The organism is Actinoplanes sp. NPDC026623 (assembly GCF_040638275.1).
Lineage (GTDB): Bacteria > Actinomycetota > Actinomycetes > Mycobacteriales > Micromonosporaceae > Actinoplanes.
Genome location: NZ_JBEZXZ010000039.1, coordinates 1 through 53,044, shown reverse-complemented (window position 1 = coordinate 53,044; position 53,044 = coordinate 1). Strand labels below are relative to the sequence as shown.

Genomic DNA, 53,044 nt, shown 5'->3' with positions numbered 1-53,044 from the left:
GGCTGGGCCCGGGGCCCCGCCGTGGCGTTTCCGATCGTTCTGTGGTCAGGCCTTGCTCTCCGGATCGCCCGGCTGCTCCGGCTTGGCCGTCTCGGCCTCCGGCTCCGGAGTGATCGGGCCACCCGGCACCTCGACGACCTCGGCCACCGGGCCGTCTGCCTCCTGCGGCGCGGCCACCTCGGTCGCCGGCTCGCTGATCTCCAGCGTGACCGACGGACCGGCGCTCTCGGCAGCCTTCGCCGTCGCGTCACCGGCCACGGCGGCCGGCTTGACCGCCGGGGCGGCCGGGGCGTCGGCCGTCTCGGCCGGGCTGCCGAACAGGTTGCGCAGCGTCGCCGTGAAGGCCCCGCGCAGCTCGTCGAGCCCGATCGAGAACTCGTTCTGCACCTCGAGGACGGGCTCCGCGACGGTGACGCCGATCTGCACGCAGGAGACGTTGTGCTCCGCCGCGAGCGCCACGAAGGCCTTGTCGTGGCCGCGGGCCACCGCGACCAGCGCACGACCCGCGGACTCGCTGAACAGCCGCACGAACGGCGTGATCGTCGCGTCCTGCTCGGGAAGCGCGACCCGGGCGCCGACGTTGTGCCGCAGGCAGGACTCGACCAGCACCTGGGCGAGGCCGCCGTCGGAGAGGTCGTGCGCCGCGACGACGTGCTCGAGCTCGGCCGCCTGGGCCATCAGCCGGCCCAGCGCCTGCTCCTGTGCCAGGTCGACCTTGGGCGGGCGGCCGCCCAGGTGGCCGTGGGTGACCCACGCCCACTCGGAGCCGGACAGCTCGCACCGGGTGTCGCCCAGCAGGAAGAGCAGGTCACCGTCGGCGGCCACCGGCGGGAAGCCCATCGGGACCCGCCGCGCCACGTCGGCGAAGATGCCGAGCACGCCGACCACCGGGGTCGGGTGGATCGCGGCGGCGCCGGTCTGGTTGTAGAAGCTGACGTTGCCGCCGGTGACCGGGATGCCGAGCTGCTGGCAGCCGTCGGCGAGGCCGCGTACCGCCTCGGCGAACTGCCACATGACCGTCGGGTCCTCGGGGGAGCCGAAGTTGAGGCAGTCGGTCACGGCGACCGGGTCGGCACCGGTGACGGCGACGTTGCGGTAGGCCTCCGCCAGCGCCAGCCGGGCACCCTCGTAAGGGTCGAGCCGGGCGTAACGGCCGTTGCCGTCGACGGAGAGCGCGACGCCGAGCCCGGTGCGCTCGTCGATGCGCAGCACGCCGGCGTCCTCGGGCTGGGCGAGCACGGTGTTGCCGAGCACGTACCTGTCGTACTGCTCGGTGACCCAGCTCTTGTCGCAGAGGTTGGGCGACGCGATCATCCGCAACACCGTGGCGCGCAGCTCGTCCGGGGTGGACGGACGCGGCAGGGTCTCGGCGCGGTCGGCCTGCAGCAGGATCAGGTCGGCGGGTTCGCGGATCGGCCGGGCGTAGACCGGGCCGTCGTCGGCGAGCGAGCCGGGCGGCACGTCGACGACGACGTGGTCGTTCCAGCTGATCACCAGGCGGCCGGGCTGGCCGTCGGTGTCGCTGGGGGTGACCTCGCCGATGTTCGTGGCCCAGACGCCCCACTTCTCGGCGACCGCGAGCACCTCGGCGAGCTTCTCCGGGGCGACGATCAGGAGCATGCGCTCCTGCGACTCGCTGGCCAGGATCTCGGTCGGCGACATCGAGGCCTCGCGCAGCGGCACCCGCTCCAGGTAGACCCGCATGCCCGTGCCCGCGGCGGCCGCGGTCTCGGTGAGCGCGCAGGTCAGGCCCGCGCCGCCGAGGTCCTGGATGCCGACGACCAGGCCCGCGTCGTAGAGCTCGAGGCAGCTCTCGATGAGCAGCTTCTCCATGAACGGGTCGCCGACCTGCACCGACGGGCGGCGCTGCTCGGCGCCCTCGTCGAAGGTGGCGGAGGCGAGGACGGAGACGCCGCCGATGCCGTCGCGGCCGGTCCTCGCGCCCATCAGGACGACGATGTTGCCGACGCCGGCCGCCTCTTTGCGCTGCAGGCGCTCGACCGGCAGCACGCCGATGCTCAGCGCGTTGATCAGCGGGTTGCCCTGGTAGCAGGGGTCGAAGACGATCTCGCCGCCGATGTTGGGCAGGCCCAGGCAGTTGCCGTAGCCGCCGATGCCGGCGATGACGCCGGGCAGCACGCGCGCGGTGTCCGGGTGGTCCGCGGCACCGAAGCGCAGCGGGTCCATCACAGCCACCGGGCGGGCACCCATCGCGAGGATGTCGCGGACGATGCCGCCGATGCCCGTGGCGGCGCCCTGGTAGGGCTCGACGAAGCTCGGGTGGTTGTGCGACTCGACCTTGAAGGTGACCGCGAGCTCGTCGGAGATCTGCACGACGCCGGCGTTCTCGCCGATGCCCGCGAGCATCCGGGTGTTCTTCGGGGCCTTCTCGCCGAACTGGCGCAGGTGCACCTTGCTCGACTTGTAGGAGCAGTGCTCGCTCCACATGATCGAGTACATCGCCAGCTCGGAGGCCGTCGGGCGGCGACCGAGGATCTGGCGGATCCGGTCGTACTCGTCGTCCTTGAGGCCGAGCTCGGTGTGCGGCTGCAGCTCGTCGCCGGTGTTCAGCGCCCGCTCGACGGTGTCGGGACCCCCGTCGAACTGGTTGACCAGCACGTCGGTGGCGGCGAAGCCGGTCGGCTTGGCCTGGCCGGACGCGGCCGGCGGCTGGTTCGGTACCCCCGGCAGCGCCGCAGCGCCGCTGGTCGCCGTGTCGTGCTGGGTGGTCATCGCTGGGTTCCCCCTGTGAGCTGCCCGCCCGCGGCCGTCCCGGCCAGGTGCCGCAGGGCAGAGGTGAAGAAGCCGAGGCCGTCGAGCGACGGGCCGGTCAGTGCCTCCACCGCGTGTTCCGGATGCGGCATGATGCCGACCACGTTGCCGGCCGCGTTGGTGATCGCGGCGATGTCACGCTGCGAGCCGTTCGGGTTGCCGCGCGTGTAGCGGGCGACGACCCGGCCCTCGCCCTCGAGCTCGTCGAGGGTGCGCTCGTCCGCCACGAAGCAGCCCTCGCCGTTCTTCACCGGGATCAGGATCTCCTGCCCCTCGGTGTAGGCGTTCGTCCACGCCGTCGAGGCCGTCTCGATGCGCAGGTGCTGGTCGCGGTTGCGGAAGTGCAGGTGCTGGTTGCGGGTGAGCGCGCCCGGTAGCAGGTGGGCCTCGCAGAGAATCTGGAAGCCGTTGCAGATGCCGAGCACGGGCAGGCCGCCGCGGGCGGCGTCGGCGATGGTCTCCATGACCGGCGCGAACCGGGCGATGGCGCCGCAGCGCAGCGCATCGCCGTAGGAGAAGCCGCCGGGCAGGATCACGGCATCGACGCCGTGCAGATCCGGGTCGCCGTGCCAGAGGCGCACGGACTCGGCGCCGGCGATCCGCGCGGCACGGGCCGCGTCGCCGTCGTCGAGCGAACCCGGGAAGGTGACGACTCCGATCCGCATGGTCACGCGCTCATCTGAGCGGCGTCACCGGCAGTCTCGTCGACCCGGATCGAGAAGTCCTCGATGACCGGGTTGGCGAGCAACTTGTCGGCGATCTCGCGAGCGGCGTCGAGGTCGGGTTCGCCTGCGAACTCGATCTCGATCCGGCGACCGATGCGTACGGAGGAGATGTCGCTGACGCCGAGCCGCGGCAGCGCGTTGGCGACTGCCTGGCCCTGCGGATCGAGGATCTCCGGCTTGAGCATGACGTCGACGACGACGCGAGCCACGGGCACTCCTGACTGTGTAGGTGCGCAGTTGGGTGGCCCTCTAAGGGGCGAGCGGCCAAAGCCTACCCTGTACGACTCGCGCGCGAGGCAGCGGCTCGTGTCGGTAGGCCGACGCCAAGGGCACTGAGCAGGGCGTCTCGCCCCCCACCTCGCCGCCGCGGGCGTCACGGTGCGGTTTCAACTGATCACATTCGGTCACCCGCGTCATCGCACGGTGATATGTGTGAACTGAAGTCTTGTCGCGGAGGGCGGCCAACCTTACCGTTCGGTCGACATAGTTCGATGAATCCCCCGCATCGACAGACCATCGGAAGGAGCCCGGCGTGCGCATCCGCATCGTCGTCGCCTCTCTGGCCACCGCCCTGACCGGCGTCCTGGCCGTTCCCGCCGCCGCGAACGCGGCCGCGGTTGGACCGGACCCCATCATCGGTGGCAGCACCGTCGCCTCGGCGCCCTGGGCCGCCGCCGTCTTCACCAACGGCAGCTTCACCTGCTCGGGCACGATCATCTCGGCGAACTACGTGCTCACCGCCAAGCACTGCATCAGCGGCACGATGTCGGTCCGGATCGGAAGCGTCAACCGCACCTCGGGCGGCGTGACCCGCACCGTGACCTCGACGGTGACCCGCAACGACCTCGCGCTGATGCGCCTGAGCAGCGCCGTCTCGACGACCTACATGCCGCTGTCCAGCTCGTACCCGCCGGTCGGCTCGACGAACTCGCTCTACGGCTGGGGCCAGACCTGCTACAGCGGGTGCGGCGCCTCGACGACGCTGAAGACCGCGACGGTCCAGGTCACCTCGACCAACGGCACCGACGCGGCCGGCGGCCGGGCGATCGCATCGTCGGCGATCAGCGGCAACGCGTGGCGCGGCGACTCCGGCGGCCCGGAGGTATACAACGGCGCCCAGGTGGGCGTGGCGTCGACCGCGGACGGCCAGAGCCGGCAGTACTACGGAAGCGTCGCCTACAACCGGGCGTGGATCACCTCGACCGCGGGCGTCTGATAATTCCGTCGGGGCGCGGCGCGATGGAAGCTCCGCCGTGCCCCGACGGCACCAACTGGCACAAAATCGGACTGTTACAAGATCGGGGCGGGTGCGTACTTCGCCGCCTCCGGGTGGGCCGCGACGATCGCCGCCACCCGCTCCGCCACCGCCTGCACCTGTGCCGGGGCCGCGCCCACGAACGCCGCCCGGTCCGCCACCAGCGCGTCGATCTCCGCACGGGACAGCAGCAGCCGGCCGTCCGCCACCAGGCGGTCGAAGAGGTCGTTCTCCGCGATGCCCTTCTCGCGCATCGCCAGCGCGACGGCCACCGCGTGCTCCTTGATCACCTCGTGCGCCAGCTCCCGGCCGACGCCCTTGCGGACCGCCGCGACCAGCAGCTTCGTGGTGGTGAGGAAGGGCAGGAAGCGGTCCAGCTCGCGGGCGGCCACCGCCGGGTACGCCCCGAACTCGTCGAGCACCGTGAGGAAGGTCTGGAACAGCCCGTCGGTCGCGAAGAACGCGTCCGGCAGCGCCACCCGGCGGACCACGGAGCAGGAGACGTCGCCCTCGTTCCACTGGTCGCCGGCCAGCTCGCCGACCATCGACAGGTAGCCGCGGACGATCACCGCGAGGCCGTTGACCCGCTCCGACGAGCGCGTGTTCATCTTGTGCGGCATCGCCGACGAGCCGACCTGGCCCGGCTTGAAGCCCTCGGTGGCCAGCTCCTGGCCGACCATCAGCCGGATCGTGATGGCCAGCGACGACGGCGCCGCGACGACCTGTGCCAGCGCCGACACCACGTCGAAGTCCAGTGACCGCGGGTAGACCTGGCCGACGCTGGTCAGCACCCGGTCGAAGCCGAGATGCGCGGCGACCTTTCGCTCCAGCTCGGCCAGCTTCGCCGCGTCACCGTCGAGCAGGTCGAGCTGGTCGGCGGCGGTGCCGACGGGGCCCTTGATGCCGCGCAGCGGGTAGCGCCCGATCAGGTCGTCCAGCCGCTCGTACGCGATGAGCAGCTCCTCGGCGGCGCTGGCGAACCGCTTGCCCAGCGTGGTGGCCTGGGCCGCGACGTTGTGCGAACGGCCGGTCAGCACCAGGTCGCCGTATTCGAGCGCCCGCTCGGTGAGCCGGGCCAGGGTGGTGACGATGCGGCCGCGTACCAGCTCGAGCGAGGCCCGGATCTGCAGCTGCTCGACGTTCTCGGTGAGGTCGCGCGAGGTCATGCCCTTGTGGATGTGCTCATGTCCGGCCAGCGCGCTGAACTCCTCGATGCGCGCCTTCACGTCGTGCCGGGTCACCCGCTCGCGGCGGGCGATGCTATCGAGATCGACATCGTCGACCACCGCCTCGTACGCCTCGACAACGCCGTCCGGGAGCGCGACGCCGAGGTCACGCTGCGCCCGCAGGACGGCGAGCCACAGCCGGCGCTCCATCCGGATTTTTTCCTCCGGCGACCAGAGGTCGACGAGGTCGGCGGACGCATAACGGCTGGCCAGGACATTCGGGATGCTCACGCCGCCGATTCTTCCATGGTCGCGGTGGCGGCCTCCGCGCTCGTCGGCAGACGGTGCCGCAGGTTACGCACGGCCCCACTGCTCAGCATCCCGGCCACGGCGAGCGCGATGAGGGCGGCCGCGCCGACGAGGGCCGACTCGACGCCGACGGCCTCGGCGATCGGCCCGGCGACGACCTGCCCGATGGGTATCGCGACGAAGGAGCCGACCATGTCGTAGGAGTAGACGCGGGCGAGCCGGTCGGTGGGTATGTGCTCCTGCATCGTCGTCTCCCACGCGACCGAGAACTGTTCGATGCCGGCGCCCGCCAGGAAGGCGGCGCCGAGCAGCAGCCCGAGGTGCGGCACGGCGCCGAGGGTGAGCATCGGCAGCACCTCGAACGCGGTGCAGAGCACGCCGAGGAAGAGCAGCCGGCTGACCCGGATCCGCAAGGCGAGCACCGCGCCGAGCACCATGCCGACGGTCTGCGCGGCGAGCACGAGGCCCCAGGCCCGGCGGCCGACGGTGTCGTCGGCCACCACGGGCCCGAGCACGCTGATCCCGCCGCTGAGCGCCGCGTTGATGACGGCGAATCCGGCGACGACGACCCACAGCCAGGTACGGCTCCGGAACTCGGTCCATCCGGTCCGCAGATCCGTGACGATGCTGCCTCGGGCGGCCCCGGCGGCCGGCGCGGTGCCGGCGGACGGGAGGCGGAGCAGGGCGAAGGCGACAGCCGAGAGGCCGAACGTGGCGGCGTCGATCGCGATGCCCCAGCCCGGGCCGGCGGTCGCGACGATCACGCCGCCGACCGGGGCGCCGATGATGACCGCGCCGTTGAGGAAGAGGCGGTTCAGGGCGTTCGCCTGCTGGCGGATGTCGGCCGGCACGAGCTGCGGCACGATCGCCGCGGAGGCCGGCAGGGCCAGCGCGCCGACCATGCCGTTGACCGCGGACAGGGCGATCAACAGGGCGACCGTCGCCGTACCGGAGAGGACCAGGGCGGCGACCGCCGCCTGGGTGAGGGCCGCCGCGACGCTCGCGCCGACCATCAGCAGGTGTTTCGGCACCCGGTCGGCCAGCGCCCCGCCGAAGAGCAGGAACACGACGTTGACCAGCATCCGGGCGCCGACGACGAGGCCGAGGTCGCTCGGCGAGCCGGTCAGGTCGAGGACCGCGAAGGCCAGGGCGATGGGCGCGATCGCGTTGCCGAGCGCGTTGATCGAGCGGCCGGCGAGCAGGAAGCGGAACGGGGCGAGGCGCAGCGGCGCCAGGGTGCCCGTGCCGGCCCGGGCCGGCGGGTCGCTCGCGGGGCCGCTCACGAGTCCTCCATCCGGAACATCGCGAGGGTGGTGCTGGTGCGGACCGTCCCGGGGGTGTGCGGCGGTCGCGCCGCGTCGTGCAGGTCGCGGCCGGCCCGGGTGATCCGGTCGCGGATCTCGTGCCAGACCTGCGGGTCGATCCACAGCTCGGCGTCGACCATCGAGGCGCCGACGGACCAGTCGGCCTCCGCCGTGCGGCGGATCAGCTCGTTGGCGACCGCCGCGAACAGGGCGCGCTGGGAATCCGCGCCGTACTCACCTACGAGGTTTTCGCGGTCGCGATCGGCGTCGTAGCGGTAGCGCTTGGCGACGCCCCCGCGGATGCGCTCCTCGCCGCCCTGCACGATCAGGCCCGCGGCGAGCAGGTTGCGCATGTGGTAGCTGGCGTTGGCGTGGGTGAGCCCGAGCTCGCGGGCGACGTCGGCGGCGGTGAGCGGCGCGCCGGTCAGCAGCGACAGCATCCGCAGGCGGACCGGGTGTGCCATCGCCCGCAGCGCGGCCTGGCGGCGCTCCGGATCTTCTCCCAAAGACATGTTTGGGAGTTTGGCAGAGACGGGGCTCACTGTCCACCGAGTGTTCGGGGGTTGAGACACTGCAATGTGACGCCGTTATCGCTAGGGTTACTCGCGAGTAGGTCTGGCGCTCATCCCGAAAGGTCCACCGATGACTGATTTCAGCCCCGAGTCGTTCGCCACGATCGGCCCCAAGGAGTTTGCACAGCTCGTCAAGTCCACTCCGGACTCGAAGCTCACCGAGGTGATGAGCAGCGAAAACCGGAACAAGATCCTGGACGAGGTGTTCAACCGGATGCCCACGCTGTTCCGCGCGGACCGCGCCGGTGCGACGCAGGCCGTCATCCACTGGAACATCTCGGGCGGCCCCGGCGACAGCACGGACAGCTACGAGACGGTGATCGAGAACGGCGCCTGCACGGTCACGAACCAGCCCGTCCGCGAGCCGAAGCTCAGCATGACGATGGAGCCGGTGACGTTCCTCAAGGTCGTGACGGGCGACGGCAACCCGATGATGATGTTCATGACGGGCAAGATCAAGGCGAAGGGCGACCTCGGCCTGGCGGCCTCGGTGGCCAAGCTCTTCGACATCCCGAAGAACTGACCGGGACCACCGCGCAGCGGCGTACCCGACTGGAAACGCCTCGCCAGGCCCGAGCGGCCCGGCGGGGCGTTCCCGTGTCTCAGAGCCTGATCCGGCCCTCAACGGCGCCGAGGGCGATGTCGCCGCGGTGGTGTGAGCCCTCCAGCGTGATGCTGTCGACCAGGGCGTAGGCCGCCGCGCGCGCCGCGGCGAGGTCCGGACCGGTCGCCGTCGCGCTGAGCACCCGGCCACCCGCCGACACCAGCGCGCCGTCCGCCCGGCGGGCCGTGCCCGCGTGGATCACGCCGGGCTGCTCGCCGCCGGAGATGACGTCGCCCGTGCGCGGCGTGCCCGGATAGTTGTGGCCGGCCACGACCACCGTGACCGCCGCGCCGTCGTGCCAGCGCAGCGGCGGGAGATCGGCAAGCGTGCCCGTCGCCGCGGCGTGCAGCAGCCCGCACAGCGGCGAGGCCAGCAGCGCCAGCACGACCTGGGTCTCCGGGTCGCCGAAGCGGGCGTTGAACTCGATGACCTTGGGGCCCTTGCCGGTCAGCGCCAGCCCAACGTAGAGCAGCCCGGCGAACGGCGTGCCCCGGTCGCGCATCTCGGCCAGCGTCGGCATCACGGTCTCGGCCATCACCCGCTCGACCAGGTCGGCCGGGGCCCAGGGCAGCGGCGCGTAGGCGCCCATGCCGCCCGTGTTCGGCCCCTCGTCGCCGTCGGCCACCCGCTTGAAGTCCTGCGCCGGCATCAGCGGCACCGCGGCCGTCCCGTCGGTCACCACGAAAAGCGACACCTCGGGCCCGTCCAGGAACTCCTCGATGACGACCCGGCCGCAGTCGCGGGCGTGCTCCTGCGCGACCGCGCGGTCCGCGGTGACCACGACGCCCTTGCCCGCGGCGAGGCCGTCGTTCTTCACCACGTAGGGCGGCCCGAACTCCTCGAGCGCGGCCGCGGCCTGCTCCGCCGTGGTGCAGGCGTAGGACCGGCCGGTGGGCACGCCCGCCGCCGCCATCACGTCCTTGGCGAACGCCTTCGAGCCCTCGAGGCGGGCCGCCGCGGCGCTCGGGCCGAAGCAGGCGATGCCCTTGGCGCGCACGGCGTCGGCGACGCCCGCCACCAGCGGCGCCTCCGGGCCGATCACCACCAGGTCGGCGGCGACCTCGACCGCGAGGGCCGCCACGGCGGCCGGGTCGTCGGCCCTGACCTCGCGCAGCTCGGCGATGGCGGCGATGCCCGGATTGCCCGGCGCCGCGATCAACTGCTCCACCGAGGGGTCCGCGGCAAGGCCGACGGCAAGGGCGTGCTCGCGGCCGCCGGATCCGATCAGAAGTACACGCACGCCGCAGATCCTACGGCCCGCCGACGATCACCGGACCGGTCGTCCACCGGTCCACTGTGTACGCGTCGCGACGGCCGGGCGCCTACCTGTGGATAACTCGCCGTAGCCTGTGGATAACCGGGTGCCGCCTGTCGGGAACCCCACGGCGGTGAAGTGCGGGGTCGCGTAAACTTCGGCAGTACCCGGGCCTCTCCGTGTACGACGTGTTTCAACGGAAGGCGTCATCAAGTGCCGGTGATCGTGTTGGTCGGCGCCCAGTGGGGCGACGAGGGCAAGGGCAAGGCCACGGACCTCCTGGGCGACCGGATCGACTACGTGGTCAAGTTCAACGGCGGTAACAACGCCGGCCACACCGTCGTCATCGAGGGTGAGAAGTACGCCCTGCACCTGCTACCGAGCGGCATCCTCACCCCCGGCGTGACGCCGGTGATCGGCAACGGCGTCGTGGTCGACCTCGCGGTGCTGTTCCAGGAGATCGACGGGCTCGAGGCGCGCGGCATCGACACCTCCCGGCTGCGGATCAGCGCGAACGCGCACGTCATCGCGTCATACAACCGCACCCTCGACAAGGTCAACGAGCGCTACCTGGGCGCCCGCCGGATCGGCACGACCGGCCGCGGCATCGGCCCGACGTACGCGGACAAGATGAACCGCCTCGGCGTGCGCGTGCAGGACCTCTTCGACTCCTCGATCCTGCGGCAGAAGGTCGAGGCGGCCCTGTCGTTCAAGAACCAGGTGCTCTCGAAGATCTACAACCGCAGCGCGATCAAGCCCGACGAGGTCATCGCCGATCTGCTCTCCTACACCGAGCGGCTGCGGCCGATGGTCGCCGACACCGCGCTCGAGCTGTCGCAGGCCCTGGACGCCGGCAAGGTCGTGCTCTGCGAGGCCGGCCAGGCCACGCTGCTCGACGTCGACCACGGCACCTACCCGTTCGTGACCAGCTCCAACGCGACCGCGGGCGGCGCCTGCACCGGCTCCGGCATCCCGCCGACCCGGGTCGACCGGGTGGTCGCGGTGCTGAAGGCCTTCACCAGCCGGGTCGGCGAGGGGCCGTTCCCGACCGAGCTGCACGACGAGATCGGCGACTACCTGCGCCGGGTCGGCCACGAGTTCGGCACCACCACCGGGCGCCCCCGCCGCATCGGCTGGCTCGACCTGGTCATGGGCCGCTACGCGCAGCGCATCAACGGCGTCACCGACTTCGTCCTGACCAAACTGGACAATTACGACGGCCTGGACGAGATCCCGGTCTGCGTCGCATACGACGTCAATGGCGTGCGGCACGACGAGATGCCCTACAGCCAGAGTGACTTCCACCACGCGACGCCGATCTACGAGACGCTGCCGGGCTGGAAGAAGGACATCAGCGGCGCCCGCACCTTCGCCGATCTCCCGGAGAACGCGCAGCGGTTCGTCGAGTTCGTCGAGGCGCGGATCGGCGCGCGGATCTCCGTGGTCGGCGTCGGCCCGGGTCGCGAGGAAGTCATCGAGCGGCACTCGGTGCTGAGCGGCGCCTGACGTGTACGACGTCATCCTGCTCAGCCTCGCCGAGGGTGGCGGCTCCTCCGCGGGCTCCTGCGGCTCGGCCTGCGGGGGCTGCGGCCCGGCGGAGGCGCAGGCCTGCGACACCCCGCGCGTACCGGTGCTGAAGTGCGCGGACGCGCTCACCCGGTCCGGCGCGCGGGTCGAGACCGTCACCGCGTCCTCCGACGCGGAGATCGACGCGGTCATCGCGCGGTTCGACGCCGCGGGCCGTCCCGACGGTCTGGCCTGGCCCGACACCGACAGCAAGGTGCGGCTGGTGGTCGCCACGGCGGCGGACGGCCAGCTACGCGCCGTGCTGCGGCGGCTGGTCCGGCGCTACGCCCCGCCGCCCAGCAGGCGACCGGCCGACCTGGCCGACGACCGCACGGTGCCCGACCTGCCGCCGATCGCGATCCTGCCGCTCGACCCGGCCGGCACCACCGACCTCGCCGCCCAGTTGGGCCTGCCGCGCGAGCCGGCCGCGGTCGCCGCGGCCGTGCTCGGCGACACCGTCCGCCGACTCGACCTGCTGCGCAACGACGGCGGCTCGGTCACCGTCGACGGCGCGCTGATCGGCGGCGCGGACGACAGCGGCGCGGCCGTGCCCTGGCGCGGCCGCATCGAGGTCGACGACGCCGTGCTCTCCGACGGCAGCGACCGGATCATCGCGTGCGCGATCGGCAACGCCGGCGCCTACGCCGAGTTCGACGGCCTGCCCCTGCTCACCGACGGAGACCCGACCGACGGCCGGGTCGAGGTCGCGGTGGCGGTCCCGGTGGTCGTCGAGCGACGATTCAAGAAGCCGAGGGTACGCATCGAGGTGCGCCGGGCCCGCGGAAGAGCGGTGTCGGTGCTTCCCCGCGACGGTGAGCTGCAGTTCCTCGACGACGGCGTGGCCGGCACGATGAGCCGCAAACGCTCGTGGTGGACCGAGCCGGGGGTCTGGGCGGTGTACGCGGGCTGATCGGCTGTGCGAGGCTGAAACAGCATTCAGGTACGAATCTTTGCCGACGGGGAGGTCGCATCCGTGGAGGACGAGAATGCCGACCGCGTCTACGTCCCGGGCACGAACGGTGCCCCGCCCGACCGTGACGTCGAGCCGTTCTGGCCGCCGGAGGAGCTGAGCGCTCCGGTGCACGGCGGCAAGCCGGTGCCTCGGGACGCACCCCAGGCATTCCCGCTCCCGCCGGTGTCCGCGCCCCAGCCGGGTGACCCCGCGGTCTACCGACCGATCGACCGGGCCGTGCCACCGCAGCCGGCGCCGCCGGTGTTCCATCAGCAGGCGCCCCCGCCGGCGCCCCGGCCGCAGCCGATGTCGAGCCCGGACTCGTCCTCCCAGCCGTGGCCGAACATCCCGTCGCGGTCCGCGGCTACGGCAGCGCAGCCCGGCCATTTCTCCGGGTCCGCCGCCGTCTCTCCCGCCGCGCCGGCCGCCACGACCGCCACGCCGGCCCCGGACGATCCCGCCACGGTCGGCATCACCGCCGTCGCGCCCGTTTCCGGGACCGCACCGGCCGGCGGCCCGGCGGCGGCCACGCCGATCGGCGCCGCGCCGGCCGGCGGCTCGACCGCCACACCGATCAGCGCCGCAGCGGCCGGCGGTACGGCCGCCGCGCCGTTCGGCGGCGCGCCGGAGGGCGGGGAGGCGACCGTCGCGTCGGACTCGCCGTGGGCCCAGCCGCCACAGCGTCCGGCACCCGTTCAGCCGCCCGCCGCCGGCCACCCGGGCACCGCGCAGCCCGCGCGGCGCACCGGCCCGGAGACCGCCGAGCCGGCGCCGCGGGCGGGCGCGAACGCGGTCGTGCCGGGCCTCGGCGCCGCCTACCACCCGGCGGTCGCGCCGCGGCAGAGCCCCGAGAATTCCGACGCGCAGCACTCGGGCGCGGTCTACCGCCCGGGACCGGTCGGCCCTGACCCCCGCGCGAACGGCCCGCACCAGGAGAGCCCGGCGGTACCCCAGCAGCGCGCCCCGCACGCCGGCCAGTCCCAGCCCGGACCGCCTCAGCACGCCCCGGTTCCACCGCAGCAGCAGTGGGCGGCGAACGGCCAGGCCGTGCCGACGCCACCCGGCCCGTACCCGCCCGCGGTCGACCCGCGGGCCGCGGGGCCGCACCCCCCGGTCCAGCCGCCGGTCCCCGGCCCGCAGCACGCGCCCGGCCGGCCCCCGCCGCCCGCCGACCCGTACCAGCAGCTGCCCTGGGTTTCGGACGGCACCCCGACCGCCGAGGAGTTCGCGCGGCGCCGGCTGGCGAAGCCGGCCGAGCCGACCGCGACCATGGGCGCCCGGGCCATGCTGCAGAAGGGCACGATGGGCCTGGTCCGGCTGGCGCCGGGCAAGCGCGAGCAGGAGTACAAACAGGACGTCGAGATGGTCCGGCGCAACTTCGGCGGGCTGCGGCAGGTCACCGTGGTCAACCCGAAGGGCGGTGCCGGCAAGACCGTCGCCGTGCTGCTGCTGGCGATGACCTTCGGGCAGAAGCGCGGCGGCTACGTGCTGGCCTGGGACAACAACGAGACCCAGGGCACCCTCGGCATGCGGGCGCAGCAGGACTTCCACGCCCGCACGGTCCGCGACATGATGCGTGACCTGCAGTTGTTCCGGGGCTCGCACGGCCGGGTCGGCGACCTGAGCCAGTATGTGCGGGCGCAGGGCGAGGGCATGTTCGACGTGCTCGCGTCCGACGAGTCCGCGACGGCCGGCGAGATGCTCACGGCCAGCGCGTTCGCGGAGATCCGGGAGATCGTCAGCCGGTTCTACAAGCTGATCTTCGTGGACACCGGCAACAACGTCCGGGCGCAGAACTGGCAGGCCGCGATGGACGCCACCGACCAGCTGGTGATCACGATGTCGGCCCGTAACGACTCGGCCGAGACCGCGGCGCGCATGCTCGACCACCTGGAGCAGAGCGGCCGGCAGCGGCTGGTCCGCCAGGCGGTGAGCGTGGTGACGATGCCGCCGACCCGCAAGGACATCGACCTGCCGGCCATCCAGCGCCACTTCGCGGCCCGCACCCGCGCGGTGCTGCTGGCGCCCTACGAGAAGCTGATCGACTCGGGCGAGCCCCTGCGATACGGCCAGTTGTCGGCCGGCACCCGCGACTCCTGGCTCAAGATCGCCGCCGCGGTCGCCGAGGGTCTCTAGCCGCCGAAACGGAAGGCCAGACCGCTGCGCGGCCTGGCCTTCCCGGGTGTCCTGGGATCAGTTGAGCGCGTCCGCCGCGGCCGGGTCGCTGTCGCGCAGGAACTGGGCGCAGCGCGCCGCCTCGTCCGACTCGCCGATCTCGGCGGCCGCCAGCGACAGGCTGTGGAGGCAGCGCAGGAAGCCCTGGTTCGGCGCGTGCGACCACGGCACCGGGCCGTGGCCCTTCCAGCCGTTGCGGCGCAGCGCGTCCAGGCCGCGGTGGTAGCCGGTGCGGGCGTACGCGTAGGCCGTCACCGGCTGCTTCTCCGCCAGCGCGCTCGCGGCAAGCGCGGCCCAGCCGCCGCTGTAGGCCGGGAAGCGGGCCGCGACGGACTTGTAGGCGTCGTCGGTTCCGGCGCTCGCCGCCGCGGCCAGGGCGGCGTCGGCCTCGGTCTCGGCGGGGAGGCGGGTGGCCGGCGGCTCGGGAAGGAGGTTCTGCATGGCCCTATTCAACCCCGTTGACCCAATGCGTCCGGGCGCGGGTCGCGCAGGTCACCCGCTAGTCCCACGCGGCGCCGAGCGCGTGCAGCCGGTCCGCGTACTCGATCCGCTCCCGCCAGGCCGGCGGCCAGGCCGCGAGGCCGAGCGACGCGCCCGCGAAACCGCCCGCGAGGCAGGCGATGGAGTCGGAGTCGCCGGAGGAGGCCGCGGCGCGGCCGAGGACGGCGACCGGCTCGTCCGGCGAGATGAGGTAGCAGTACAGGGCGGTGGCCAGCGCCTCCTCGGCGATCCAGCCGGCGCCGGTGGCCAGGCACGGGTCGCCGGCGAACGTACCGCGGCGCAGCGCGTCGTCGACCCGGGCCAGCGCCGCCGCGCACTCGTCCCAGCCGCGGGCGATGAAGTCCTCCGGCGTCCCCGCCGTCGGCCGCTGCCACAGGTCGCCGAGCCAGTCGTGGTGATAGACCGAACGCTGCGCGGCGCAGCGGTCACGGAGCCGGTCCAGCAGGTCGCGCGGCGCGACGCCGTCGGCGAGCCACCGTACGGCGAACGCCGTCAGCTCACTGGCCGCCAGCCCGGTCGCGTGCCCGTGGGTGAGCCCGGCCTGCAGTTGCGCGGCACCGGAGCGCTGCTCGTCGGTGAGCCCGGGCGCCAGGCCGACCGGGGTGACGCGCATGTTCGCGCCGCACCCCTTCGAGTCGAGCTGTGAGGCCCGCTGCCAGGGCCGGCCGTCCGCGAGGTCGCCGCACGCGCGCAGGCAGGTCATCCCTGGGGCGCGGTTGTTGTCCGGGCTGATCGCCCAGTCGAGGAACGCCTGCCGCAGCGCCGGCTCCAGGCGCCCCGGTGCCGGATCCCCGGCTGCGACCAGGGCCTCACCGACCGCGAGCATCATCTGCGTGTCGTCGGTGACCAGCGCGGGATCGCCGCTCAGCTCGAGCGGCCCGGCCGGGCCGTGTTCGGCGACGATGGTGGCGTAGTCCTGGAATTCCGTCGGCTTGCCCAACGAGTCCCCGTACGCCAATCCGAACAACGAACCGGAGGCCTTTTCCACGGTGACTACCCTACGGTGATGCCCGGTGATCCATTGAAGCCCCTGTTCGGCGGCGCCACATCCTTCGACGCCACGGCCGGCGAGGTCGAGTCCCGCGCCGAATTCGACCTCCACCTCGCCGAGCGGTCGCTCGCCGGGCTGATCGTGCTCGGGCTCCGCCTCGATCTCGACCCGCCGGACTTCACCGGCGTCGACGTCGCGGGCACCCTGTTCGTCGGCTGCCGGCTGGCCGGGGCCGAGGTCGAGATCGACCTGATCGGCCGCGGCGCGCACCTGGTGCCGCCGTTCGACGCCCGGCCGTACCCGACCCATCCGGCGCACCTGTACACGCCGGAGGACCTCGCATACGGCTTCGCGGCCGACGGCTTCGCGGGCATGTACGACACCTGCGTCTACCAGCATTTTCTCGAGCACGGCGGCGCGGCACCCGACCTGCGGGAGGCGATCGCGCAGCGGCTGCACGACGCCGGTGTCGACAACGCGCTGGGCAAGGCCCTGGCGGCGTGGGTGCACGCGCACGGCGCCCGCGGGGCGGTCGGGATCATGGGCGGGCACGCGGAGCCGCGCGGCTCCGACGCGTACCGGATGGCGGCGACCCTGGCCTGGCGCCTGGCCGGCGCCGGGCGGCTGATCGTGACCGGCGGCGGGCCGGGTGTCATGGAGGCCGCCAACCTGGGTTCCTACTTCGCCACCCGCACGGCCGGCGAGCTGGCCGACGCGATCGACCGGCTCGCGCCCACGCCGGACTTCCTGGACCACGATCCCTACACGGCGGCGGCGCTCGCGGTGCGGAAGGCCTATCCCGCGCCGTCCTCCGCCGTCGGCGATGTGGTCGGACGCCTCGGGCACGGCGGCCTGGCGCTGCCGACCTGGCTGTACGGGCACGAGCCGGCGAACCTCTTCGCGGGCCAGATCGGCAAGTACTTCTCGAACGCGGTCCGGGAGGACTCGATCCTGCGCCTGTCCCGCGGCGGCATCGTCTTCGCGCCGGGCTGGGCCGGCACGGTCCAGGAGGTCTTCCAGGCGGCGACCAAGACGTTCTACCGCACCGACGGCCCGTCCGGCGCCTTCGTCTTCCTCGGCGTCGACCACTGGTCGGCGCTGCCGGTGGAGGCCCTGCTCAGGCCGCTGCTGGCCCGCTCGCCGCACGGCGATCAGTCGGACCTGATCCTGGTCACCGACGACCTGGACGAGGCGGTCCGCGCCCTCAGCATCGACGACGCCTAAGGCGCGGTCAGGCGACGCGGACCCGGCTCCAGTTGTTCACCGGGAGATCCATCTCCGGTACGTCGGTGAGGCCGTTCTCGTCCATGGCGTTGAAGACCGCCAGGCGGGCGCCCTCGAAGAGGAACTCGACCGCATGCAGCACCCGGGGACGCCACTCGGCGACCGTGGTCCGTTCGACGATGTTGACCTCGCGCAGCACCTTGCCGCGGGCCCTGCGCAGGGCCGCGTGCGGGTCCGCGCGCCAGTCAAGCTGGATGCCCGTCGAGTACCAGTCGATGGGCGCGCTCATATCCACCTGATCCCAGGTTATTGCGCATTCGTCGAACTTACGGTGAGTTATTTCGACGTTGGTGTCACCAAAGCCGAGGATCACCGGCCCGTCCCCGAACCAGCCGCGCTCGGAGAGATCCCACATCAGCCAGCCGGCGACGAGCTCACGACCGATGAGCCGGGAAAACCGCGCTCGGTGCACGGCGGCAAGCGCCTCGGCGTCGTGGTGCCACTCGGGCTCGTACCCCCCGATGCCGAGCATGATCACCACCCTCGTCCGGGACAAGGCGACGATCGTACCCATGCCTCTGCGTAGTGCCGCAACACGAGAACGGCCGGCCCCCACGTTCGGGGACCGGCCGTTACCGGTGAGTTACTTCTTGAGGGTGGTGCCCGTCGAACGCAGGTGCTCGCACGCCTCGACGACGCGCTTGGCGAGGCCGTCCTCGGCCAGCTTGCCCCAGGCGCGCGGGTCGTACTGCTTCTTGTTGCCGACCTCGCCGTCGATCTTCAGCACGCCGTCGTAGTTGCGGAACATGTGGTCCGCGACCGGGCGGGTGAAGGCGTACTGCGTGTCGGTGTCGATGTTCATCTTGACCACGCCGTAGTCCAGGGCGCCGTGGATCTCCGAGAGCAGCGAGCCGGAGCCGCCGTGGAAGACCAGGTCGAACGGCTTGTCCTTGCCGTACTTCGCGCCGACCGCCTCCTGGATCTCCTTGAGGATCTCCGGGCGCAGCTTGACGTTGCCGGGCTTGTAGACGCCGTGCACGTTGCCGAAGGTCAGGGCCGTCATGTAGCGGCCCTTCTCGCCCAGGCCCAGCGCGGCGGCCGTGGCGAGGCCGTCCTCGACCGTGGAGTAGAGCTTGTCGTCGATCGCGGCGGTTACGCCGTCCTCCTCGCCACCGACCACGCCGACCTCGATCTCGAGGATGATGTGCGCGGCGGCCGAGAGGGCGAGTAGCTCCTCGGCGATCTGCAGGTTTTCGTCGACCGGCACGGCGGAGCCGTCCCACATGTGCGACTGGAACAGCGGCGCCCGGCCGTTCGCGACCCGCTCCTTGGAGAGCGCGAGCAGCGGGCGCACGTAGGAGTCGAGCTTGTTCTTGGGACAGTGGTCCGTGTGCAGCGCGATGTTGACCGGGTAGTTCTTGGCCACCTCGGTCGCGTACTCGGCGAGGGCCACCGCGCCGGTGATCATGTTCTTCACCGTTGGGCCGGACGCGTACTCGGCGCCGCCGGTGGAGACCTGGACGATGCCGTCGCTGCCCGCCTCGGCGAAGCCCTGCAGGGCCGCGTTGAGCGTCTGCGAGGACGTCACGTTGATCGCGGGGTACGCGAACGCGCCTGCCTTGGCGCGGTCGAGCATCTCGGCGTAGACCTCAGGGGAAGCGATGGGCATCGGTGCGCTCCTTGATCTCAAACGGAAGCAGAGGGCAGGACCGCGCTGTCCTCCAGCAGGCAGTATTCCGCAGTCACTATCCGCGACGGAAATCGGCCCGTGACCTGAGCGCCCGTTTGGGTCCGATCACGCTGGGGACCCGTCAGCATGAGGGAGTGCCCGTGAGCTGGAGGGAGTCACGATGAAGTACCCGGAGGACGAGCGCCGCCTGGACGCGCCGGAGGGCGACGCCGCCGAGCAGGCCACGGTTGCCGACCCCGCCGCGATCGACGACGCCGACGAGGAGGAGCCGGCGCTCCCGCGGTCGATCGAGGTCTCCGAGTGGGACGCGCTGGAACAGGCCAAGGTCGTGCACCTGGAGGACGAATACCGCTGACCGAAAGTCCGCCGCAACAGGTGATTTCACCCCGATGCTCGCGTTCGTGGCGGGCACCGCCGGTGGCCGTCGCCCCGGTGGCACCCGCCCCGCGGTGCTATCTCAGGACATAGGCGGGGTTGGCGGCACTCCACGCGGCCAGGTCGTCGCCCCGGATGGCCGCATACAGCTCCGGGCCGACCTCGGGATAGATCCGCTCCCGGCCGTTGCCCATCGACCGGAAGCCCGGCTCGCCGACGCCGACGACCTCGGCCGCACCCTGCGCCACGGCGACCACCAGCGCGCCGGCGTCGCCGTCGATCTCGATGTCGCCCTTGCCCGCCGACAGCAACTCGTTGATCCGGATCGGGGAGTGGATGGTGCCGTCGCCGGTCAGCTTGGCCGCCAGCGAGCGCAGGAAGACCTGGGCGTTGCGATCGCGGTCGTAGCTGCCGTTCGGGAGCCCGTAGCGGGCCCGCAGGACCGGCGCGACGTCGTCGGCGCCCAGATGCTGACAGCCCTGGGGGTATTTCCTGCCGTTGTGCACGGATCTGATGGGCTGGGGCAGGCACATGTCGACCCCGCCGACGGCCGCGGTGATCGCCCTCAGCGCCCGGAGGCCGATCGTCACGGTCGCGTCGAAGTCGACCCCGGTCAGGTCGGTGACGGCCCTTGCGGTGAGCGCCGGGCCGCCGCGCGACAGCGTCTCGCTGAGCCTGGCCCGGGTGCCGCCGGGCAGTTCCACCTCGCCGTCGCGTGGCAGGCTGACCAGGTAGACCCGGCTGCGGTCCGCCGGCACGTGAATGATCATCACCGTGTCGGCGAGCCGGCTCTTCGGGTCCTGCCGGCCCGGCCGGTTGTCGTCGCCGAGCAGCAGCACGTCCAGCGCGCCGTCCGGCACGGGCGCGGCGGGGAACGGGTCGGCCGCCACCGGCGTCGTCGGCGCCTGGTGCTGCCAGCGCTCCACGATCACCGGCACCGCGGCGCCGGCCATCAGCCCGGCGGCGGCCGCCGCCCCGGCGGTGCGGCGGAACACGCGGCGGCGCCGGGCCCGCAGCCAGGCGATATCGATCCTGGCACGCACCGGGCCGGCGGCCGGAACCATGACCTCGTGCCGCTCGAAGGCGGCCCGCAGTTCTTCCTCGATCGGGCTCATCGGGCCTCCACCAGCTCGGTGCGGAGCGCGGCGAGCGCCCGCGAGATCGACGAACGGACCGTGCCGACGGCGCAGCCGAGCGCCTCGGCGATGTCCGCATCCGGCAGGTCTTCGTAGTAGCGCAGGACGAGGGCCGCCCGCTGCCGGCGCGGCAGCCGGGCCAGCAGGCTCCAGACCCGGTCCCGCTCGGCGGTCTCGTCGGCGTGATCGGAGGACACCACGCGCACCGGGCCGGGCTCCGGGCGCAGCAGCACCCGTTTCAGCCAGGAGCCCCGGCGCAGGTCGATGAACTGGTTGGTCAGCATCTTGCGCACGTAGCCGTCGGGCGAGTCGCTGCGGGCCACGCGCCGCCAGTTGAGCTGGACGCGGACCATGGTGTCCTGGACGAGATCCTGCGCCGTGTGCTCGTCGCCGGTGAGCATGACGGCATAGCGCAGCAGCGCGCCAAGCCGGCTGTCGGCGAATTCCTCATAGGTCACGGTCACCTCCGCACCTACGACGGTTTCGGACCCCGGAATCATTGCGGTGCCCGTCAAATGGGTCGCCGCCGATGGCGGCCCGCTGCGATCATCGGCCGGTGCTGCTCACCGTGACGACCACCCGCCGGCCGGCGACCGACCTCGGTTACCTGCTGGTCAAGCACCCCGACAGGGTGCACTCCTTCGACGTGCCCACCGGAACGGCGCACGTGCTGTTCCCGGAGGCGGCCGAGGACCGGTGCACCGCCGCGCTGCTGCTGGACGTCGATCCGCTGCGGCTCGGCGCCGCGCGCGGCGGCCGCGGGCAGCAGCCGGCGCCGGAGTCGTTCACGCTGGGGCAGTTCGTCAACGACCGCCCGTACGCGGCGTCCAGCCTGCTCGCCGGCGCGCTCGCCAAGGTCTTCCGCAGCGCGCTGCGCGGCGAGTCGAAGGACCGCCCGGAGCTGGCCGGCGAGGCCATCCCGCTGGAGATCCACGTGCCGGTGCTGCGCTGCCGGGGCAGCGCCGTCGCGCTGTTCGAGCCGCTGGGCTGGGCGGTCACCGCCACCGCGATCCCGCTCGACGACGTGCCCGACGGACACCCGCTCGCCGGCGACAGCCCGTACGTCGATCTCCAGCTGACCGGCACGCTGCGGCTCGCCGACGCCCTCAATCACCTGTACGTGCTCCTGCCCGTCCTCGACGACGCCAAGCACTACTGGGTGGCGCCCGACGAGATCGACAAGCTGCTGCGCGCCGGTGAGGGCTGGCTGGCCGGCCACCCGGAGAAGGAGCTGATCACCCGGCGCTACCTGGCCCACCAGCGCTCGCTGGCCACCAGCGCGCTCGAACGGCTGGACCGGGCCGACCCGGACTCGGTCGACGTGCCGGCCGACACGGTCGCGGACGAGGAGGCCGAGCTTCCGGTGGCCCGCCGGCGGCCGCTCGCCGGACAGCGGCGCGACGCGGTCCTGGCCGTGCTCGCCGAGTCCGGCGCGACCCGCGTGCTCGACCTCGGCTGCGGCGGCGGTGCGCTGCTCGCCGGGCTGATGGCCGACCGCCGCTACACGGAGATCGTCGGCACCGACGTGTCGTCGCGCGCCCTCGACCTGGCTCACCGCCGGCTGCGGCTGGACCGGCTGCCCGACCGGCAGCGCGGCCGGGTGACGCTGTGGCAGTCGGCGCTGACCTACCGCGACGACCGGCTGCGCGGCTACGACGCGGCGGTGCTGATGGAGGTCATCGAGCACCTGGACCCGGCCCGGCTGCCCGCGCTCGAGGCCTCGGTCTTCGGCCACGCCGGCCCGGCGACGGTCGTCGTGACCACGCCGAACGTCGAATACAACGTGCTGTACGAGGGACTGACCGGCCTGCGCCACTCGGACCACCGCTTCGAGTGGACCCGCGAGGAGTTCCAGGCCTGGGCCACCCGCACCGCGGCCGGGCACGGCTACGAGGTCGCCTTCCGCGGCGTCGGCGACGCCGACGCCGAGCGGGGCGCACCCACCCAGATGGCGATCTTCACCAGGCAGGAGCGGGCATGACCGAGATCGACATCCCTGAGCTCGCACTCGTCGCGCTGGTCGGCATCTCCGGATCCGGCAAGTCGACGTTCGCCCGCGAGCACTTCAAGGCGACCCAGGTGCTCTCCTCCGACTACTTCCGCGGCCTGGTCGCGGACGACGAGAACGACCAGTCCGCGTCCGGGGACGCCTTCGAGGCGCTGCACTACGTCGCCGGCAAGCGGCTGGCCGCCGGCCGGCTCACCGTCGTCGACGCCACCAACCTGCAGACCCACGCGCGGGCCGGCCTGGTCCGGCTCGCCCGCGAGCACGACGTGCTGCCGGTCGCGGTGGTGCTGGACGTGCCGGAGGCGCTGGCCTGGGAGCGTACGCAGGCCCGCGAGGACCGCGCGTTCGGCCGCCAGGTCCTCGGCCGGATGCACCGCGACCTGCGTCGCTCGCTGGGGCAGCTGGGCCGGGAGGGCTTCCGCAAGATCCACGTGCTGCGCGGCGCGGACGAGATCGCGGCCGCCACCATCCGCACCGAGAAGCTGTTCAACGACAAGCGCGAGGTCACCGGCCCGTTCGACATCATCGGCGACGTGCACGGCTGCCGCGCCGAGCTGGAGACCCTGCTGACCACGCTGGGCTACGGGCTGGTGCGCGACGACCTCGGCCGCCCGGTGGACGCGGTGCACCCGGACGGCCGTACGGCCGTCTTCGTCGGCGACCTGGTGGACCGCGGCCCGGACTCCCCCGGCGTGCTGCGCCTGGTCATGGGCATGGTCGCCGCCGGAACGGCGATCTGCGTGCCGGGCAACCACGAGCAGAAGCTGGCCCGCCGGCTCGCCGGGCGCAATGTGCAGCTCACCCACGGCCTGCCGGAGACGCTCGAGCAGCTGGCCCGGGAGGACGAGACCTTCGTCTCCCAGGTCCGTTCGTTCATCGACGGCCTGGTCAGCCACTACGTGCTCGACGGCGGCCGGCTGGTCGTCGCGCACGCCGGGCTCAAGGAGGCCTACCAGGGCCGCGCGTCCGGCCGGGTCCGCTCGTTCGCCCTGTACGGCGAGACCACCGGCGAGACCGACGAGTACGGCCTCCCGGTGCGCTACCCGTGGGCCCGCGACTACCGCGGATCGGCGGCGGTCGTCTACGGCCACACGCCGACCCCGGAGCCGGAGTGGATCAACAACACCATCTGCCTCGACACGGGGTGCGTGTTCGGCGGCCGGCTGACCGCCCTGCGCTGGCCGGACCGCGAGCTCGTTTCGGTGCCGGCCGAGCGGGAGTACTACGCGCCGGCCCGCCCGCTGGCGCCGGTCGACAGCCGGCCCGACGAGGGCCTCGACCTGGCGGACGTCACCGGGCGGCGGCACATCGACTACGGGTACGGCCGCACCACGGTCGCCGCGGAGAACGCCGCCGCGGCGCTCGAGGTGATGAGCCGCTTCGCGCTCGACCCGGCGACGCTGGTGTGGCTGCCGCCGACGATGGCGCCGTGCTCGACGTCGACGATCGAGGGCTACCTCGAGCATCCGTCGACGGCGTTCGCGGACCTGCGCTCGGCGGGCGTCACGACGGTGATGTGCGAGGAGAAGCACATGGGCTCCCGCGCGGTGATCCGTGTCTCCCGGTCCGGCGAGGGGGATGCGATCTGGACCCGTACCGGCCGGCCGTTCTTCGACGCCGAGCGCAACCGCGCGCTGCTGGCCGGGGTCCGCACCGCGGCCGCGAAGATCTTCGACGAGCTGGACACCGGGTGGCTGCTGCTCGACGCGGAGCTGCTGCCCTGGTCGGCGAAGGCCGGCGGCCTGATCCGCGAGCGGTACGCGAGCGTCGGCGCCGCCGGACGTGCCGCGCTGCCGGCCGCCCTCGCCGTGCTCGGCCGGGCCGCCGGGCGCGGGCTGGACGTGTCCGGGCTGCGGGACCGCCTCGAACTGCGCGCGGCGGAGATCGAGGGCTACTCGGCGGCGTACCGGGCGTACGTCCAGCCGACCGACGCCCTGACCGGCGTGACGCTGGCGCCCTTCGCGGTGCTGGCGGGCGCGGGGGTCAGCTACAGGGGGTTCGACCACGGCTGGCACCTGGGCATCGCCGACCGGCTGGTGGAGGCCGACCCGGTGCTGTTCACGCCGACCCGGCGCCTGGTGGTCGACCTGGCCGACCCCGAGGCGGAACGGGCCGCCACCGACTGGTGGCTGGACCTGACGGCCGCGGGAGGCGAGGGAATGGTCGTCAAGCCGTACGCCGGGCCTGGCGCGACCGACGCGAAGGGACGGCTGGTGCAGCCGGGGGTGAAGTGCCGCGGCCGGGAGTATCTGCGGATCATCTACGGCCCGGAGTACACCCGCCCTGAGCAGCTCGAACGGCTTCGGCAGCGCTCGCTGGGCCGCAAGCGCGGCCTGGCCCTGCGCGAGCACGGCCTCGGCCTGGCGGCGCTGGACCGGCTGGCCGAGGGTGCGCCGCTGTGGCGCATCCACGAGCTTGTCTTCGCCATCCTCGCGGCGGAGTCGGAGCCGGTGGACCCGCGCCTGTAATACACAGCATTCGAACAGGTGGCTGCGGTGCGGCGGCCGGTACCCTGGCTCCTCGTGGACATCCATGCGCTCTCCGAGCAGCTCGCCCTGAACCCGACGGACCCGACGGCCCTGCTGCGGACCTTCGGTTTGATCGGCGTCTGGGCGATTCTCTTCGCGGAGACGGGCCTGCTCATCGGCTTCTTCTTCCCGGGCGACTCCCTGCTGTTCCTGGCGGGCGTCGCGGCGTCCCCGGTGGCCGACTCGATGTTCGGTGACGGCACCAAGGTCTCGCTGGCCGGCCTGCTGATCGGCGCGCCGCTGTGCGCGATCGCGGGCGCGCAGCTCGGCCACCTGCTCGGCGCGAAGTATGGCCGGCGCATGTTCGACCGCCCGGACAGCAAGCTGTTCAAGCGGGAGTACGTCGAGAAGGCGGAGTACTACTTCGAGAAGTTCGGCCCGGCCAAGGCTGTGGTCCTGGCCCGCTTCATCCCGATCGTCCGCACCTTCCTGAACCCGGTCGCGGGCACCCTGGGCATGCCGGCCCGCCAGTTCTTCATCTGGAACGTGGTCGGCGCGGTCCTCTGGTGCGACGGCGTGATCCTGCTCGGCTACCTGCTGGCCGATCAGATCTACCAGGCCGTCGGCGACAAGATCGACCGCTACATCCTGCCGGTGGTCGCCCTGATCGTCCTGATCTCGGTGCTCCCGATCCTGATCGAGATCCTCCGCGAGCGTAAGGCGAAGAAGAAGGCGCAGGCGGCCGCGGGCGCGGCCACCGCGATCGGCGTGGTGGCGGCCGCGACCGTGGTCGGCATGGCGGAGGCCATCACGGATCACGAGCCCGGACACCACGGCCACCACGAGGCCGGGCACCACGAAGCCGGGCACCGCGAGGCTGGACACCACGGATCCGACCACCGCGAGGCGGGCCTCTACGGGACCCGCCAGCAGGACCCGGGCCACCACGAGCCGCGACACTCGGCATAGCGACAACGACGAGAACGCCCCGCGGTCCGGCTCTGGGGAGAGCCGGACCGCGGGGCGTTCTTCGTCACACTGCGATCGCTGTCGGTGCGAGCGAGGCCAGGCGGTCCAGGAACTCCTCCGGGACTTCGCGGAGGTGCTCCAGGCGGCCCAGGGTCAGCGCCTTGTAGGTCAGCGCCGCGGCCTCTTCCAGGTTGCGGGCCCGCTTGTGTGCCAACTCGACCGTGTCGGCCATCACGACGCAGCCGTGCTGGCTCAACACCAGGCAGTCTGTGCCGTCGGCCGCCATGGCCGCCGTCAGCGCCGCCACCTCCGTGCTGCCCGGGATGCGGAACGGCACGGTGGAGACGCGCTTCAGGTAGAAGGCATGATCGGTGGTGACGATGCGGACGTGCTCACCGAGTGCGTCCAGTAGCAGCGCCGTCTGCGGGTGCAGGTGTACCACCGCGTTCACGTCCGGGCGGGCACGGTACAGCGCCAGGTGGAGGGCGATTTCACTGGTCGGGGCTATGCGCGGGGCCGGAAGTGCTCCGATGGTCGCAGGCGCGCCGTCGGAGATCTGTACCGGTGCGAAGGCCGTCCGGCTGAGTCTGTCCAGCCAGGCGCCGCTCGCGGTCACCCAGCAGGCGTCCTCGTCCGGAATCCGGGCGGACAGATTGCCGCCGGAGCCACAGACCAGTCCGGCCTGAACCACGTCATAGCCCACGTGCGCGAGCTGGTCGCGCAGATCGCCGGGCACATAGTTCACCCGTTAACTCCTAGGGTCCGGGGGGTGGATCCTGATGGAGGTGGCCGGCCTGGCGTCACGCCCAATCAACGGTGACGCCAGGCTTTGTCGGGTCTATTTCAGCGGGCCTTCTTCGTGGCCCGCTTGCGTGGCGGGGTGAGAAGATCCGCGATGGTAGCGATCGCGGACGGGACCAGCCGGTAGTAAGCCCACACGCCGCGCTTCTCGCGCTCGAGCAGGCCCGCCTCCGTCAGAATCCGCAGGTGATGGCTCACGGTCGGCTGCGACAGCCCCAGCGGGGCAGTCAGGTCGCAGACGCACGCTTCGCCGTCCGTAGCGGACTGGATGAGGCTGAGCAGTCGAAGCCGAGCCGGGTCGGCGAGTGCCTTCAGCACCCCCGCCAGTCGCTCAGCATCCGCTTTTTCAATTGGCTCGCCGGCAAGCGGCGAGATCTGAGGCATTGTCATTTCCGCCAACGCAGTTCCCACGATCTCCATCCTTCCACCAACTGCATCGATTCTCCTGCATGTGCGCAGGAACGAACCGGCTAACTTTCAGGCCGTAAGGCCGAGATCGATCGAACGGTAGGCCGATCGGTACGTCTGTCCGGCACCCCGCACGGCAGCGTCCGCACTCCGATCGACCATTCCCGCGACACCGACTTCGGTCTCTGCCTCCTGCAACGCCTCAGCCGCCGTCTGGTCGCTGCTCATCGCCGTCGAGCTCTCGATCCCCGCCCCCGGAGTGAGACGCCCCACATTGTCGATTCACGATCAGGACGGTGACCGTCCGACGTCCGCCCGGTCGTCGGAAGGTGCCGTGTACTGCACCGTCACACGGTTTGGGTCGAGGTCACAGTCAACTTCACGACCCGATGAAAGCACGACACAACGCTACGCGACGGGCAATTCAGCGATGAATTTACGCAGGTCGTGGCGGGCTTCCATGACATCGAGCGTACGTCGTGACGGAAAACTGGAACGTTCTGCCCCGCCAGGGCGGAAAGGAACTATTGACCCAGGGCATTGCCTCGCCGGTACAGGAAATGTTGTTAACTGAAGCGGCCGTCACCCACCCTTTCGAACAGGCATAGACGCAGCTCAAAGCACCTTTTGACGGGGTCGGGCGGGGGTCGGCAGACAACGACGGTCATCGAACGATGACGCACCGACACCGTTGTCATCGTCACACGTCTGCCCGTCCAGCGAAAAACACTCACCGAGCGGTGAACCGAAAACGGCCAGACAGCGAAATCGGGCACATCCTCGGCGCACAACGTTACCCGTTCGGGTGACCCACGTCGGTCGATGGATGTAGCCCGTCAGTTGGACGGACGCGACCAGTACTCATCGTCCGGGCCCGGTTGCGGCCGCTCGACGGCCGGCGGGGGCGATGGGTACGGCGATCCGTAGCCCCCGGCCGGCGGGGCGTACGGCGATGCCTGGCCGTCGGCGGGCGGGGCGTACGGCGACGACCCGTCCCCGGCGGGCGGGGGGTACGGCGATCCGTAGCCCCCGGCTGGCGGCGCCGCGAAGCCGCCCACGGCCTGCGGGCCGTAGCCCGGCGGCACGCCCGGATAGCCGGCGGCGGACGGCGCGGCGAAGGGGTCCGGCGGCAGCGGCTTCGGCGCCCGCCCGAAGTACGTGCCGGGCGCGGCCAGCAGCAGCAGGCTGACGACCAGGTACCCGGCCATCTGCGCGACGCTCAGGGAGACGTTGAGCCCGACCCAGGACCCCGGGTAGGCCTCGGCCAGCGCGGCCCCCAGCGTGCCCTGGGTCGCGTCGTCGCCGAACTGGACGGCCATGACGAGCGTCGAGGTGCAGCCGGCGAGCAGGCCGAGGCCGGCGGTCACCCAGGTGGCGATCCGGGCGGTGTTGCTGCCCCGCAGCAGCCCGAGCGCCAGCACGACGCAGACCGCGAAGAGGATCACGGCGAGCACCGCACCCACCGCGGCCATGATCCAGACGACGCCGGCCAGGCCGTCGACGTCCACACCGTCCGAACCGCCGGCCGCGGCGCGGAACCGGTCGATCGTGCCGGGCGCGATCGCGATCGCGGCGATCGCGTACGCGAGCCCGGCCACCGCCATCACCATCAGCAGGATGGACGCGGCCACCACCGGCACGGGCCGGCGTGGCGTAACCGCGGGTGCCGCCTGCGCGACCGGCGGCTGCATTGCGTACGACATGGACGTCTCCCGGTGATCCGTTGCGGACGAACCTACCCGGACACGCAGCGCGCCGCCGGGGCGAGCCGGCGGCGCACGACGAGCGGGGTTCAGGCGGGATCGGTCGGCGAGCGGCCCGGCCGGTCCTCACCGGGCGGCGGGGGCGGCGGTGCGCTCCACGGATCGCTGGGCGAGGCCGGGTCCGGCGTGGCACCCGGAGACTCTCCCGCGGCCGGCCCGGGGGCCGGCGGGACGGATGCGGGCGGGGTGGTCTCCCCGCCCGGATAGGCCGGGTAGGACGGCTGGCCCGGATACTGCGGCTGACCCGGATACTGCGGCTGGCCCGGGTACGGCGGCTGGTGTGCCGGATATCCCGGGTGGTCGAGCGGGTTCCAGGTGGCGGCCGCCTTGCGGAAATACGCGTTCGACGCCGGCAGCGCCAGCAGGATCACGGCGCCCAGCAGCGCGAGCACGATGACAACGGTCAGCAGCGTCTCGGTCGGCTTGTACCAGCTCGGCAACGCCTCGGAGAGCCGCGTCTCGAGCTCCTTGGGGCTGGGCCCCGCGTTGCCGTTGGTCTCCATGCCCGCCAGGCCGCCGCTCACGGCGTTGCCGAGCAGGCCGACGCCGTTGCAACAGAGGTAGATGCCGCCGACCACCCAGGTGGTGATCCGCGCGCCCTGCTTGCCACGGCCGTCGAAGATCGCGAGAACCGCCAGGGCCGCGGCGAACGCGATGCTGATCACCGTGGTGACGACGGCGACCCCGGTGATCACGCTCTCCAGGCCGGCGTTCGCGGTGCCCTCGTACATCTCGGCGTAGACGTCTCTGGTGGTCCCGATCGTGGTCAGGGACAGCACCGCCCCGATCACCGACACGGCCGAACTGAGGTAGAGCAGATAGGACGAGATCGTCACCACCGACGGGCGCGATCTCGGCGCTGACACTCCCGGGTACATCGGATCAGACACGGCGTTCCCTCCTAGATCCACTAACGGTATCGGTCGCGCGCCATATCCGTCGACCAACCGGCGCCGAGCCGGGCCGTATGGCAACATCGCCCGATGTAGCACTAAATCGGACGATATATGTCGCTCATTCAGGGGGGCGACAGAGTCGATCGACCGCCCTACACTTCCATCTCGTGGCGCGCCGCAGGCAGCAGAGAGCTCCGGCGGCGCCCCCTGCCCGGCCGCGTCGCCGCCCCCGCTCAGAGACAGCCGGGGCCCAGGCAGACCGGATACGGGCTCCCTCCCGATTACGCCGGCCGCGTGACCAGTCCGCGGCCGCACAGACTCGACAAGGACCGGTGAGTCCCATGCCGCACGCAGACACCCTGACCGTCGTGCACCACGACGACACCAGAACCAGCTACACCGACGTTCGTTACCAGTTGCACCGCGACGGGATCAGGATCTGGTCCGAGGAGGGCGAGCACGCCTTCACGGACATCCTCATGACACACGCCTACCGGCAGCGAGACGCCCAGGCGAGCTAGGACGCGACGGAGGGGCCCCGGTCACCCGGGGCCCCTCCGCTTCTCAGGAATGGACCGAGAGCCCGTCCTTCGCGTCGTTCAGGTCCACCACGACGGTGTCGCCGTCGACGATCTCGCCCGCGAGCAGCGCCTTCGCCAGCGAGTCGCCGATCGACGACTGCACCAGCCGGCGCAGCGGCCGGGCGCCGTAGATCGGGTCGTAGCCCCGCTCGCCCAGCCACAACACCGCGGCGTCGGAGACCTCGAGGCTGAGCCGCCGGTCGGCGAGCCGGGTACGCAGCCGGCCGAGCTGGATGTCCACGATGGCCGCCAGGTCCTGAGCGGTCAGCGCCTGGAACACCACGATGTCGTCGAGCCGGTTGAGGAACTCCGGCTTGAAGTGCGCCCGCACCGCCGCCATGACCTCCTCGCGCCGCTCCTCGGCGCCGAGGGTGAAGTCGGAGATGACCGACGACCCCAGGTTCGAGGTGAGCACCAGGATCGCGTTGCGGAAGTCGACCGTGCGGCCCTGGCCGTCCGTGAGCCGCCCGTCGTCGAGCACCTGCAACAGCGTGTCGAAGACGTCCGGATGCGCCTTCTCGACCTCGTCGAGCAGCACCACCGAGTAGGGCCGCCGCCGCACCGCCTCGGTGAGCTGCCCGCCCTCCTCGTAGCCGACGTAGCCGGGCGGGGCGCCCAGCAGCCGGGCGACGGAGTGCTTCTCGCCGTACTCGCTCATGTCGATGCGGACCATGGCGCGTTCGTCGTCGAACAGGAAGCCCGCGAGGGCCTTGGCGAGCTCGGTCTTGCCGACGCCGGTGGGGCCCAGGAACAGGAAGCTGCCGGTCGGGCGGTCCGGGTCGGCCACACCCGCCCGGGCCCGGCGTACGGCGCCCGAGACCGCCGCGACGGCCTCGGCCTGGCCGACCACCTTGGCCTGCAGCGACTCCTCCATGCGCAGCAGCTTGGCGGTCTCGCCCTCCATCATCCGGCCGGCCGGGATGCCCGTCCACGAGGCGATGACCTCGGCGATGTCGTCCGCGGCCACCTCCTCCTTGACCATCGGCGGCTCGGTCTTCTCCTCCTCGGCGGCCGAGGCGTCCTCGATCTCGCCCATCAGCGCCGGTATCTCCTGGTACTGCAGGCGGGATGCCTTCTCCCACTCGGCGTCGCGCTGCGCCCGCTCCAGATCGGCCTGCGCCTCGTCGAGCCGCTTCTTCAGCTCGCCGACCCGGTTCAGGCCGCTGCGCTCGCGCTCCCAGCGGGCGTTCAGCGCGGTCAGTTCCTCCTCGCGGTCGGCGAGGTCGCGCTCCAGCCGCTGCAGCCGGGTGATCGACGCGGGGTCGGTCTCCTTCGCCAGGGCGAGCTTCTCGACGCGCATCCGGTCGACCTGGCGCTGCAACTGGTCCAGCTCGACCGGCCGGGAGTCGATCTCCATGCGCAGCCGCGAGGCCGCCTCGTCGATCAGGTCGATGGCCTTGTCGGGCAGGAACCGGTCGCTGATGTAGCGGTCGGAAAGGGCCGCCGCCGCGACCAGCGCGGCGTCGGTGATCTGCACCCGGTGGTGCGCCTCGTAACGGCCCTTGAGCCCGCGCAGGATGCCGATGGTGTCCTCGACGGTCGGCTCGCCGACGACCACGGGCTGGAAGCGCCGCTCGAGCGCGGGGTCCTTCTCGATGTGCTCGCGGTACTCGTCCAGGGTGGTCGCGCCGACCATCCGCAGCTCACCGCGGGCCAGCATCGGCTTGAGCATGTTGCCGGCGTCCATCGAGCCCTCGCCCTTGCCCGCGCCGACGACGGTGTGCAACTCGTCGAGGAAGGTCACGACCTGGCCGTTGGAGTTGCGGATCTCCTCGAGCACGCTCTTGAGCCGCTCCTCGAACTGGCCCCGGTACTGCGCGCCGGCGACCATCGCGCCGAGGTCGAGCGAGACCAGCTTCTTGTCGCGCAGCGTCTCGGGGACGTCGCCCGCCACGATGCGCTGGGCCAGGCCCTCGACGATCGCGGTCTTGCCGACCCCGGGCTCACCGATCAGCACCGGGTTGTTCTTGGTACGCCGCGACAGCACCTGCACCACGCGACGGATCTCGGCGTCGCGCCCGATCACCGGGTCGATCTTGCCGTCGCGGGCCAGCGCGGTCAGGTCGACGCTGTACTTCTCGAGCGCCTTGTAGGTCTGCTCGGGCTCGGCCGTGGTGACCCGGCGGTCGCCCCCACGGACCGAGGGGAACGCCGCGACCAGCGTCTCCTCGGTGGCGCCGACGTCGCGCAGCGCCTTGCCGACCGCGCCGCCGACGCGGGCCAGGCCGGCCAGCAGGTGCTCGGTGGAGACGTACTCGTCGCCCAGCGGCTTGGCGATCAGCTCGGCCTCGCCGATGGCGTTGACGAACTCCCGCGACAGGCTGGGCTCGGCGGTGCTCGCCCCGCGGGCGGAGGGCTGCTGCTCGACCGCGCGTACGGCCGCGCGGCGCACGTCCGCCGGATTGGCGCCGACCGCGCGCAAAAGGGCCGCCGCGGTGGAGCCGCCGGTGTCGAGCAGCGAAAGGAGCAGGTGCCACGGCTCGACGGTGGCGTGGCCGCGCTGGTTCGCGTCGGCGACGGCCCCGGTGATGACGTCGCGGCTCTTGGTGGTCAGGCGTTCGGTGTTCATGAGCTCCCCTGGAAACGGATCTTCTTCCCCAGTAGTCCAGCAATCCGAGACTTGAGCCTATTCCACTCAACTCTAGGTCGGCGACCCGGACGCCGCGCCCTCCCGCGGGCCACCTCGACCGTAACGGGAGTCACCATGTGCAACGCGTCCCGCGAGCCGTAGCGTGGCGGCGGTGACCCAGCAGTCCTCGGCTCGGACGGCGTCGCGTCTCGGTCGCGCCCTGCTCCCGCTCGGCCTTCTCTTCCTCGCCGTCGGCGTCTCCGTCGCCCTGTTCAACCCCTTCATGTCGCTGTTCCTCAGCACGGAGGTGGACGCCGGCCCGATCGAGATCACGGTCTTCCTGATCGTCGCGCCGCTCGCCGGGGTGCTCGCCTCCTCGCTGATCGGCCGGCTCTCCGACCGGCGGCCCATCCGGCGCGCGCTGCTGATCGGCGGCGCGGCGGCCGGCCTGATCGGCACCGGCGTGACCGCGGTGGTCCGCGACTACTGGGTGCTGCTCGCCCTCGCGGTCACCGCCTTCGCGGTCGCCGGCTCACTCTTCCCGCAATCCTTCGCGTACGCCCGGCAGGTGCTCGAGCGCGACGACCCGGCGCGCGCCCCGATCGGGATCAGCGCGCTGCGGACGGTGTTCTCCCTGGCCTGGGTCGCGGGTCCGCCGCTGGCCGCACTGCTGCTCGGCGCGGGCGGCTTCGTCTGGGTCTACGGCACCGCCGCGCTGATGTACGGGCTCGCCGCCCTGGTCGCGATCTACTGGCTCGACGAGGTGCCGGCCCCGGCGCCCCGCGCCGGCGACGATCCCGTCGACGACCGGGTCACCGCCGGACGCTGGACGCTGTGGCTGACCGCGGTCGCGTTCACCCTGTTGCAGACCCCGCTGACGCTGGCGGTGCAGTCGCTGCCGCTGTTCATCGAGGCCGAGTTGCACGGCGACGTCGGCGACGCCGGGCTGCTGCTCGGGCTCTGCGCCGCCCTCGAGATCCCGCTGATGCTCGGGCTCGGCCTGCTCGCCGTCCGGCTGCCGCTGCGGCGGCTGCTCTTCACGGGTGCGGCCTGCGGCGTCGCCTACTACGCCCTGGCCGCAGTGGCCACCGGCCTCTGGATGCTGATCGCCGGCCAGGTGCTCAACGCCCTGTTCATCGCCGCGATCACCGGGCTGGGCATCTCCTATGTGCAGAACATGCTGCCGGGGCACCCCGGACGGGCCACGACGCTGTTCAGCAACGCGTTTCCGCTGGGCGCGATGCTGGCCGGGCCGCTCTTCGGGGTGGCTCAGCGCTTCGACTACCGGCTGGCGTACTGGTTCTGCGCGGCGTTGTGCGCGGCGGGCCTGCTGCTCCTGATCGTCGTACGTAATGAGCGTCCGCCGCGACATGCATGACACATCCGCTACCGTTGGTCGCGTGCGCGTACGGGTAGAGCAAACACCGCTTCCGGGCATCGGTGTCCGTCATGACCTGATCACCTCGTCCGGCCGCACCGTCGGGGTGGTCTCACACCGCAACGGCCGGCGCGATCTGGTGCTCTACGACGTGGAGGATCCCGACGCCTGCCTGGCGTCGATCCCCCTCACCGACGACGAGGCGGAGGCGCTCGCCGACGTGCTCGGCGCCTCCCTCATGCTCGGCCAGCTTTCCGGCCTGCGGGAGCAGGCAGCCGGGCTGCTCACCGAGCAGGTCGCCCTGCCGGCCGGATCGCCGTTCGTCGGCCGCCGCCTGGGCGACACCCGCGCCCGCACCCGCACCAGCGCCTCCATCGTCGCGGTCCTGCGGGACCGCGAGGTGATCGCCTCACCCGGCCCGGCCTTCCAGTTCGAGGCGAACGACGTGGTCGTCGCCGTCGGAACCCGCGACGGCCTGGACGGCGTCACCGCCATCCTGGCCGGCGACACCGGCGACTGAGGCGCCGCCGGTGCACAGCACCACGGTCCTGCTCATCGAGGTCGGCGCGGTGCTGTTCGCGCTCGGCATGCTCGGCCGCATCGGCCGCCGCTTCGGCCTCTCGCCGATCCCGCTCTACCTGCTGGCCGGGCTCGCCTTCGGCCACGGCGGCCTGAACCCGCTCCTCGCCAGCAAGGAGTTCATCGAGGTCGGCGCGGAGATCGGCGTCATCCTGCTGCTGGTCATGCTGGGCCTGGAGTATTCGGCGAACGAGCTGGTCGGCAACCTGCGCTCGGCCGCGCCGGCCGGCCTGATCGACGCGCTGTTCAACGCCCTGCCCGGGGCCGGCTTCGCGTTGCTGCTCGGCTGGGGCTGGGAGGCGGCGCTGGTGCTGGCCGGCATCACCTGGGTCTCCTCGTCCGGCGTGATCGCCAAGGTGCTCGGCGACCTGGGCCGGCTCGGTAACCGCGAGACCCCGGTGATCCTCTCGATTCTGGTCATCGAGGACCTGGCGATGGCCTTCTACCTGCCGGTGGTCACCGCCGTGCTGGCCGGCGTCGGCCTGCTCGGCGGGGTGAAGGCGCTCTCCGTCGCGGTGCTCACGGTGATCGCGGTGCTGGTCGTCGCGATCCGGTACGGCCACGCCATCTCGAGCTTCATCTCGGTGAAGGACCCCGAGGCGCTGCTGCTCAGCGTGCTGGGCCTGACCCTCTTCGTGGCCGGCGTCGCGGCCCAGCTGCAGGTGTCCGCCGCCGTGGGCGCCTTCCTCGTCGGCATCGCGCTCTCCGGCCCGGTGGCACACAACGCGACCCAGATCCTGACGCCGCTGCGAGACCTGTTCGCCGCGGTGTTCTTCCTCTTCTTCGGCCTCTCCACGGACCCGGCCGCGATTCCGCCGGTGATCCTGCCGGCCCTCGGGCTCGCCGTGATCTCCATGCTGACGAAGGTCCTGACGGGCGTGTTCGCCGCCCGGCGCGGCGGCATCGCGCTGCCCGGCCAGATCCGCGCCGGGCTCGCCCTGATGCCCCGCGGCGAGTTCTCGATCGTCATCGCCGGGCTGGCCGTCGCCTCCGGGGTCGAGCCCGGCCTGGCGCCGCTCGCGACGGCGTACGTCCTGATCACCGTCGTCACCGGCCCGATGCTTGCGCGTTTGTCCGACTACGCCTGGTTCAAGGCCATAGTCCGCAAACGCATGGCCGTACGCCGGCCTGTCGGACCTGTTCCCGCCGCCGATTGACCTGCTCGGCGACCGGGCAGCGTACTGCTACTGATTAGTATCCGAAAGTGATCTCCTGAGACTTCCGTTACCCACACACGGCGCGCTAACGTGTCGCCGCAACAACAACGTGTTATCGGGTGACCAGCGACTCGCCGGCTGCAGGGATGCCTTCCCGGCGGGACAGCAAGGCCCTCTGCCGGGGAGGACGGCGGCATGAGTGAGCTAAACGAGGCGGCGTCGTGACCGTGAGTGAGTCGACTTTCTTCGGTTTCGCCAACCCGGTCGATCCGCGACCGGAGGAGCTGCAGGCCTGGGCATACCACCCCGAGGCCGTTCCGCTGGACGCGATGCCGTCCGACTGGGACCTGCTCATCGCCGGCGACATGCTCGCGCCGACCCTCTACGAGCTGGCGATGGACCGGCAGTGCCCGGCCCGCCGGTTCGCACTGCACTGCATGTACATCTACGCCGCGGACGGCATCCGGCCGAACGCGTCGAAGCAGCGCAAGCGCCGCATGAAGAAGTACGTGGAGCGCGCGGAAGAGGTCGGCGACGAGCCGATGCAGATGTGGGCGCACAACTGCCGGGCGCTGATGACCCGGCCCGAGCTGTTCGACTACGAGGACTGGATCGAGGGCGGCCTGGTACGCCACCCGCGCCGCCTCGCCGCCTTCGGCCGGCGCTGAGTCCCGGCGCTCCTACCTGTCCCCGGGGCGACGGGGGCGCCACACCACCAGGGCCGTCGACGGACGCTCCTGCCGGACCAGGTCACGGCCCGGATAGGCGCGCATCGCCTCAAGCTGTGCGATCTGCTGATACGCGTTGCCGAGCTGCTGTTCCAGCTCGGCAACGCGTTCCTGCAACTCGCCCACGAGCTGCTCGAGCCCGATGATCCGCTTGATGCCGGCCAGGTTGACACCGTCCGCCTGGCTCAGCCGCTGCACCTCGCGCAGCAGCGCGACGTCGCGTTCGCTGTAGCGCCGTCCGCCGCCCCCGGCCCGGCCCGCCTGCACCAGGCCGAGCCGGTCGTACTGGCGCAGGGTCTGCGGATGCATCCCGGCCAGCCGCGCGGCGACGGAAATGATCAAGACCTTCGCGTCGGAGGCCTGCTCCACCGAGATGCTGATCTCTTCATACATGTGCCACCTCCTGACAGGTCCTGAGTCAGCCGCGGCGCAGCCGGGCCTCGATGCGCTCCCGCTCGGCGTTGGGCGTGAGCTTGGCGAACTGTTCCAATGCGTCGCGGGCCTCGGTGCTCACCGAGGCGACCGCGGGTACCTGCACCTCGACGGTGACCAGCAGATCGCCGACCTGGCCGTCGCGGCGCTGGACACCCTTTCCGCGCGCCCGCAGCGTGCGGCCGCTCGGCGTGCCGGGCGGCACCCGCAGCGTGACCGGGCTGTCCATGGTGGGAACTCGCAGGTCGGTGCCGAGCACCGCCTCCGCGAACGTGATCGGCACGGTCAGCGTGATGTCGTCGCCGTTGCGACCGAACAGCTCGTCCGGCCTGACCTTGACCTGCACGTACAGGTCGCCGGCGGGGCCGCCCTTGTCGCCGGGCTCGCCCCGGCCGCTGAGCCGGATCCGCTGGCCGTCGGCGACGCCGGCGGGGAACCGGACGTTGATCGTGCGGTTCTTGGTGACCCCGCCCGTGCCCCGGCACTCGGGGCACTTGTGCTCGACGATGCTGCCCGCGCCCTGGCACTCGCGGCACGGCTCGGAGAAGCTGAACGAGCCCTGGTTGCGGGAGATCAGCCCGGAGCCGTGACACTGCGGACAGGTCCGCGGCACCGTGCCGGGCTTGGCGCCGTTGCCGTGGCAGGTGTCGCAGACGCCCGGCGAGCGAAGCGTCAGCGGCAGGGTCGTGCCCGTGACCGCGTGCCCGAAGTCGAGCGTGACCTCGGCCTCGACGTCCCGGCCGCGCTGGGGTCCCCGGCGTCCGCCCGGCCCCGGCCCGCCGGCGCCGCCGCCGGAGAAGATGGAGCTGAAGATGTCGGAGAAGCCCGCGCCGCCGAACCGGCGGTCACCGGCCCCGCCGGGTTGACCGGCCCCGCTGAAGCCCCCGCCGAACAGGTCTGACGGGTCGAACTGGGAGCCGCCGGCGCGGGCGCCGCGGCGGAACGCGCCCGAGCCGAACAGGGAGCGCATCTCGTCGTACTCTTTGCGCTTCTTGTCGTCGGAGAGCACGTCGTAGGCCTCGGACGCGGCCTTGAACCGGTCCTCGGCGTCGGTGTTGCCGGGGTTGTGGTCGGGGTGATTGGCCCGGGCCAGCTTCCGGTAAGCCTTTTTGATCTCGTCGGCGGAGGCGGACTTGCCCACCCCGAGAACGGCGTAGAAGTCCTTCTCCAGCCAGTCCTTCGAACTCATCTAGTCCACCTCCTCCAACGGATATGACGGGGTCCCGCCCACCTCACGGTGGGCGGGACTGGTGATCGTCACGCCGGATCGGCGACCGCGACCAGGGCGGGCCGCAGCAGCCGCTCGCCCAGGAGGTAACCGCGGCGCATGACCTCGACGCAGGTCGGCTCGGAGACGTCCGCGGACGTCAGGTGCGCGACCGCCTCGTGGCGGGTCGGGTCGAACGGGTCGCCCTTCTCCCCGAACGCCACGAGCCCGAGCTTGCCGACCGAGGCGCCGAGCGCCTCGGCCACGGTGGCGAACGGGCCGACCAGGTCGCCGTGCTCGCGGGCCCGGTCGACGTCGTCCAGCACCGGCAGCAGCGCGGTGAGCACCGCGCCCGTGGTGAGCTCGGCCGCCGCGCTCCGGTCGCGGTCGACCCGCTTGCGGTAGTTGGCGTACTCGGCCGTGACCCGCTGCAGGTCACGGGTCCGCTCGTCGAGTTCGGTACGCAACGCCGCCAGTTCGGCGCCGAGGGCGGTCACGGCGATCGCCACTTCCTCCTCCGGCTCCTCGGCGGCGCGGTGCGCGCCGCCGGCGGCTGCCTCGTCGGACTCCTTGGCCACCGTGGTGCCCTTACCCTTCACGTCGATCTTGCGCCGGTCCCGGATGACGACGCGCTCGGTGCCCTGACCGTCGTTCTCGTCGTCCGAGCGGCTCACTTCTTGTCGTCCTCGACGATCTCGGCGTCCACGACGTCGTCAGCGCCACCGCCAGACGGGCCCGCGCTCGCGCCGGCGCCACCGGGCGCGCCCTGCGTGCCGTCGGGACCCGGCGCGTCCTGCGTGCCGTCCTGGTTCTGCTGCGCGTAGAGCAGGGAACCGGCCTGCTGGGAGACCGACGCCAGCTTCTCGTGCGCCGTCTTGATCTTTTCGATGTCGCTGCCGCCCAGCGCGCCGCGCAGGTCGCCCAGCGCCTCGCTGATCTGGCCCTTGCTCTCCTCGGGCAGCTTGTCGCCGCTCTCGGCGAGGAACTTCTCGGTCTGCCACTGCAGCTGCTCGGCCAGGTTGCGGGTCTCCGCGTCGTCCTTGCGCTGCTTGTCCTCGTCGGCGTGGTCCTGGGCGTCGCGCATCATGCGCTCGATGTCGTCCTTCGGCAGCGCGGAGCCGCCGGTGATCGTCATCTTCTGCTCCTTGCCGGTGCCCATGTCCTTCGCGGCGACGTGCACGATGCCGTTGGCGTCGATGTCGAAGGTGACCTCGATCTGGGGCACGTTGCGCGGCGCCGGCGGCAGGCCGGTCAGCTCGAAGGTGCCGAGCTTCTTGTTGTAGGCCGCGATCTCGCGCTCGCCCTGGAAGACCTGGATCAGCACGGACGGCTGGTTGTCGTCGGCCGTGGTGAAGACCTCGGAGCGCTTGGTCGGGATCGTGGTGTTGCGCTCGATGAGCTTGGTGAAGATGCCGCCCTTGGTCTCGATGCCCAGCGACAGCGGGGTCACGTCGAGCAGCAGGACGTCCTTGACCTCACCCTTGAGCACGCCGGCCTGCAGGGCGGCGCCGACGGCGACGACCTCGTCCGGGTTGACGCCCTTGTTCGGGTCGCGGCCGGTCATCGACTTGACCAGCTCGGAGACGGCGGGCATCCGGGTCGAGCCGCCGACCAGGATGACGTGGTCGACGTCGGCGACCTTGATGTTGGCGTCCTTGATGGCCTGCTCGAACGGGCCCTTGCAGCGGTCCAGCAGGTCCTGCGTCATGCGCTGGAACTCGGAACGGCTCAGGTTCATGTCGAGGTGCAGCGGGCCGGCCGGGCCGGCCGTGATGTAGGGCAGGTTGATGCTGGTGGTCGACGCGGCCGACAGCTCGATCTTGGCCTTCTCGGCGGCCTCGCGCAGACGCTGCAGCGCCATCTTGTCGTTGCCCAGGTCGATGCCGTGCTCGCCGCGGAACGTCTTGACCAGGTGGTCGATGACCCGCTGGTCCCAGTCGTCGCCGCCGAGGTGGTTGTCGCCGGAGGTCGCCTTGACCTCGATGACGCCCTCGCCGAGCTCGAGCAGGGAGACGTCGAAGGTGCCGCCGCCGAGGTCGAAGACCAGTACGGTCTGCTCCTTGGAGCCCTTGTCCAGGCCGTACGCGAGGGCGGCGGCGGTGGGCTCGTTGACGATGCGCAGGACGTTGAAGCCCGCGATCTCGCCGGCCTCCTTGGTGGCCTGGCGCTGCGCGTCGTTGAAGTAGGCCGGGACGGTGATGACCGCGTCCGTGACCGACTCGCCGAGGTAGGCCTCGGAGTCGCGCTTGAGCTTCATGAGGACCCGCGCCGAGATCTCCTGCGGGGTGTACTTCTTACCGTCGATGTCGACGGACCAGTTCGTGCCGACCTCGCGCTTGACCGAACGGATCGTCCGGTCGGGGTTGGTAACCGCCTGACGCTTGGCGACCTCGCCGACGAGGACCTCGCCGTTTCGCGCGAACGCGACGATGGACGGCGTCGTCCGGGAACCCTCGGCGTTCGCGACGACGGAGGGCTCACCGCCCTCCAGAACGCTGACGCAGGAGTTCGTGGTGCCGAGGTCGATGCCGACCGCTCGTGCCATGTTCGCTTCCTCGCTTCTTGCCAAAATCTTCGAGTGTCTGGGGTCTTCAAGTTGAGTGGACCGGGCTCAATGATGCCACGGCATCGCACATCCGCAAGTCAAAGTTGAGTCGGGGCGGCGCAAGTCACGGTCGGGAGGTACCTGTCCGGTCACGGCCGTGGGGTACCTGTTGTCTGCGATGCATAGATCGGGCACGCTTTACCCGTGACGACGCACGGTGACGCGGTCGGTCCGTCGGCCACTCCCGCCGTAGCCGACCCGCCCCCCACAAAAGCCCAGGCGAACGGCGCTCCGACGAGTCCCGCCCGCACAAAATCAGACAAACCATCTCATGCACCGACAGCCTCCGAAGCCGCAGGCCCATCCACCGGGGCCGAGCAGCCGGAGACGAGCACGGCTCAGGAGCCGGCCGACGCCGCTCCACCGAAGCCGCAATGGCCGCCGGCCACGGCCTCCACCACGGGAAACGTCGTGACGACCCAGTCGAAACGGCCCGCCGGGGTGGACGCCCCGGAAGAGTCGGTCATCGAGGGCGAGGGCCGGCCGCAGGACGCCGCCGCGGCGCCGGAGGCGGGCGGGCCGGGCGACGGTCCCGCGGCCGATGAAACGAAGCCCGTCGATGATCCGATGCCCGCAGACACGATTGACGCGGATTCCGACCCGGCCCCCGCGCCGGACCTTCCGGTCGAGCCGCCGGCGGCCGTCGGCGAGCTCGCCAACGCGCTCTCCCGGCTGCGCGCGACGATCGGCGGCGCCACCTACCCGCTGGTCATGCCCTCGGCCGACGAGGCCGGGCGGATCGGCACCGCCCTGGTGTCGCAGTTGGACGACTACCTGCTGCCGCGCCTCGCCCGGCTCGACGCGCCGCTGCTGGTCGTCGTCGGCGGCTCCACCGGCGCGGGCAAGTCCACCCTGGTCAACAGCCTCGTCCGGGCGCCCGTCAGCACCGCCGGCGTGCTGCGCCCGACGACCCGTTCGCCGGTTCTGGTCAGCCACCCGTCCGACTCGCAGTGGTTCCGGCAGGGCCGGCTCCTGCCGGGCCTGACGCGCACGGCGGAGGGCTCCTCGGATCCGCGGACGCTGCAACTGGTCTCCGCGCCCGCGCTCGGCCCCGGCCTGGCCTTCCTCGACGCTCCGGACATCGACTCGGTCGTCGAGGGCAACCGGCAGCTTGCCGCGCAGTTGCTCGCCGCGGCCGACCTGTGGTTGTTCGTCACGACCGCCGCGCGTTACGCGGACGCCGTGCCGTGGGAGCTGCTGACCACCGCGCGGCTGCGCGGCACGGTGGTCGCGCTGGTGCTGGACCGGGTCCCGCCCGAGGCCGCCGGCGAGGTCTCCGCCCACCTCGGCGAGATGCTGGCCGACCGCGACATGGGCGCCGCGCCGCTGTTCGTGCTGCCGGAATCCACGCTGGACGGCAACGGCCTGCTCCCGGAGGTCGCGATGCGGCCGCTGGGCGACTGGTTCGCGCAGCTCGCGGCCGACGCCGACGCGCGCGCGGCAGTCGTCAAGCAGACGCTCGACGGCGCGCTGGCCGCGCTGGGCCCGGCCGTCACCGGGCTCGCTGAGGCCGCGGACGAGCAGACGGTCGCGGCGACGGCCCTGGACGAGCGGGTGACCGCCGCCTACCGCACCGGCCGCCGCACGATCGAGGCCGGCCTGCAGGACGGGCGCCTGCTCCGCGGCGAGGTGCTGGCCCGCTGGCAGGAGTTCATCGGCACCGGCGAGTTCCTCCGGATGCTGGAGTCGCGGGTCGGCCAGTTGCGCGACAAGGTCGTCGCGGCGGTCACCGGCCGCCCGGCGCCCGGGCGCAACCTGCAGTCGGCCCTGGAGACCCAGCTGATCACCCTGCTGCGCGGGGTCGCGGCCGACGCCGCGGAGCAGGCCTATTCGGCCTGGCAGGCGCACCCGGCCGGGGCGGCGCTGCTGGAGCCGGACCTGCAGAAGGCGTCCGCCGACCTGCCGCAGCGCGCCGAGCGCGCGGTCCGCGACTGGCAACGGTTCGTGCTCGACCTGGTGCGCAGCGAGGCCGGGGACAAGCGGGCCGTGGCCCGCGGCACCGCGTACGCGGTGAACGGGGTCGGGCTGACCGTCATGGTCGCCGTCTTCACCGCGACCGCCTTCATACCGACCGGTGCCGAGGTGGCGGTCGGCGCGGGCACCACGATCGCCGCGCAGAAGGTGCTCGAGGCGCTCTTCGGCGACCAGGCGATCCGCCTGCTGGCCGCCCGGGCCCGCGAGGAGCTTCTCGCCCGGGTCGACGAGCTGCTCGCGGCCGAGGCCGCCCGATACACCGACCGCACCGCGGCCGCGCGGCTGGAGCTGGAACCGGGCGCCGCCCTCCGGCGGGCCGCGGCCGATGTGGAGCGTGCCAGGGAGGAAGTCGCGTTGACCGGGACGCCGTCATGAGCCTCGTCGAGCGGGTGAAGCACGCGCTGGCGCGCGACGATCGGGTGGACCCCGAGCAACTCGTCGCGCGGCTCGAAGCCCTGCAGCGCTTCCTCCGGGTGACCGACCCGTACCTGCCGGACAATGACCTGGTCGCCGCACACACGCTGGTCGAGCGGGCCGGCAGCCGGCTCGCGCTGTCACAGGACCACACGGTCGTCGCGCTCGCCGGCAGCACCGGCAGCGGCAAGTCCAGCCTCTTCAACGCGCTCGCCCGGCTGAAACTCTCGCCGGTCGGCGTGCGGCGGCCCACGACCGGCGTCGCGCATGCCTGCGTCTGGGGCCCGCTCGAGCCGGCGAACAAACTCCTCGACTGGGTCGGCGTGCTGCCTCGGCAGCGCTACATCCGGGAGAGCGCCCTCGACGGCGACGACGAGGCCGCGCTGCGCGGGCTCGTGCTGCTCGACCTGCCCGACTTCGACTCGGTCGAGCGCGGGCACCGGCTCGAGGTCGACCGCCTGCTCGGCCTCGTCGACCAGGTGGTGTGGGTGGTCGACCCGCAGAAGTACGGCGACCGGATCCTGCACAACGCCTACCTGCGGCAGTTCAAGCAGCACAGCGACATCACGATCGTGGTGCTCAACCAGGCGGACCGGCTCTCGCCGGGCGACACGGAGATCGTCCTCACCGATCTGCGGCGGCTGCTCACCGAGGACGGCCTCACCGACGTGCCGGCGATGGCGACCTCCGCGAAGCAGCCCGGCATGCTCGCCGAGCTGCGCGCGGCCCTGGAGAAGACGGTCGCCGAGCGGCAGTCGGCGCTGCGCCGGCTCGCCGGCGACCTGGACCAGGTCGCCGAGCAGCTCGAGGTGACGATCGGGCCGCCGGCCGCGGAGGACGAGGTCGACCGCGCGACGGTGCGGCAGCTCAGCGAGGCGCTCGCCGCCTCGGCGGGCGTGCCGGCGGTGGCGTCGGCGACCGCGGGCGCGTACCGGCACCGGGCGGTCGCCAGCACCGGCTGGCCGCTGGTCCGCGGCCTTCGCAAGCTGCGCCCGGACCCGCTCAAGCGCCTGCACCTCTCGACCGAGAAGCCCAAGCCGTCGACCGACCTCGTGCCCGTCTCGCGTACCTCCCTTCCGGAGGCCGACGCGGCGCAGAAGTCCGCGGTCGGCCTGTCCGTGCGGGCCGTGGCCGCGCGGGCGGCCGCGCCGATCCCCGAGGTCTGGGCCCCCGCGCTGAACGCGGCCGCCCGGTCCCGGCTCGGCGACCTGCCCGACGCGCTGGACCGGGCGGTGGCCCGGACCGACCTGGGCATGAGCCGCAAGCCGATCTGGTGGACCGCGGTCGGGGTGCTGCAGTGGCTGTTCACGGCCGCGGCGGTGATCGGCCTGCTCTGGCTCATCGCCGGCTACGCCGTCCGCATCCTCGGCCTGCCGGAGTTCGACAACCCGATGGTCGGCGCGGTGCCGATGCCGACGTTGCTGCTGCTCGGCGGCCTGCTGCTGGGCGTGCTGCTGGCGTTGCTGCTGGTACCGATCGTCAACCTGGGCGCCAAGCGTGCGGGCCGGCGCGCCGAGCAGCGGCTGCGCGTGTCGGTCACCGAGGTGGCCCGCGAGTACGTGGTCGCGCCGGTACGCGAGGTGCTGAACGGTTATGCGCAGGCGCGCGAGGCGCTGACGGTCGTCCGTTCGGAATAGGGCCCGCGGCCTGCGTTACCGGTAGGCTCGGCCGCATGGCGGCACCCCAGAATCCATACGACGCGGTCCTGCACGCGGCCCGCGACGTGGCGAAGCTCGACTGCGCGCTGGATGCCGAGATGCTGGGCACCGCGCTCCTCGGCAGCGTCTACTCCGTGGCGGTCACCGACCGCGCCACGGCGGTCCGGGAGTTCGTCGGCCAGTTCCTCAGCGCCACCTCGCGGCGGCGCACGGCCTCGGCGACGACGATCCGTGAGGTCTTCGCGGCGCTCGTGCCGGACGCTCCGGGTGCGGCCGAGGTTCGCCGCGGCACGCAGGCGCCGGCCTGGACGGAGCAGCTCGGCCGGGTGCGCCCGACCGGCTGCTACGCGTACGGCGACGTCTACGGCGACCAGACGTCCTACCTGGTCACCTTCGCCTACGACGACCCGGAGGACGGCGGCCCGGCGCACGCCGTGGTGGCGCTCGTCGACCACAACATCGGCATCACCAAGGACATCTTCGTCGGCGGGCCGGCCGAGCGCGTGCTGGGCCAGGTCCGCGAGATGTGCGCGACCGACGAGCTGACCTGGTTCCGCGAGGAGGACCCGGGGCGCCTGCGCGGCGAGGTGAGCAAGCACCTGGAGATCACCGACGGCCTCAGTGAGCTGCCATCGGACGGCAATCTGGCGACGGACCGGGCCCTGGCCACGGCCCGGCTGGGGCTGCTGCCTGCCTCGACGGTGCCGGCCCTGGCGGAGCCGCCGGAGCTGAGCGGCCCGGATCGCGAGCGGCTGCTCCGCGACTTCCTGTCCTCGCCGGAGGCGGCCCGGTTCACCCTCAACGACGTGTCGGGCGACGACGAGCTGGCGTCGCTGCACTTCTGCCTGAGCCTGATCCTCGACCACGCGGCGAGCCTGCCGGAGCCGGACCCGCTGCGCTGGAGCCCGGCCGTCGCGGGCCTGTTCCTGCTGGACTGGGTGCACCGCCGCGCGGTGCTGGACATGGACGACGCCGCGATGCTGCCGCGGGTGACCCGCGCCTGGTCGGCCTACGCGACCCGCAAGCGCGGGCTGCCGGCCGCGGCCTGGGAGCAGACGGACACCGTGGTCGAGGAGATGATCCCGGAGTTCGCCCGCCTCTACGCCACCGGCGAGAAGCGCAGCCCGGCGACGGCGGCGGTGGCCCAGCTGATCTCGGAGGGCGTCGACCCCAACGACACGGACGCCATCGACGCCTGGATCGAGACCAACCGCCACCGACTCACCGACGACTCCTGACCCGGCCCCTCCTCACCCGGCGAGCCTCCACGTCGCCGGGTGAGGGGCCTTTTCACCAGCGATTCTGGTGGTCCTGCGGCAGCGAATCGACGTGGTGGCGGCCGACCCTGGAGCTGCGGTCGTCCGCGCGGTGCATGCGTTCCGCTCGGTGGCTGCCGCGGTAGGCGCGGACGGCCGTCGCGGTCTGGCCGCCCTCGGCCGACTGATACCGGTGGCTGTTGTGGGTCCGCTCCGCGCTACGGGCGGGTCGGACGTTCTGCGGGCGTTCGGTCACTGCTGACCTCCGGCGGAGTCGGACCGGGGGGCCTGCGCCACCCGGATGATGACGGTCTTGCTGACCTGTTTCGGCTGCTCGCGTGCGGTGTCGTCGAAGTGGACGGTGACCGTCGCGGCGCGGCGCTTGCGGTGCTTCGCCCGGTGGGCGTGGGGTGCGGAGTCGTCGCAGTGCCGCGCCGGGCGGGCCGAGCAGTCGGTTCGGTCCATGCACCACTGCGGACGGTCCGGCGACGCCTGCGGCAGGTCGGGTCGGTCACCGTCCGAGCCACCGTCGTGCGACGGGCCGTCTGAGTCGCCCCCGTCGGACGAACCATTCGAGCCACCGCCGTCAGAGGAATCGTCCGGGTCGTCGCTGTCGGCCGGGTCGTCCGGCACGTCCGGGAGATCCGGCACCTCGTGAAAGACCGGGATCTGCCGGGACTCGTCCGGCACGGCCGGCAGCGGCGGGAGGCGGAACTCCGCCGGCACCGGCCTGGGCAGCTTCGGCCCGGCGGGCCGGCCGGCAGACCCGGCGGACCCGGCGGACCCGGCGGACCCGGCGGCCGACGGTCCGGATCCTCCGGACGAGCCACCCGAATCGGGACTCGACGGGTGCGAGGCGACCGGCCCGTGCCCCGCCGCGGAAACCCGAGGGCGCGTGCTCTGCCCGTACTTCTTGGGCCTGGCCTTCTGTTCCTGAGCGTGGCCACGCACGACGCCGCGCCGTCCCGGCGAGGTGGACCCGCCGGATGTCGTCGTGTCCGGGCTCGGCGCGCCCGGGCCCGCCGAGGCGAATGGCGGGACCCGCACCGGCCCGGACGAGGCCGGCGGAATGAACGGCACGTCCATGGCCCGGCCGCGATTGTCGTCGAGTTCCTTGGACCCCGCGGTGATCGCCGCCAGCGTCGGCAATGACGCCAGCCCCACCAGCATCGCTACGATCAGCACATATCGGCGGGTGGTACCGGCGAACCCGTGCTCCGCGCTGTAGACGCCGTTCAAACGCCTGCGCATCACCTTGATCGGCGGGACGAGCCCGTCGTCGTCCGGTTCCTCCGGCACGGCCAGCACCCCCTGCACATAAAGATCGACTTGGATCGGACTCGGCTATCGAGGTGAACGACGCATGGCCGTCCGAGCAGCGGTGAAAAGTGCCCGTTCAGACGGAAGTGACCGCACGAAAACCGCTTAATAGGACAAATGTGGGCACGGATGCCGCCACTGAGAATTCGGATCTGTGATCGACCTGACCTGTGGCGCCACTCACGTTCTCTGCGAGGATGGGGGCGACGGCACCGCCGTCGCCGGCTGTACATCAGCGGGAGGCGGTGGTCGTCGTTACTCCCCAGGCGGGGGTCTTTCGACTCCCGCCTGCCAGCCGCGCGGCAGGCCCCACCCGGGCCAGGCGCGGCAAACCCCAGCGGTCAGCCGCGCGGACGGGCAACACCCGCCGTGGGCCACAGAGATGAAACAGGGAGACACGGATGGCGAACGGCGAAAGCGAAGTCGGGGCCGACGCCCCGGCGGGTGGTTTCGTTCAGCTGCTCACGCCCGACGGTGAGCGCATCGACAGCGCCACCACGGCGGACGGCGTGACGTACTCGGTCGACTTCACCGACGACGAGTACCGCGAGCTCTACCGGGACCTGGTGACGGTCCGCCGCCTGGACGCCGAGGCGACCGCGCTGCAGCGGCAGGGCGAGCTGGGCATCTGGGCCAGCCTGCTGGGCCAGGAGGCGGCACAGGTCGGCTCGGGCCGCGCGCTGCGACCTCAGGACATGGCGTTCCCCACCTACCGCGAGCACGGCGTGCTCTACACCCGCGGTATCGACCCGATCATGCCGTTCGGCCTGTTCCGCGGCGTCGACCAGGGCGGCTGGGACGCGAACAAATACAAGTTCAACGGCTACACGATCGTCATCGGTTCGCAGACGCTGCACGCCACCGGCTACGCCATGGGCGTCACCATGGACGGCAAGACCGGCAGCCCGGACGGCGAGGCGGTCATCGCCTACTTCGGCGACGGCGCCACCAGCCAGGGCGAGGTCAACGAGTCGTTCGTCTGGGCCGGGGTGTTCCACGCCCCGATGGTCTTCTTCTGCCAGAACAACCAGTACGCGATCTCCGAGCCGCTCGAGCGGCAGACCCGCATCCCGCTCTACCGGCGCGCGGCGGGCTTCGGCTTCCCCGGCGTACGGATCGACGGCAACGACGTGCTGGCCACCTACGCGGTGACCCGCGCGGCGCTCGACCACGCGCGCAACGGCCAGGGCCCGACCCTGATCGAGGCCTACACCTACCGGATGGGCGCGCACACCAGCTCCGACGACCCGACCCGCTACCGCATCGCCAGCGAGGTCGAGTCCTGGAAGGCCAAGGACCCGATCAGCCGGCTGAAGACGTTCCTGACCAAGCAGCAGCTGGCCGACGACACGTTCTTCGGCGAGGTCGACGACTCGGCCCGCACCCTCGCCCTCGATCTGCGCGAGCGGGTCCTGGCGATGCCGGACCCGCAGCCGGTCTCGATGTTCGACAACGTCTACCCGACGGGCTCGCCCGAGATCGACGCGCAGCGCGCGCAGTTCGCCGACTACGAGGCCTCGTTCGAAGGGAGCGCCCACTGATGTTCGAGACCCTCACCCTTGGCAAGGCCCTGAACCACGGCCTGCGCCGCGCTCTCGAGAACGACCCCAAGGTCGTCATCATGGGCGAGGACGTCGGCAAGCTCGGCGGCGTCTTCCGGATCACCGACGGCCTGCAGAAGGACTTCGGCGAGAACCGCGTCATCGACACCCCGCTGGCCGAGGCCGGCATCATCGGCACCGCGGTCGGCCTCGCCATCCGCGGCTACCGGCCGGTCTGCGAGATCCAGTTCGACGGGTTCGTCTTCCCGGCCTACAACCAGATCGTCGCCCAGGTGGCGAAGATGTACTACCGCTCGCTGGGCAACGTCCGGCTGCCGATCGTCATCCGGATCCCGTACGGCGGCGGCATCGGCGCGGTGGAGCACCACTCCGAGTCGCCCGAGGCGTACTTCGCGCACACCCCCGGCCTCAAGGTCGTGACCTGCTCGAACCCGGCCGATGCGTACGCGATGATCCAGCAGTCGATCGACTCCGACGACCCGATCGTGTTCTTCGAGCCGAAGCGCCGCTACTGGGACAAGGGCGAGGTCGACCTCGCCGCACCGGCCGCGTTCCCGCTGCACGCGTCCCGGGTCGCCCGCGAGGGCTCGGACGCGACGGTCATCGCCTACGGGCCGATGGTCAAGACCGCCCTGGACGCGGCGCGGGCCGCGGCCGAGGACGGGCGCACGCTCGAGGTCATCGACCTGCGCACCCTCTCCCCGCTCGACCTCGGCCCGGTCTTCGAGTCCGTCCGCAAGACGGGCCGGGCCGTGGTCGTGCACGAGGCGCCCGGCAACCTCGGCCTCGGCGCCGAGATCGCCGCGCGGATCACCCAGGAGTGCTTCTACTCCCTCGAGGCGCCGGTGCTGCGGGTGACGGGCTACGACGTGCCCTACCCGGCCGCCCGCGTCGAGGAGGAGTACCTGCCCGACCTGGACCGGGTCCTGGACGCCGTCGACCGCTCGTTCGGCTGGTGACTGCGATGTCACGGATCAAGGAGTTCACCCTGCCCGACCTGGGCGAGGGGCTGACCGAGGGCGAGATCCTCGCCTGGCTGGTCAAGGTGGGCGACACGATCGAGCTCAACCAGCCGATCGTCGAGGTCGAGACGGCGAAGGCCGCTGTCGAGATCCCCGCGAAGTGGGCGGGCGTCGTCACGCAGATCTTCCACGAGGCCGGCGCGACGGTCGAGGTCGGTTCGCCGATCATCTCGATCGACACCCAGCCCGGCGCGGGCCCGATCCCCTCGGCCGAGTCACTCGCGGCCGTCGAGGTCGCGCCCGAGGAGGGCGCGGTCGAGCCCGGCCTGATCGGTGGTCCGGCTCCGGGCGGCCGCACGGCCGTCCTGGTCGGTTACGGCCCGAAGACCGGCGCCGCCAAGCGCCGGCCCCGCATCGGTACGCCCACCGGCTCCACAACCGCAGCACCGGCAACCCCGCCTCCGGCGGCTGCCGCACCGCCCGCCCCGGCGGCACCCGCGGCCGTTGCGCCGGTTCCGGCTCCGGCGGCCGCACCGGCGCCGGTTTCGCCGGCCGGTCGCGTCCGGCCGGCCGGGCCCGTGCTGGCCAAGCCGCCCGTGCGCAAGCTCGCCCGGGATCTCGGCGTCGACCTGGCGGCCATCGCCGGCACCGGCCCGATGGGCTCGGTGACGCGCGACGACGTGCAGCAGGCCGTGGCGGCCCCGGCGCCCGCCGAGGCGGTCGCGTCCGTGTCGCCCGCGGTGTTCGACGCGTCGCGGGAGCAGCGCATCCCGATCAAGGGCGTGCGCAAGCTGACGGCCGAGAACATGGTCGCCTCGGCGTTCACCGCGCCGCACGTGACCGAGTTCCTGACCGTCGACGTGACCCGGTCCATGAAGTCGCTCGAGCGGATCAAGTCCCGGCCCGAGTTCCGCGACGTGCGGGTCTCCCCGCTGCTGCTGGTGGCCAAGGCGGTGCTGCTGGCCGCCAGGCGTCACCCGATGGTCAACTCGACCTGGTCGGCGGCGACGAACGAGATCGTCGTCAAGGACTACGTCAACCTGGGCATCGCGGCGGCGACCCCGCGCGGCCTGATCGTGCCGAACGTCAAGGACGCCGGTCGGCTCACTCTGCGTGAGCTGGCGGATGCTTTGAACGCCCTGGTGCAAACCGCTAAGTCGGGAAAGACCCCGCCGTCGGACATGTCGGGCGGCACCTTCTCGATCACCAACGTCGGCGTGTTCGGCGTGGACACCGGCACGCCGATCCTGCCGCCGGGCGAGGCGGCCATCCTGGTGTTCGGGGCGATCCGCCCCATGCCGTGGGTGCACAAGGGGAAGATCAAGATTCGCCAGGTCACCACCCTGGGCCTGTCGTTCGACCACCGCATCGTGGACGGCGAACTGGGCTCGAAGTTCCTGCGCGACATCGGCGCCTTCCTCGAGGACCCGGAGGGTGCACTGCTCTCCTGGACCTGACTTTCCTTTGGCGCATCCCGCTTCCCAGCCTTCGATTCTTAGGCAGGTAAGCGGGATCACCCCCCAATTCGTTGGTGGAACGTGTTCCGGCGCGGTTTAATAGATCTAGCGCCGGAACACGGCACCAAAGACGAGGCCGGGCAGGCCAGGGGAGTGACACCGCAATGAGCACCATCGAGCGCATCCGCAATCGCCGCATCGCCAAGCGTGACGCCCGCGCCATCGAGCGCGCGCTGTCGGCAGCGCCCACGCAGTCGATGCGCAACGAGATCGCCATCTTCAGCCAGCAGCGGATCTTCTGATCAATTTCTGATCCAGGCAGTAGCCGAAGGCCCGTCCGGGGAACCGGGCGGGCCTTCGGCGTACCAATCGGGGCAATTGCCAGCCAACCCTCGCCCGGCAACGTGATTTTCGCCTCACCATCGCGCTCCCGACGGCGTACACCGGGATTCCTCCAACCGGTTACGACCGGTACGGTTGGGCACGGTCACCCGCCCGGCTCGGCCGGCCGGGTGCAGTGACCGGGCGACGCCCAGCTCTGCCGGGTCGGCCGCGTCCGTGCAAAGCTCGCACGGCCGACAGTCATGGAGGAGGCGGTATGACGTCCGAGGGCCAGTACGCCGGTCAGCAGCCGGGGGCCACGTCGGGCGGCGGAGCCGACCCGTTCGGCACCGACGGTTTCCCACCCGATCTGGACGGTCAGCAGGCCGCCGATCGTGCCCCGTCATATCCGCACGCGCAGGAGTCCTTCCCCAGCGCGTACGGCCCGCCGCCACAAGCCACCCCCAACGGCGGCTCACCGTTCGTGGTGCCCGCGGTCCCGCCCGCCGGCCAGACACCGGCGCCCGGATCCCCCGCGCCCCAGCCGCCCGGTCCCGCCTTCGGGCCGGGCGCGGCCAAGTTCTCCTCGAGCGCCAGCGGCTCCGCCCGGGTGCCCGCACCCGAGCCCGGCCTGCCGCAGCGCTCGGCCCCGTCGCCCGCGCCGGGCGGCGCCTTCCCGGCACCCGAGTCCGCGTGGGCTCCCCCGCCGCCGGCCCAGCCGAGCGCCGCGGCGGAGGACAACCCGTTCGCCCCGCGCGCGGCCGAGTCGCACCCCTACCGTGGCGGCGCCGGCGACCTGCCGCAGCGCTCGCCCGGCATCGCCGGCGGCCCGCTCGACGGCCCGGTCGGCGACTTCAACGGCTTCACCCCCGCCCGCAAGGCACCCGAGTCCGCGCCGGCCCCCGCCCCGGACCTGTCGCGGCGCCCCGACACCTTCGGCGCGCCGCAATACCAGTCCGACAGCACCCCGGCGCCGTTCGGATCCGCCGAGCCGCCGGC

46 protein-coding genes and 1 pseudogene are annotated in these 53,044 nt (G+C 72.0%); 23 read left to right on the top strand and 24 right to left on the bottom strand.

The genetic code is table 11. The annotated features are described in order from the left end of the window. Positions 1-45: 45 nt before the first annotated feature. Genes purL through purS form a run of 3 tightly spaced genes read right to left on the bottom strand, consistent with a single transcriptional unit; the run spans position 46 to position 3,706 of the window. Positions 46-2,733 (bottom strand): phosphoribosylformylglycinamidine synthase subunit PurL, encoded by a 2,688-nt coding sequence (purL, locus tag AB0F10_RS14975; RefSeq protein WP_360623974.1) that lies wholly within the window; start codon positions 2,731-2,733, stop codon positions 46-48. After that, positions 2,730-3,443, bottom strand: coding sequence for a phosphoribosylformylglycinamidine synthase subunit PurQ (gene purQ / locus AB0F10_RS14970; protein ID WP_360623972.1), 714 nt, complete (start codon positions 3,441-3,443; stop codon positions 2,730-2,732). The genes purL and purQ overlap by 4 nt, the downstream gene beginning before the upstream one ends. Continuing rightward, a complete protein-coding gene (gene purS, locus AB0F10_RS14965) occupies positions 3,440-3,706 on the bottom strand; it encodes a phosphoribosylformylglycinamidine synthase subunit PurS (protein ID WP_360623970.1) in 267 nt (88 codons plus the stop codon). The genes purQ and purS overlap by 4 nt, the downstream gene beginning before the upstream one ends. A gap of 323 nt (positions 3,707-4,029) precedes the next feature. Here purS and AB0F10_RS14960 point away from each other — a divergent pair, with 323 nt between their 5' ends. Beyond that, the gene (locus AB0F10_RS14960) at positions 4,030-4,713 is read left to right on the top strand and encodes a trypsin-like serine protease (protein WP_360623968.1); all 684 of its coding nucleotides are present in this window, start codon (positions 4,030-4,032) and stop codon (positions 4,711-4,713) included. Between the two features lie 74 nt (positions 4,714-4,787). Here the strand turns inward: AB0F10_RS14960 and purB are convergent, their stop codons facing one another. Genes purB through AB0F10_RS14945 form a run of 3 tightly spaced genes read right to left on the bottom strand, consistent with a single transcriptional unit; the run spans position 4,788 to position 8,043 of the window. Then, the gene (gene purB / locus AB0F10_RS14955) at positions 4,788-6,209 is read right to left on the bottom strand and encodes an adenylosuccinate lyase (RefSeq protein ID WP_360623966.1); all 1,422 of its coding nucleotides are present in this window, start codon (positions 6,207-6,209) and stop codon (positions 4,788-4,790) included. Next, on the bottom strand, positions 6,206-7,510 hold the full coding sequence (locus tag AB0F10_RS14950; protein ID WP_360623964.1) for an MFS transporter: 1,305 nt from the start codon (positions 7,508-7,510) through the stop codon (positions 6,206-6,208). The genes purB and AB0F10_RS14950 overlap by 4 nt, the downstream gene beginning before the upstream one ends. Then, entirely contained in the window at positions 7,507-8,043 is a 537-nt protein-coding gene (locus tag AB0F10_RS14945; RefSeq protein ID WP_360623962.1) for a helix-turn-helix domain-containing protein, read from the bottom strand. The genes AB0F10_RS14950 and AB0F10_RS14945 overlap by 4 nt, the downstream gene beginning before the upstream one ends. 130 nt (positions 8,044-8,173) lie before the next feature. Here AB0F10_RS14945 and AB0F10_RS14940 point away from each other — a divergent pair, with 130 nt between their 5' ends. Continuing rightward, complete coding sequence (locus tag AB0F10_RS14940; protein WP_360623960.1) at positions 8,174-8,626, top strand: SCP2 sterol-binding domain-containing protein; 453 nt, start codon at positions 8,174-8,176, stop codon at positions 8,624-8,626. Between the two features lie 79 nt (positions 8,627-8,705). Here AB0F10_RS14940 and purD read toward each other — a convergent pair whose 3' ends face one another. Then, entirely contained in the window at positions 8,706-9,947 is a 1,242-nt protein-coding gene (gene purD, locus AB0F10_RS14935; RefSeq protein ID WP_360623958.1) for a phosphoribosylamine--glycine ligase, read from the bottom strand. Between the two features lie 228 nt (positions 9,948-10,175). On the opposite strand from purD, the gene AB0F10_RS14930 reads away from it, so the two are divergent. The 3 genes from AB0F10_RS14930 (at position 10,176) to AB0F10_RS14920 (ending at position 14,616) form a co-directional block, all read left to right on the top strand. Beyond that, positions 10,176-11,468, top strand: a complete 1,293-nt coding sequence (locus AB0F10_RS14930) for an adenylosuccinate synthase (protein ID WP_360623956.1) — start codon at positions 10,176-10,178, stop codon at positions 11,466-11,468. Between the two features lies 1 nt (position 11,469). After that, a complete protein-coding gene (locus AB0F10_RS14925) occupies positions 11,470-12,438 on the top strand; it encodes a hypothetical protein (RefSeq protein ID WP_360623954.1) in 969 nt (322 codons plus the stop codon). A gap of 63 nt (positions 12,439-12,501) precedes the next feature. After that, positions 12,502-14,616 carry a chromosome partitioning protein gene (locus AB0F10_RS14920; protein ID WP_360623952.1) on the top strand — a complete coding sequence of 705 codons (2,115 nt, stop codon included), beginning with the start codon at positions 12,502-12,504 and terminating at the stop codon, positions 14,614-14,616. 57 nt (positions 14,617-14,673) lie between these two features. Here the strand turns inward: AB0F10_RS14920 and AB0F10_RS14915 are convergent, their stop codons facing one another. After that, positions 14,674-15,096 (bottom strand): DUF3151 domain-containing protein, encoded by a 423-nt coding sequence (locus tag AB0F10_RS14915; RefSeq protein WP_360623950.1) that lies wholly within the window; start codon positions 15,094-15,096, stop codon positions 14,674-14,676. A gap of 58 nt (positions 15,097-15,154) precedes the next feature. Next, positions 15,155-16,144 (bottom strand): ADP-ribosylglycohydrolase family protein, encoded by a 990-nt coding sequence (locus tag AB0F10_RS14910; protein ID WP_360623948.1) that lies wholly within the window; start codon positions 16,142-16,144, stop codon positions 15,155-15,157. A gap of 18 nt (positions 16,145-16,162) precedes the next feature. Between AB0F10_RS14910 and AB0F10_RS14905 the strand changes: the two genes are divergently transcribed. Continuing rightward, positions 16,163-17,371 (top strand): hypothetical protein, encoded by a 1,209-nt coding sequence (locus AB0F10_RS14905; RefSeq protein ID WP_360623946.1) that lies wholly within the window; start codon positions 16,163-16,165, stop codon positions 17,369-17,371. Between the two features lie 7 nt (positions 17,372-17,378). Here AB0F10_RS14905 and AB0F10_RS14900 read toward each other — a convergent pair whose 3' ends face one another. Next, positions 17,379-17,927, bottom strand: coding sequence for a hypothetical protein (locus tag AB0F10_RS14900; RefSeq protein ID WP_360623944.1), 549 nt, complete (start codon positions 17,925-17,927; stop codon positions 17,379-17,381). 87 nt (positions 17,928-18,014) lie between these two features. After that, complete coding sequence (gene fbaA, locus AB0F10_RS14895; RefSeq protein WP_184998212.1) at positions 18,015-19,040, bottom strand: class II fructose-bisphosphate aldolase; 1,026 nt, start codon at positions 19,038-19,040, stop codon at positions 18,015-18,017. 181 nt (positions 19,041-19,221) lie between these two features. Between fbaA and AB0F10_RS14890 the strand changes: the two genes are divergently transcribed. Beyond that, positions 19,222-19,416, top strand: a complete 195-nt coding sequence (locus AB0F10_RS14890; protein ID WP_360623942.1) for a hypothetical protein — start codon at positions 19,222-19,224, stop codon at positions 19,414-19,416. Between the two features lie 97 nt (positions 19,417-19,513). On the opposite strand, the gene AB0F10_RS14885 is transcribed toward AB0F10_RS14890, so the two are convergent. Both AB0F10_RS14885 and AB0F10_RS14880 read right to left on the bottom strand, forming a co-directional pair. After that, positions 19,514-20,551 carry an LCP family protein gene (locus AB0F10_RS14885; RefSeq protein ID WP_360623940.1) on the bottom strand — a complete coding sequence of 346 codons (1,038 nt, stop codon included), beginning with the start codon at positions 20,549-20,551 and terminating at the stop codon, positions 19,514-19,516. Next, entirely contained in the window at positions 20,548-21,030 is a 483-nt protein-coding gene (locus AB0F10_RS14880) for a SigE family RNA polymerase sigma factor (protein ID WP_360623980.1), read from the bottom strand. The genes AB0F10_RS14885 and AB0F10_RS14880 overlap by 4 nt, the downstream gene beginning before the upstream one ends. Positions 21,031-21,128: 98 nt before the next feature. Here AB0F10_RS14880 and AB0F10_RS14875 point away from each other — a divergent pair, with 98 nt between their 5' ends. Genes AB0F10_RS14875 through AB0F10_RS14865 form a run of 3 tightly spaced genes read left to right on the top strand, consistent with a single transcriptional unit; the run spans position 21,129 to position 26,017 of the window. Next, positions 21,129-22,553, top strand: coding sequence for a 3' terminal RNA ribose 2'-O-methyltransferase Hen1 (locus AB0F10_RS14875; protein ID WP_360623938.1), 1,425 nt, complete (start codon positions 21,129-21,131; stop codon positions 22,551-22,553). Beyond that, positions 22,550-25,048, top strand: coding sequence for a polynucleotide kinase-phosphatase (locus AB0F10_RS14870; protein WP_360623936.1), 2,499 nt, complete (start codon positions 22,550-22,552; stop codon positions 25,046-25,048). The genes AB0F10_RS14875 and AB0F10_RS14870 overlap by 4 nt, the downstream gene beginning before the upstream one ends. Before the next feature lie 54 nt (positions 25,049-25,102). Then, entirely contained in the window at positions 25,103-26,017 is a 915-nt protein-coding gene (locus tag AB0F10_RS14865) for a DedA family protein (protein ID WP_360623934.1), read from the top strand. Positions 26,018-26,081: 64 nt separating this feature from the next. Here AB0F10_RS14865 and AB0F10_RS14860 read toward each other — a convergent pair whose 3' ends face one another. From AB0F10_RS14860 to AB0F10_RS14845, 4 genes are all read right to left on the bottom strand, one after another. Next, positions 26,082-26,753 carry a class II aldolase/adducin family protein gene (locus AB0F10_RS14860; RefSeq protein ID WP_360623932.1) on the bottom strand — a complete coding sequence of 224 codons (672 nt, stop codon included), beginning with the start codon at positions 26,751-26,753 and terminating at the stop codon, positions 26,082-26,084. Positions 26,754-26,860: 107 nt separating this feature from the next. After that, the gene (locus tag AB0F10_RS14855; protein WP_360623930.1) at positions 26,861-27,238 is read right to left on the bottom strand and encodes a metalloregulator ArsR/SmtB family transcription factor; all 378 of its coding nucleotides are present in this window, start codon (positions 27,236-27,238) and stop codon (positions 26,861-26,863) included. 824 nt (positions 27,239-28,062) lie between these two features. Further along, a complete protein-coding gene (locus AB0F10_RS14850; protein ID WP_360623928.1) occupies positions 28,063-28,929 on the bottom strand; it encodes a hypothetical protein in 867 nt (288 codons plus the stop codon). A gap of 89 nt (positions 28,930-29,018) precedes the next feature. Further along, positions 29,019-29,879, bottom strand: coding sequence for a hypothetical protein (locus AB0F10_RS14845; protein WP_360623926.1), 861 nt, complete (start codon positions 29,877-29,879; stop codon positions 29,019-29,021). A 347-nt stretch (positions 29,880-30,226) separates the two neighbouring features. Between AB0F10_RS14845 and AB0F10_RS14840 the strand changes: the two genes are divergently transcribed. Continuing rightward, positions 30,227-30,406, top strand: a complete 180-nt coding sequence (locus AB0F10_RS14840) for a hypothetical protein (RefSeq protein ID WP_360623924.1) — start codon at positions 30,227-30,229, stop codon at positions 30,404-30,406. Positions 30,407-30,449: 43 nt separating this feature from the next. On the opposite strand, the gene clpB is transcribed toward AB0F10_RS14840, so the two are convergent. Continuing rightward, the gene (gene clpB, locus AB0F10_RS14835) at positions 30,450-33,035 is read right to left on the bottom strand and encodes an ATP-dependent chaperone ClpB (RefSeq protein WP_360623922.1); all 2,586 of its coding nucleotides are present in this window, start codon (positions 33,033-33,035) and stop codon (positions 30,450-30,452) included. Positions 33,036-33,207: 172 nt separating this feature from the next. Between clpB and AB0F10_RS14830 the strand changes: the two genes are divergently transcribed. The 4 genes from AB0F10_RS14830 to AB0F10_RS14815 all read left to right on the top strand — a co-directional run bounded on the left by AB0F10_RS14830 (position 33,208) and on the right by AB0F10_RS14815 (position 36,817). Then, entirely contained in the window at positions 33,208-34,413 is a 1,206-nt protein-coding gene (locus AB0F10_RS14830; RefSeq protein ID WP_360623920.1) for a sugar efflux transporter, read from the top strand. 22 nt (positions 34,414-34,435) lie between these two features. Then, positions 34,436-34,933: a cation:proton antiporter regulatory subunit gene (locus AB0F10_RS14825; RefSeq protein WP_360623918.1), complete on the top strand. Its 498-nt coding sequence runs from the start codon at positions 34,436-34,438 to the stop codon at positions 34,931-34,933. A 10-nt stretch (positions 34,934-34,943) separates the two neighbouring features. Further along, the gene (locus AB0F10_RS14820) at positions 34,944-36,149 is read left to right on the top strand and encodes a cation:proton antiporter (protein WP_360623916.1); all 1,206 of its coding nucleotides are present in this window, start codon (positions 34,944-34,946) and stop codon (positions 36,147-36,149) included. 221 nt (positions 36,150-36,370) lie between these two features. After that, on the top strand, positions 36,371-36,817 hold the full coding sequence (locus AB0F10_RS14815; RefSeq protein ID WP_360623914.1) for a hypothetical protein: 447 nt from the start codon (positions 36,371-36,373) through the stop codon (positions 36,815-36,817). A gap of 12 nt (positions 36,818-36,829) precedes the next feature. On the opposite strand, the gene AB0F10_RS14810 is transcribed toward AB0F10_RS14815, so the two are convergent. From AB0F10_RS14810 to dnaK, 4 genes are all read right to left on the bottom strand, one after another. Next, on the bottom strand, positions 36,830-37,270 hold the full coding sequence (locus AB0F10_RS14810) for a heat shock protein transcriptional repressor HspR (protein ID WP_360623912.1): 441 nt from the start codon (positions 37,268-37,270) through the stop codon (positions 36,830-36,832). 25 nt (positions 37,271-37,295) lie between these two features. Beyond that, positions 37,296-38,498 (bottom strand): molecular chaperone DnaJ, encoded by a 1,203-nt coding sequence (dnaJ, locus tag AB0F10_RS14805; protein ID WP_360623910.1) that lies wholly within the window; start codon positions 38,496-38,498, stop codon positions 37,296-37,298. A 68-nt stretch (positions 38,499-38,566) separates the two neighbouring features. Further along, positions 38,567-39,190, bottom strand: coding sequence for a nucleotide exchange factor GrpE (gene grpE, locus AB0F10_RS14800; protein ID WP_360623908.1), 624 nt, complete (start codon positions 39,188-39,190; stop codon positions 38,567-38,569). Continuing rightward, positions 39,187-41,061 (bottom strand): molecular chaperone DnaK, encoded by a 1,875-nt coding sequence (dnaK, locus tag AB0F10_RS14795; RefSeq protein WP_360623906.1) that lies wholly within the window; start codon positions 41,059-41,061, stop codon positions 39,187-39,189. The genes grpE and dnaK overlap by 4 nt, the downstream gene beginning before the upstream one ends. Before the next feature lie 627 nt (positions 41,062-41,688). Between dnaK and AB0F10_RS14790 the strand changes: the two genes are divergently transcribed. From AB0F10_RS14790 to AB0F10_RS14780, 3 genes are read left to right on the top strand one after another with little or no spacing between them, the layout of a single operon-like run. Further along, a complete protein-coding gene (locus AB0F10_RS14790) occupies positions 41,689-43,470 on the top strand; it encodes an ABC transporter (RefSeq protein ID WP_360623978.1) in 1,782 nt (593 codons plus the stop codon). Then, positions 43,467-45,146 (top strand): GTPase, encoded by a 1,680-nt coding sequence (locus AB0F10_RS14785; protein WP_360623904.1) that lies wholly within the window; start codon positions 43,467-43,469, stop codon positions 45,144-45,146. Before AB0F10_RS14790 ends, AB0F10_RS14785 begins: the two co-directional genes overlap by 4 nt. Before the next feature lie 35 nt (positions 45,147-45,181). Then, a complete protein-coding gene (locus AB0F10_RS14780) occupies positions 45,182-46,405 on the top strand; it encodes a hypothetical protein (RefSeq protein ID WP_360623902.1) in 1,224 nt (407 codons plus the stop codon). Positions 46,406-46,457: 52 nt separating this feature from the next. Here the strand turns inward: AB0F10_RS14780 and AB0F10_RS14775 are convergent, their stop codons facing one another. Continuing rightward, positions 46,458-46,679: a hypothetical protein gene (locus AB0F10_RS14775; protein WP_360623900.1), complete on the bottom strand. Its 222-nt coding sequence runs from the start codon at positions 46,677-46,679 to the stop codon at positions 46,458-46,460. Further along, positions 46,676-47,722: a hypothetical protein gene (locus AB0F10_RS14770; protein WP_360623898.1), complete on the bottom strand. Its 1,047-nt coding sequence runs from the start codon at positions 47,720-47,722 to the stop codon at positions 46,676-46,678. Before AB0F10_RS14770 ends, AB0F10_RS14775 begins: the two co-directional genes overlap by 4 nt. Before the next feature lie 422 nt (positions 47,723-48,144). Here AB0F10_RS14770 and pdhA point away from each other — a divergent pair, with 422 nt between their 5' ends. The 5 genes and pseudogenes from pdhA to AB0F10_RS14745 all read left to right on the top strand — a co-directional run. Then, complete coding sequence (gene pdhA / locus AB0F10_RS14765) at positions 48,145-49,284, top strand: pyruvate dehydrogenase (acetyl-transferring) E1 component subunit alpha (protein WP_360623896.1); 1,140 nt, start codon at positions 48,145-48,147, stop codon at positions 49,282-49,284. Beyond that, positions 49,281-50,264, top strand: a complete 984-nt coding sequence (locus tag AB0F10_RS14760; RefSeq protein WP_360623976.1) for an alpha-ketoacid dehydrogenase subunit beta — start codon at positions 49,281-49,283, stop codon at positions 50,262-50,264. Before pdhA ends, AB0F10_RS14760 begins: the two co-directional genes overlap by 4 nt. A gap of 5 nt (positions 50,265-50,269) precedes the next feature. After that, entirely contained in the window at positions 50,270-51,724 is a 1,455-nt protein-coding gene (locus tag AB0F10_RS14755; RefSeq protein ID WP_360623894.1) for a dihydrolipoamide acetyltransferase family protein, read from the top strand. Positions 51,725-51,888: 164 nt separating this feature from the next. Beyond that, positions 51,889-52,026, top strand: coding sequence for a hypothetical protein (locus tag AB0F10_RS14750; RefSeq protein WP_360623892.1), 138 nt, complete (start codon positions 51,889-51,891; stop codon positions 52,024-52,026). Between the two features lie 296 nt (positions 52,027-52,322). Further along, a pseudogene (locus AB0F10_RS14745) lies at positions 52,323-53,044 on the top strand (hypothetical protein); the annotation flags it as partial.

What these genes read in the sequence shown, in the direction of transcription:
- purL (WP_360623974.1), bottom strand. Translation starts at nt 2,733, where the DNA reads ATGACCACCCAGCACGACACGGCGACCAGCGGCGCTGCGGCGCTGCCG.
- AB0F10_RS14945 (WP_360623962.1), bottom strand. Translation starts at nt 8,043, where the DNA reads ATGTCTTTGGGAGAAGATCCGGAGCGCCGCCAGGCCGCGCTGCGGGCG.
- AB0F10_RS14940 (WP_360623960.1), top strand. Translation starts at nt 8,174, where the DNA reads ATGACTGATTTCAGCCCCGAGTCGTTCGCCACGATCGGCCCCAAGGAG.
- AB0F10_RS14915 (WP_360623950.1), bottom strand. Translation starts at nt 15,096, where the DNA reads ATGCAGAACCTCCTTCCCGAGCCGCCGGCCACCCGCCTCCCCGCCGAG.
- AB0F10_RS14905 (WP_360623946.1), top strand. Translation starts at nt 16,163, where the DNA reads ATGCCCGGTGATCCATTGAAGCCCCTGTTCGGCGGCGCCACATCCTTC.
- fbaA (WP_184998212.1), bottom strand. Translation starts at nt 19,040, where the DNA reads ATGCCCATCGCTTCCCCTGAGGTCTACGCCGAGATGCTCGACCGCGCC.
- AB0F10_RS14890 (WP_360623942.1), top strand. Translation starts at nt 19,222, where the DNA reads ATGAAGTACCCGGAGGACGAGCGCCGCCTGGACGCGCCGGAGGGCGAC.
- AB0F10_RS14885 (WP_360623940.1), bottom strand. Translation starts at nt 20,551, where the DNA reads ATGAGCCCGATCGAGGAAGAACTGCGGGCCGCCTTCGAGCGGCACGAG.
- AB0F10_RS14870 (WP_360623936.1), top strand. Translation starts at nt 22,550, where the DNA reads ATGACCGAGATCGACATCCCTGAGCTCGCACTCGTCGCGCTGGTCGGC.
- AB0F10_RS14855 (WP_360623930.1), bottom strand. Translation starts at nt 27,238, where the DNA reads ATGGAGATCGTGGGAACTGCGTTGGCGGAAATGACAATGCCTCAGATC.
- AB0F10_RS14850 (WP_360623928.1), bottom strand. Translation starts at nt 28,929, where the DNA reads ATGTCGTACGCAATGCAGCCGCCGGTCGCGCAGGCGGCACCCGCGGTT.
- AB0F10_RS14840 (WP_360623924.1), top strand. Translation starts at nt 30,227, where the DNA reads ATGCCGCACGCAGACACCCTGACCGTCGTGCACCACGACGACACCAGA.
- clpB (WP_360623922.1), bottom strand. Translation starts at nt 33,035, where the DNA reads ATGAACACCGAACGCCTGACCACCAAGAGCCGCGACGTCATCACCGGG.
- AB0F10_RS14810 (WP_360623912.1), bottom strand. Translation starts at nt 37,270, where the DNA reads ATGTATGAAGAGATCAGCATCTCGGTGGAGCAGGCCTCCGACGCGAAG.
- dnaJ (WP_360623910.1), bottom strand. Translation starts at nt 38,498, where the DNA reads ATGAGTTCGAAGGACTGGCTGGAGAAGGACTTCTACGCCGTTCTCGGG.
- dnaK (WP_360623906.1), bottom strand. Translation starts at nt 41,061, where the DNA reads ATGGCACGAGCGGTCGGCATCGACCTCGGCACCACGAACTCCTGCGTC.
- AB0F10_RS14790 (WP_360623978.1), top strand. Translation starts at nt 41,689, where the DNA reads ATGCCCGCAGACACGATTGACGCGGATTCCGACCCGGCCCCCGCGCCG.
- AB0F10_RS14785 (WP_360623904.1), top strand. Translation starts at nt 43,467, where the DNA reads ATGAGCCTCGTCGAGCGGGTGAAGCACGCGCTGGCGCGCGACGATCGG.
- AB0F10_RS14780 (WP_360623902.1), top strand. Translation starts at nt 45,182, where the DNA reads ATGGCGGCACCCCAGAATCCATACGACGCGGTCCTGCACGCGGCCCGC.
- pdhA (WP_360623896.1), top strand. Translation starts at nt 48,145, where the DNA reads ATGGCGAACGGCGAAAGCGAAGTCGGGGCCGACGCCCCGGCGGGTGGT.
- AB0F10_RS14755 (WP_360623894.1), top strand. Translation starts at nt 50,270, where the DNA reads ATGTCACGGATCAAGGAGTTCACCCTGCCCGACCTGGGCGAGGGGCTG.
- AB0F10_RS14750 (WP_360623892.1), top strand. Translation starts at nt 51,889, where the DNA reads ATGAGCACCATCGAGCGCATCCGCAATCGCCGCATCGCCAAGCGTGAC.